The 57,671-nt window shown below is 42.3% G+C and carries 49 protein-coding genes, 1 tRNA gene, 1 rRNA gene and 1 pseudogene (1 of these 52 running past the window's edge); 4 read left to right on the forward strand and 48 right to left on the reverse strand.

Annotated features, from left to right (window positions below; all coding sequences use genetic code 11):
* From G7Y32_RS06810 to rpmB, 8 genes are all read right to left on the reverse strand, one after another.
* Window positions 1–117: ribosomal RNA gene (locus G7Y32_RS06810) — 16S ribosomal RNA — on the reverse strand; the annotation flags it as partial.
* Window positions 118–554: 437 nt separating this feature from the next.
* A complete protein-coding gene (leuS, locus tag G7Y32_RS06815) occupies window positions 555–3,056 on the reverse strand; it encodes a leucine--tRNA ligase (RefSeq protein WP_165212329.1) in 2,502 nt (833 codons plus the stop codon).
* Between the two features lie 156 nt (window positions 3,057–3,212).
* The gene (ilvC, locus tag G7Y32_RS06820; protein ID WP_165212331.1) at window positions 3,213–4,235 is read right to left on the reverse strand and encodes a ketol-acid reductoisomerase; all 1,023 of its coding nucleotides are present in this window, start codon (window positions 4,233–4,235) and stop codon (window positions 3,213–3,215) included.
* Window positions 4,236–4,304: 69 nt separating this feature from the next.
* A complete protein-coding gene (gene ilvN, locus G7Y32_RS06825; RefSeq protein ID WP_165212333.1) occupies window positions 4,305–4,787 on the reverse strand; it encodes an acetolactate synthase small subunit in 483 nt (160 codons plus the stop codon).
* On the reverse strand, window positions 4,780–6,483 hold the full coding sequence (locus G7Y32_RS06830) for an acetolactate synthase large subunit (RefSeq protein ID WP_165212335.1): 1,704 nt from the start codon (window positions 6,481–6,483) through the stop codon (window positions 4,780–4,782). Before G7Y32_RS06830 ends, ilvN begins: the two co-directional genes overlap by 8 nt.
* Window positions 6,484–6,796: 313 nt before the next feature.
* Complete coding sequence (locus G7Y32_RS06835; RefSeq protein ID WP_165212337.1) at window positions 6,797–8,467, reverse strand: DAK2 domain-containing protein; 1,671 nt, start codon at window positions 8,465–8,467, stop codon at window positions 6,797–6,799.
* A complete protein-coding gene (locus tag G7Y32_RS06840; protein WP_004229225.1) occupies window positions 8,467–8,832 on the reverse strand; it encodes an Asp23/Gls24 family envelope stress response protein in 366 nt (121 codons plus the stop codon). The genes G7Y32_RS06835 and G7Y32_RS06840 overlap by 1 nt, the downstream gene beginning before the upstream one ends.
* A 360-nt stretch (window positions 8,833–9,192) precedes the next feature.
* Window positions 9,193–9,381, reverse strand: a complete 189-nt coding sequence (gene rpmB / locus G7Y32_RS06845; RefSeq protein WP_165212339.1) for a 50S ribosomal protein L28 — start codon at window positions 9,379–9,381, stop codon at window positions 9,193–9,195.
* A gap of 163 nt (window positions 9,382–9,544) precedes the next feature.
* On the opposite strand from rpmB, the gene G7Y32_RS06850 reads away from it, so the two are divergent.
* Entirely contained in the window at window positions 9,545–10,873 is a 1,329-nt protein-coding gene (locus G7Y32_RS06850) for a hypothetical protein (RefSeq protein WP_165212478.1), read from the forward strand.
* Between the two features lie 244 nt (window positions 10,874–11,117).
* On the opposite strand, the gene G7Y32_RS06855 is transcribed toward G7Y32_RS06850, so the two are convergent.
* The 5 genes from G7Y32_RS06855 to tig form a co-directional block, all read right to left on the reverse strand.
* A complete protein-coding gene (locus G7Y32_RS06855; RefSeq protein ID WP_004229704.1) occupies window positions 11,118–11,999 on the reverse strand; it encodes a class II fructose-bisphosphate aldolase in 882 nt (293 codons plus the stop codon).
* A 153-nt stretch (window positions 12,000–12,152) separates the two neighbouring features.
* A tRNA-Leu gene (locus tag G7Y32_RS06860) sits at window positions 12,153–12,238 on the reverse strand.
* A 150-nt stretch (window positions 12,239–12,388) separates the two neighbouring features.
* Window positions 12,389–13,993, reverse strand: a complete 1,605-nt coding sequence (pyrG, locus tag G7Y32_RS06865; protein ID WP_165212341.1) for a CTP synthase — start codon at window positions 13,991–13,993, stop codon at window positions 12,389–12,391.
* A 296-nt stretch (window positions 13,994–14,289) separates the two neighbouring features.
* Window positions 14,290–14,871, reverse strand: coding sequence for a DNA-directed RNA polymerase subunit delta (rpoE, locus tag G7Y32_RS06870; RefSeq protein ID WP_004229130.1), 582 nt, complete (start codon window positions 14,869–14,871; stop codon window positions 14,290–14,292).
* A 524-nt stretch (window positions 14,872–15,395) separates the two neighbouring features.
* Window positions 15,396–16,679, reverse strand: a complete 1,284-nt coding sequence (gene tig, locus G7Y32_RS06875; RefSeq protein WP_165212343.1) for a trigger factor — start codon at window positions 16,677–16,679, stop codon at window positions 15,396–15,398.
* A gap of 141 nt (window positions 16,680–16,820) precedes the next feature.
* Here tig and G7Y32_RS06880 point away from each other — a divergent pair, with 141 nt between their 5' ends.
* On the forward strand, window positions 16,821–17,672 hold the full coding sequence (locus G7Y32_RS06880; protein ID WP_165212345.1) for a mechanosensitive ion channel family protein: 852 nt from the start codon (window positions 16,821–16,823) through the stop codon (window positions 17,670–17,672).
* Window positions 17,673–17,712: 40 nt separating this feature from the next.
* On the opposite strand, the gene G7Y32_RS06885 is transcribed toward G7Y32_RS06880, so the two are convergent.
* From G7Y32_RS06885 to G7Y32_RS07000, 24 genes are all read right to left on the reverse strand, one after another.
* Window positions 17,713–18,276, reverse strand: a complete 564-nt coding sequence (locus G7Y32_RS06885) for a TIGR01440 family protein (protein WP_165212347.1) — start codon at window positions 18,274–18,276, stop codon at window positions 17,713–17,715.
* Between the two features lie 7 nt (window positions 18,277–18,283).
* Window positions 18,284–18,754 (reverse strand): ECF transporter S component, encoded by a 471-nt coding sequence (locus G7Y32_RS06890; protein WP_165212349.1) that lies wholly within the window; start codon window positions 18,752–18,754, stop codon window positions 18,284–18,286.
* Entirely contained in the window at window positions 18,735–19,505 is a 771-nt protein-coding gene (locus G7Y32_RS06895) for a bifunctional hydroxymethylpyrimidine kinase/phosphomethylpyrimidine kinase (protein WP_165212351.1), read from the reverse strand. The genes G7Y32_RS06890 and G7Y32_RS06895 overlap by 20 nt, the downstream gene beginning before the upstream one ends.
* A complete protein-coding gene (gene truA, locus G7Y32_RS06900) occupies window positions 19,495–20,244 on the reverse strand; it encodes a tRNA pseudouridine(38-40) synthase TruA (protein WP_165212353.1) in 750 nt (249 codons plus the stop codon). The genes G7Y32_RS06895 and truA overlap by 11 nt, the downstream gene beginning before the upstream one ends.
* A gap of 299 nt (window positions 20,245–20,543) precedes the next feature.
* On the reverse strand, window positions 20,544–21,674 hold the full coding sequence (gene dnaJ, locus G7Y32_RS06905; protein ID WP_165212355.1) for a molecular chaperone DnaJ: 1,131 nt from the start codon (window positions 21,672–21,674) through the stop codon (window positions 20,544–20,546).
* A gap of 692 nt (window positions 21,675–22,366) precedes the next feature.
* On the reverse strand, window positions 22,367–24,199 hold the full coding sequence (dnaK, locus tag G7Y32_RS06910) for a molecular chaperone DnaK (RefSeq protein ID WP_004226779.1): 1,833 nt from the start codon (window positions 24,197–24,199) through the stop codon (window positions 22,367–22,369).
* Window positions 24,200–24,688: 489 nt separating this feature from the next.
* Window positions 24,689–25,228 (reverse strand): nucleotide exchange factor GrpE, encoded by a 540-nt coding sequence (gene grpE, locus G7Y32_RS06915; RefSeq protein WP_165212357.1) that lies wholly within the window; start codon window positions 25,226–25,228, stop codon window positions 24,689–24,691.
* Window positions 25,229–25,251: 23 nt separating this feature from the next.
* On the reverse strand, window positions 25,252–26,286 hold the full coding sequence (gene hrcA, locus G7Y32_RS06920) for a heat-inducible transcriptional repressor HrcA (protein ID WP_165212359.1): 1,035 nt from the start codon (window positions 26,284–26,286) through the stop codon (window positions 25,252–25,254).
* A gap of 162 nt (window positions 26,287–26,448) precedes the next feature.
* Complete coding sequence (locus tag G7Y32_RS06925; RefSeq protein WP_165212361.1) at window positions 26,449–27,033, reverse strand: glycoside hydrolase family 73 protein; 585 nt, start codon at window positions 27,031–27,033, stop codon at window positions 26,449–26,451.
* A gap of 19 nt (window positions 27,034–27,052) precedes the next feature.
* The gene (locus tag G7Y32_RS06930; RefSeq protein WP_165212363.1) at window positions 27,053–27,790 is read right to left on the reverse strand and encodes a M15 family metallopeptidase; all 738 of its coding nucleotides are present in this window, start codon (window positions 27,788–27,790) and stop codon (window positions 27,053–27,055) included.
* Window positions 27,777–28,478: a histidine phosphatase family protein gene (locus tag G7Y32_RS06935; RefSeq protein ID WP_165212365.1), complete on the reverse strand. Its 702-nt coding sequence runs from the start codon at window positions 28,476–28,478 to the stop codon at window positions 27,777–27,779. Before G7Y32_RS06935 ends, G7Y32_RS06930 begins: the two co-directional genes overlap by 14 nt.
* Window positions 28,479–29,048: 570 nt before the next feature.
* A complete protein-coding gene (locus G7Y32_RS06940) occupies window positions 29,049–30,386 on the reverse strand; it encodes a PFL family protein (protein WP_165212367.1) in 1,338 nt (445 codons plus the stop codon).
* An 11-nt stretch (window positions 30,387–30,397) separates the two neighbouring features.
* Window positions 30,398–30,664 (reverse strand): ACT domain-containing protein, encoded by a 267-nt coding sequence (locus tag G7Y32_RS06945; RefSeq protein WP_165212369.1) that lies wholly within the window; start codon window positions 30,662–30,664, stop codon window positions 30,398–30,400.
* Between the two features lie 130 nt (window positions 30,665–30,794).
* Window positions 30,795–31,697 (reverse strand): LysR family transcriptional regulator, encoded by a 903-nt coding sequence (locus G7Y32_RS06950; protein ID WP_165212371.1) that lies wholly within the window; start codon window positions 31,695–31,697, stop codon window positions 30,795–30,797.
* A 184-nt stretch (window positions 31,698–31,881) separates the two neighbouring features.
* The gene (locus G7Y32_RS06955; protein WP_165212373.1) at window positions 31,882–33,078 is read right to left on the reverse strand and encodes an acetate kinase; all 1,197 of its coding nucleotides are present in this window, start codon (window positions 33,076–33,078) and stop codon (window positions 31,882–31,884) included.
* Window positions 33,079–33,140: 62 nt separating this feature from the next.
* The gene (locus G7Y32_RS06960; RefSeq protein WP_165212375.1) at window positions 33,141–34,094 is read right to left on the reverse strand and encodes a class I SAM-dependent methyltransferase; all 954 of its coding nucleotides are present in this window, start codon (window positions 34,092–34,094) and stop codon (window positions 33,141–33,143) included.
* A 176-nt stretch (window positions 34,095–34,270) separates the two neighbouring features.
* A complete protein-coding gene (comGG, locus tag G7Y32_RS06965; RefSeq protein ID WP_165212377.1) occupies window positions 34,271–34,729 on the reverse strand; it encodes a competence type IV pilus minor pilin ComGG in 459 nt (152 codons plus the stop codon).
* Window positions 34,707–35,144: a competence type IV pilus minor pilin ComGF gene (gene comGF, locus G7Y32_RS06970; protein ID WP_165212379.1), complete on the reverse strand. Its 438-nt coding sequence runs from the start codon at window positions 35,142–35,144 to the stop codon at window positions 34,707–34,709. Before comGF ends, comGG begins: the two co-directional genes overlap by 23 nt.
* Window positions 35,128–35,421 (reverse strand): competence type IV pilus minor pilin ComGE, encoded by a 294-nt coding sequence (gene comGE / locus G7Y32_RS06975; protein ID WP_165212381.1) that lies wholly within the window; start codon window positions 35,419–35,421, stop codon window positions 35,128–35,130. Before comGE ends, comGF begins: the two co-directional genes overlap by 17 nt.
* On the reverse strand, window positions 35,393–35,827 hold the full coding sequence (gene comGD, locus G7Y32_RS06980; protein WP_165212383.1) for a competence type IV pilus minor pilin ComGD: 435 nt from the start codon (window positions 35,825–35,827) through the stop codon (window positions 35,393–35,395). The genes comGE and comGD overlap by 29 nt, the downstream gene beginning before the upstream one ends.
* The gene (gene comGC / locus G7Y32_RS06985; protein ID WP_165212393.1) at window positions 35,781–36,107 is read right to left on the reverse strand and encodes a competence type IV pilus major pilin ComGC; all 327 of its coding nucleotides are present in this window, start codon (window positions 36,105–36,107) and stop codon (window positions 35,781–35,783) included. The genes comGD and comGC overlap by 47 nt, the downstream gene beginning before the upstream one ends.
* Window positions 36,104–37,147, reverse strand: coding sequence for a competence type IV pilus assembly protein ComGB (gene comGB / locus G7Y32_RS06990; RefSeq protein WP_277423768.1), 1,044 nt, complete (start codon window positions 37,145–37,147; stop codon window positions 36,104–36,106). The genes comGC and comGB overlap by 4 nt, the downstream gene beginning before the upstream one ends.
* On the reverse strand, window positions 37,071–38,018 hold the full coding sequence (gene comGA / locus G7Y32_RS06995) for a competence type IV pilus ATPase ComGA (protein WP_165212397.1): 948 nt from the start codon (window positions 38,016–38,018) through the stop codon (window positions 37,071–37,073). The genes comGB and comGA overlap by 77 nt, the downstream gene beginning before the upstream one ends.
* 133 nt (window positions 38,019–38,151) lie before the next feature.
* Window positions 38,152–38,526, reverse strand: coding sequence for a DUF1033 family protein (locus tag G7Y32_RS07000; RefSeq protein ID WP_165212399.1), 375 nt, complete (start codon window positions 38,524–38,526; stop codon window positions 38,152–38,154).
* A gap of 218 nt (window positions 38,527–38,744) precedes the next feature.
* On the opposite strand from G7Y32_RS07000, the pseudogene G7Y32_RS07005 reads away from it, so the two are divergent.
* Window positions 38,745–41,120, forward strand: a pseudogene (locus G7Y32_RS07005) (HAD-IC family P-type ATPase).
* A 342-nt stretch (window positions 41,121–41,462) separates the two neighbouring features.
* Here the strand turns inward: G7Y32_RS07005 and G7Y32_RS07010 are convergent.
* From G7Y32_RS07010 to G7Y32_RS07025, 4 genes are all read right to left on the reverse strand, one after another.
* Window positions 41,463–42,083, reverse strand: a complete 621-nt coding sequence (locus tag G7Y32_RS07010) for a TetR/AcrR family transcriptional regulator (RefSeq protein ID WP_165212401.1) — start codon at window positions 42,081–42,083, stop codon at window positions 41,463–41,465.
* Between the two features lie 332 nt (window positions 42,084–42,415).
* Window positions 42,416–43,528, reverse strand: coding sequence for an ABC transporter permease (locus G7Y32_RS07015; RefSeq protein WP_165212403.1), 1,113 nt, complete (start codon window positions 43,526–43,528; stop codon window positions 42,416–42,418).
* Window positions 43,529–43,539: 11 nt separating this feature from the next.
* Window positions 43,540–44,256, reverse strand: a complete 717-nt coding sequence (locus G7Y32_RS07020) for an ABC transporter ATP-binding protein (protein ID WP_165212405.1) — start codon at window positions 44,254–44,256, stop codon at window positions 43,540–43,542.
* A 763-nt stretch (window positions 44,257–45,019) separates the two neighbouring features.
* The gene (locus G7Y32_RS07025) at window positions 45,020–45,541 is read right to left on the reverse strand and encodes a PadR family transcriptional regulator (protein WP_004226204.1); all 522 of its coding nucleotides are present in this window, start codon (window positions 45,539–45,541) and stop codon (window positions 45,020–45,022) included.
* Between the two features lie 126 nt (window positions 45,542–45,667).
* On the opposite strand from G7Y32_RS07025, the gene G7Y32_RS07030 reads away from it, so the two are divergent.
* Entirely contained in the window at window positions 45,668–47,353 is a 1,686-nt protein-coding gene (locus G7Y32_RS07030) for an MFS transporter (RefSeq protein ID WP_165212407.1), read from the forward strand.
* Window positions 47,354–47,501: 148 nt separating this feature from the next.
* Here G7Y32_RS07030 and G7Y32_RS07035 read toward each other — a convergent pair whose 3' ends face one another.
* The 7 genes from G7Y32_RS07035 to rpoB form a co-directional block, all read right to left on the reverse strand.
* Entirely contained in the window at window positions 47,502–48,425 is a 924-nt protein-coding gene (locus G7Y32_RS07035) for an ABC transporter ATP-binding protein (RefSeq protein ID WP_165212409.1), read from the reverse strand.
* On the reverse strand, window positions 48,422–49,471 hold the full coding sequence (locus G7Y32_RS07040; RefSeq protein ID WP_165212411.1) for an ABC transporter ATP-binding protein: 1,050 nt from the start codon (window positions 49,469–49,471) through the stop codon (window positions 48,422–48,424). Before G7Y32_RS07040 ends, G7Y32_RS07035 begins: the two co-directional genes overlap by 4 nt.
* Window positions 49,472–49,481: 10 nt before the next feature.
* Complete coding sequence (locus tag G7Y32_RS07045) at window positions 49,482–50,513, reverse strand: ABC transporter permease (RefSeq protein ID WP_165212413.1); 1,032 nt, start codon at window positions 50,511–50,513, stop codon at window positions 49,482–49,484.
* Between the two features lie 11 nt (window positions 50,514–50,524).
* Window positions 50,525–51,439 carry an ABC transporter permease gene (locus G7Y32_RS07050; RefSeq protein ID WP_165212479.1) on the reverse strand — a complete coding sequence of 305 codons (915 nt, stop codon included), beginning with the start codon at window positions 51,437–51,439 and terminating at the stop codon, window positions 50,525–50,527.
* An 86-nt stretch (window positions 51,440–51,525) separates the two neighbouring features.
* Window positions 51,526–53,187, reverse strand: a complete 1,662-nt coding sequence (locus tag G7Y32_RS07055; protein WP_165212415.1) for a peptide ABC transporter substrate-binding protein — start codon at window positions 53,185–53,187, stop codon at window positions 51,526–51,528.
* Between the two features lie 311 nt (window positions 53,188–53,498).
* Window positions 53,499–57,152 (reverse strand): DNA-directed RNA polymerase subunit beta', encoded by a 3,654-nt coding sequence (rpoC, locus tag G7Y32_RS07060; RefSeq protein WP_165212417.1) that lies wholly within the window; start codon window positions 57,150–57,152, stop codon window positions 53,499–53,501.
* 115 nt (window positions 57,153–57,267) lie between these two features.
* Window positions 57,268–57,671: the 3' portion of a DNA-directed RNA polymerase subunit beta gene (gene rpoB / locus G7Y32_RS07065; RefSeq protein ID WP_165212419.1), read on the reverse strand. The gene runs 3,175 nt beyond the window's last position; only the last 404 of its 3,579 coding nucleotides appear in the window; the start codon falls outside the window, past its right edge; the stop codon is at window positions 57,268–57,270.

Below are 57,671 nucleotides of genomic sequence, written 5' to 3' on the forward strand. Positions count from 1 at the left end.
TACTCACCCGTTCGCAACTCCTCGTACTAGAGCAAGCTCCAGTACTCAGCGTTCTACTTGCATGTATTAGGCACGCCGCCAGCGTTCGTCCTGAGCCAGGATCAAACTCTCATCTAATAGTTTGAGCGCTTAACTCACTTGTGTCATCGCTGACTTATTGTCCTTTGACAGGTTACTCTCGTAACCCGCACGTCTTGGTTCGTCTCTATTCAGTTCTCAAAGGTCTTGCCCCTCTCTCGAGGACAGCTCCCTTATTCTAGCAAACACCTCCTCCTTTGTCAATACCTTTAGATTACTTTTTTTATTTTTATTCCCATTCATAATGCTTGCGAGTCTCTCGCGAAAACTCGCAAATAGCTCGAGTAGTGATTTTGGTGTGGAATTTAGCCTAGAATGAGAGCCTGTTGACATGAACTGTTAATTGGACACAGGGCTTAAAGCTACTTGGCACAGGATTTCTTAAATTTTATATGGCTAGCTAATAGTTTCTTAAAACCGACTTTAAAGTTCATTGGAAAACACAAAAACAGATCCCAAAGGAATCTGTTTTAAATTTATTTAACTACAATATTGACAAGTTTATTGGGGACTGCGACTACTTTCAAAATATTTTCCCCTTTAATTTCAGCCTTGATTTTATCATCGGCCAAAGCTAGTGCTTGCATATCTTCTTGTGAAAGATCTTTAGGTATCATCATTTTGGCCCTAACCTTACCTTTAATTTGCACGACAATTTCTACTTCAGCTTCAACAAGTTTCGATTCATCCCAAGTTGGCCAAGTCACATAAGAAATAGAATCGCTTGATTTAGTCAACTTTTGCCACAACTCCTCAGCAATATGAGGAGCAAATGGTGCTAATAATTGGACAAACCCTTTAGCATAGTCAATAAAGAGTGTTCCTTCTTTATTAGCTGCATTAACAAAGATCATGAGCTGGGCAATAGCTGTATTAAATTTCATGGCTTCAATCTGCTCAGTCACTGACTTAACAGTTTCATTATAAACCTTATCAAGCTTGCCATTATTTTCAGCCGTAATATCCTTAGTAGTTAAGAGACGATAAACGCGTTCCAGAAACTTACGAGACCCTTCAAGACCTTCTTCTGACCAGGCAATTGAGGCATCAAGAGGGCCCATGAACATTTCATAAACACGCAGAGTATCCGCACCATACTGCTCAACAACATCATCTGGATTGACAACATTCTTGAGGGATTTAGACATTTTAGCGGGCGCTTGCTCCAATTCTTCGCCAGTCTCAATATTGAAAAAACTACCATCGCGCTTTTCAACTTTATCGGTTGCGACAAGAGCCCCACGACTATCACGATAGCTGGTCCCCAAAATCATTCCTTGATTAAAGAGTTTCTGGAAAGGTTCCTTGGTTGGTACAACACCTAGGTCATAGAGAACTTTATGCCAAAAGCGAGCGTATAACAAGTGAAGTACAGCATGCTCAGCTCCGCCAATGTAAATATCAACTGGCAACCATGTCTTAAGCAAGTCTTCATCAGCTATTTTTTCATCATTGTGCGGATCAATATATCGCAAATAATACCAGCTTGAACCAGCCCACTGTGGCATAGTGTTAGTTTCACGACGTCCCTTGACACCATCTTCGCGAACCACTTCTAACCAATTAGTCAAATTTGCCAATGGTGACTCACCCGTTCCTGAAGGCTTAATGTCCTTGGTAACAGGCAGCTCCAACGGCAACTGATCTTCTGGCACAGCACTTGAAGTACCATCCTCCCAATGGATAATTGGAATTGGCTCACCCCAATAACGTTGGCGGCTAAAGAGCCAATCTCGCAAGCGATAATTGATCTGCTTCTTACCAACTCCTTTATCTTCTAAAAACTCAATAATTCTATCAATCGCTTCTTCCTTATTTAAGCCATCAAGGAATTCTGAATTAATGTGTAGGCCATCTTCTGTCCAAGCCTCTTTTTCAACATCCCCACCCTGAAGAACAGGAATAATATCCAGACCGAATTTCTTCGCGAATTCCCAGTCACGCGTATCATGAGCTGGAACAGCCATGATAGCTCCAGTTCCGTAGCTAGCTAAGACGTAATCTGAAATCCAGATTGGAATGTGACGACCATTGACAGGGTTAATGGCATAAGCACCAGTCCAGACTCCCGTCTTATCCTTATTGAGATCAGTTCGAGCCAAATCGGACTTGAGGCTGGCTTCGTGCTTATAATCAGCAACAGCCTGAGCCTGTTCTGGGCTAGTGATGATATTAACCAGCTCATGCTCTGGAGCCATTACTGCATAGGTAGCGCCAAAAAGAGTATCAGGGCGAGTAGTAAAGACCGTAAAGTCCTTATCCGTTCCAGCCACCTGAAAATCAACATGAGCTCCGACTGATTTACCAATCCAGTTACGTTGCATTTCTTTGATGGATTCTGGCCAATCAAGGTCATCCAAATCTTGGAGGAGACGTTCTGCATAAGCAGTAATTTTCAACATCCATTGCTTCATGGGTTTGCGGACAACAGGATACCCACCACGCTCGGATGTGCCATCAGGAAGAACTTCTTCATTGGCGATAGCTGTACCCAATTCCTCGACCCAGTTAACAGGGACTTCGGCTTCATAGGCCAAACCTTTTTCATAAAGTTTAGTAAAAATCCATTGGGTCCACTTGTAATAATTAGGATCGGTCGTATTGATTTCGCGATCCCAATCGTATGAGAATCCAAGAGCATTGATTTGGCGTTTGAAATTAGCAATATTTTCTGCTGTAAAATCAGCTGGGTCATTCCCTGTATCCATAGCATATTGCTCTGCTGGAAGACCAAAGGCATCCCAACCCATTGGGTGAAGAACATTGTAACCTTGAGCACGCTTATAACGACTGAGAATATCTGTCGCCGTATAACCTTCTGGATGGCCAACGTGCAGGCCGGCTCCTGAAGGATAAGGAAACATATCTAAGGCATAAAAATTAGGTTTGGAGCTATCGGTCCCCGTCTTAAAAGTCTCATGCTCAGCCCAATATTTTTGCCATTTGTGTTCAATTTCTTTGTGATTGTAGAAAGTCATAGAGTAATTCTCCATCTTATATAGTCATATAGTCCTGTTTATTATAACATTTTCAGCATATTTTTAAAGGCTGGTTTCACTCCACCCTCTACGCTGGATGAACTTCCTCAAGAAAAAAGAAGGCTCTCGCCTTCTCTATCTACTAACAGAATGAGATCATTCATAAATCTTGAAAGCATCATCATCATTTTGGTTGACGAATGGCATAGCCTTACGCAATTCTGCCCCAATTTTTTCAATTTCAAGATTTTCAGCTTCTTCACGATAAGCTTTCAAGCGTGGGAAGCCCGCATCGTGGTCTTCAACAAATTCTTTAGCAAATTTACCAGATTGGATATCTTTAAGGGCAGCCTTCATGTTTTCCTTAACTTCTGGTCCAATGACACGTGGACCAGTCACAAAGTCACCGAATTCGGCAGTATTTGAACAAGATTGACGCATTTTCTTGAAACCACCTTCATAGATGAGGTCAACAATCAATTTCATTTCATGAAGAACTTCAAAGTAAGCTAATTGAGGCGCATAACCTGCTTCAGTTAAAACTTCAAAACCTGCTTCGATCAAATGAGTCAAGCCACCCATAAGGACAGTTTGCTCACCAAAGAGATCTTCTTCAGTTTCTTCCTTGAAACTTGTAGTCAAAAGGCCAACGCGTGCGGCACCAAGTCCTTTAGCCCATGACATGGCAATTTCTTTTGCATGACCAGTTGGATTTTGATAAACAGCATAGAGAGCTGGAACACCAAAACCTTCCGTAAACGTGCGGCGAACTAAGTGACCAGGTCCTTTAGGAGCAACCATGAAAACATCAACATCTTCTGGTGCCTTGATATAGCCAAAGTGGATATTGAACCCATGAGCAAAACCTAGAGCATTGCCAGAAGACAGATTCGGTGCAATTTCCTTAGCATAGATATCTTTTTGAATTTCATCCGGTGCCAAAACCATGATGATGTCAGCTAACTTAGTCGCTTCTCCAACTTCATAAACATCAAAACCATCTTCCTTAGCTTTATCAAACGACTTACCATGACGTACACCGATAATGACATCATAACCTGAATCACGCAGGTTTTGAGCATGGGCATGGCCTTGTGAACCGTAACCAACCACAGCAATTTTCTTTCCTGCAAGAGCGTCAACTGTTACATCTTTTTCGTATTCCATTTCTACTGTCATAATTAAAATTCTCTTTTCTAAAAATATATGTTTACTAAACTAACAAACTAGTATCAGTAAGAGAGATTTTTAGGACAAATCTCGTGAAAAACCTGTTGCTCCAGTTCGAGCAATATTTTTAATGCCATAAGGTTCAACAACTCGCAAGAGCGCATCAATTTTATTAGCATCACCTGTCACCTGAATGGTGATAGATTTCAAAGCTACATCAATAACACTAGCCCTGAAAGGCTGAATAACAGCTAAAATTTCTGCCCGCTTATGAGCTGGAGCTGCCAACTTAATTAAAATAACTTCCCGCTCCAGATGCGGGATATCTGTAATATCGCGTACCCGAATAACATCAATTAAACGATTGAGCTGCTTGATGATGAGATCAGTTTCTTCCAAACTAGGGACATCAACAATAACAGTGATACGGGTAATCCCCTCTTCTTCAGTATACCCTGCCGACACTGCCTCAATATTAATTTGCTTTCGCAGAAGAACCCCCGTAAAGCGATTGAGGACACCAGCTGTGTTACGAAGCCTCGCCGTTAACATTCTACGCATCGAAGGTCACCCCCATCATCTCAGCATTTGATTTCCCAGATGGAACCATCGGATAAACATGCTCACGATTGGAAATATTCACCTCAATTAACATGGGCCTGTTCTCGGTAATAACCTGCAAATCCTCTTCCAAGGTTTTGGGATTAGAGAACTGATAATGGGAGATACCATAAGCCTCAGCCAAAAGTTGGAAGTTTGGTTCATCATCAAAAGTCGATTCACTGCGCCGTTCCTCATAAAAGGATTCCTGCCATTGGCGAACCATGCCCAAAGAATGATTATTGATAAGAACCACCTTAATTGGTAGGCCATAGCCATTGAGGATAGCCAACTCTTGATTGGTCATCTGAAAACCACCATCTCCGACAAAGAGGATAACCTCTTTATCAGGATTAGCCAATTTGGCACCGACTGCAGCCGGAATGCCAAAGCCCATAGTCCCTAAACCACCTGAAGTGATAAGCTGACGCTCATTTTGGTAGGGATAAAACTGAGCCGCCCACATCTGATGCTGACCGACATCAGTTACGACAATGGCTTCTCCCTTAGTTAACTTTCCAACGATCTCGATAGCGTGCTGAGGTTTAATGATGGTTTCATCAAATTTGTAAGAGAAAGGAGCCCTAGCCTTATTAGCCAAAACTTCCTTAGTCCAATCATCATGTCTCGTCTTGACTTCCTCCTCAGCTAATAACAGACTCAAGGTCTCTTTAGCATCCCCAACGATAGGGATATCAGTCTTAACAACCTTACCGATCTCAGCTGCATCAATATCAACATGAGCAACTAGAGCATCCTTAGCAAAGGTCTTTGGATTACCAGTCAAACGATCAGCAAAGCGTGAACCAAAATTAATCATAAAATCGCAATGAGTCATAGCCATATTGGAAGCATAGGAACCATGCATCCCACCCATACCAAGTGCCAGAGGATGGGAAATAGGAATGGTTCCCAAACTCAAGAGGGTCGAGACAACTGGGATGTTATATCTTTCCGCAAAAGCAATCAGTTCCTTAGAAGCTCCAGCATAGTTAACACCACCTCCAGCAATAATTAGAGGCTTCTTAGCTCGCTTAAGTTGATTCAAAAGTTTCTTAACCTGCAAGCCATTAGGTTCAACCTTGGGTTGATAGCTAGGCAAATTTAGACTTGGATCATTGTAGCTAGTTACCCTAGTCTCGGCTATATTCTTAGGTAAATCAATGACAACCGGTCCTGGTCTACCAGTTGTCGCAATGTGAACCGCTTCGGTAACAATCCGAGGAATATCAGCCGCATCACGAATCTGATAATTATACTTGGTAATGGGCATGGTAATTCCGACGATATCAGCTTCCTGAAAGGCATCCTTACCGATTCCAGCCATGCCAACCTGTCCAGTAAAGATCAACATGGGAACGCTGTCGCTCATACCATCCGCAATCCCTGTGATAGCATTAGTTGCTCCAGGACCACTGGTAACAACTGCCACACCAACCTTACCTGTTGACTTGGCAAAGCCTTCAGCCTCGTGGAGAGCACCCTGCTCATGACGAGCAAGAATATGCTGAATATTATCATGTTGATAAATAGCATCATATAATGGGAGCACAGCTCCACCGGGGTAGCCAAAAATAGTTTTAATTCCTAAATTTACCAGAGTATCTAAAAGTAAATCTGAGCCAGTCTTGGCTTGTTTTAAAGTTATTTGGTTCATATTACCCCCTTTATCTGAATTTTACGGATTTTTCTAAAAATTCAAAAATCTTGTACCTATAATAACATTTTCAAAAAATAATGCAAGCCCAAAATTAGAAAATTCACCTTGTTTTCTTCAAAATAAAATATAAAAAATACCAGATAAGGTGATAGTTTTGTGAACATTTTTCACCAATTAGTCGTAAAAATAAAACAACAACTTTAATTTAGCTGCTGTCTTAAAATTATTTGCAATCTAAAAGCCTTGATAATCTTAATCTTAACAATAGTAGAAAAAGAGGCTGAGACAGCCTCTTAGATATTCTAACGAACTATTCAACACTCATCAAGTAAGGATAGACCGGCTGGTCTCCTTGGTGAACTTCAACCTCAATATCTTCATAACTAGTTTTTAAGTTCTCTGCCAATTTATTAACGAGCTCTTCTTGACCATCCTGACCGATATAGACAGCTACAATTTCACTGTCGTCATCAATCATTTTATCAAGAGTCGCAAGCAGAGCTACTTCCATATCAGGATTAGAAACAACAATCTTACCATCAACCATACCCAAGATGTCATCCTTGTGAATTATCAGACCATCAATGCTAGTATCACGAACAGCCAAAGTCACACTACCACTGATAACATCAGCTAGGCTGGCTGACATGGCAGCTTCATTCTCTTCTAAAGAACTGTCAGGATTAAAGGCCAAAAGACTGGTTAAACCTTGAGGAATCGTTCGACTTTCAATAACAGCTACAGGAATATCAACCACTTCCGCTGCGGATCGAGCCGCCATAAAAATATTTTTATTATTAGGTAAGATGATAACATTTTTGACATTGAGAGACTCAATAGTCTTCACGATATCTTCAGTCGATGGGTTCATGGTTTGACCCCCTGAGATGATAGCGTCAACACCTTGAGATTTAAAAATCTCTGCCAAACCATCACCAGCTACAACAGCAATCAAACCAAATTCTTTTGCAGGAGCTGCCGGCACAATCTCTTGTTTGGCCTCTTTTTCCAATTGAGCTTCATGTTGTCCTCGCATATTGTCAACCTTGACCTTAACCAAAGCACCATATTTCAGACCTTCTTGCATAACCAGACCAGGATCTTCAGTATGGACGTGAACCTTGACGATTTCATCATCATTGACAACCAGAAGGGAATCCCCTAGTTCGTTGAGATAAGTACGAAAAGTATCATAGTCAAACTCCTTGACATAAGTAGGCCCCTTACGGAGAGCCACCATGATTTCAGTACAGTAACCGTACTTGATATCCTCAGTAGCTACATGACCAGCAACCGATTTATGGTGTTCTGCATTAATCATTTCACTCATGTTAGCTGGGGTCGCTCGAAACTCCTCCGAAGCAATATAGTCTCCTGTCAAAGCAGATAGGAAGCCTTCATAAATAAAGACCAAACCTTGACCCCCAGAGTCTACTACACCAACTTCTTTCAAAACCGGCAACATATCTGGTGTCTTAGCTAAGGCTGCCTTAGCACCATCAAGGGCTGCTCTCATGACTTCTACAGCATCATTAGCCGTTTCCGCCTTTTTTAGAGCGGCAGTAGCTGCTCCACGCGAGACAGTTAAAATTGTTCCTTCGACAGGTTTCATCACCGCCTTATAGGCAACTTCTACCCCTGATTGAAAGGCTTCTGCCAGAGCTTTACCATCTAGCTCTTCCTTATCTTTGATAGCTTGACTAAATCCACGGAACAACTGCGAGGTAATAACACCTGAATTTCCACGCGCTCCCATCAAGAGGCCCTTAGATAAAACCTGACCGACTTGACCAACAGTTGAAGCCGGTTGGTCAGCAACTGCCTTCGCTCCATTTTCAATGGTCATCCCCATATTTGTTCCCGTATCACCATCAGGAACCGGAAAAACATTCAAAGAATTAACATATTCTGCTTGATTTCCAAGACGAGTCGCAGCCGCCTGCACCATTTCTTGAAATAAGCTCGTTGTAATATTTGGCACTAATCTTCTCCTACAACTTTAATATTTTGAATATAGACATTAACAACATTGGCATGAATGCCAAGTTGATTTTCTAGATTAAACTTCACGCGTTCTTGAATATTCTTAGAAACTTCACTGATTTTGACACCGTAACTCATCACAGTGTAAACATCCACAGTAATACCATCTTCCATAGATTTAACAACAACACCCTTAGAATAGTTTTCTTTACGTAGCAATGCTTGGAAATTATCCTTGATGGCACTCTTACTGGCCATCCCAACTACCCCAAAAATTTCTGTCGCTGAACCTCCGACAACCGTCGCAATAACATCATCAGATAATTCAATCTGACCATCTTTCGTATTAATTTTTACAGTCATCCTCTTACCTCACAAGTTTTTATCATCTTATTCTATCATAAACACCGACTAAAGTACAAAGATACAAGGGAAGGATCTTAAGCACCAAAGCACTTGGTAATTAACTCCGTTACTGGAGATGAATTGACTACTTCTTTTGCTAACTTTAATTAATGAGTATTATTGCTCCCTTAGCTTCCATATCACAAGAACTCCAATTTTAAAAAAGAAAAATTTACCTAAGTATTAAAGCATTTAATCATCATGCCAATTAATAAGGAAAAATCATCTCTTCTCAGGTGTCATCCTCCCAAAAATTAACTAAAATACCTCTATACTGAAAATAAAAAGAACAACAAAAAAGAGCCCTTGGGCTCCTCATTAAACACGTTCCACTTTCCCTGATTTAAGGGCACGAGCTGAAGCCCAAACTTTTTTAGGCTTACCATCGACAAGGATAGTAACTTTTTGCAAGTTTGGCTTGACAACACGTTTAGTTTTGTTCATTGCATGCGAACGGTTATTGGCTGATTTTGTTTTACGGCCTGTGAAATAACATACTTTTGCCATTGATCTGTTTTCCTCCTACTTAGTCTAAGGGTGAATCCACCACATACCGTAGTATTGTAGCAAAATTCAAGCCATTTGACAATAGAAACTTCAATTATTTTTATCGCTTGTACTTCATCATCAGAGTACTATAATGATTATCAATAGGAAGTGGGTGAATTTGATGAATGCAATAACCAAAAATGCCGGAGCTGCTCTAGGAGAAGCCTTAGCAGAAGGGGCTGTCATTGTCCCAAATGTTATTTTTGCAGGTTTATTATACCAGCATTATGGTCAATACCGTTTCCTGCTTCCTTTCGTATTATTATACTCATTTGAAAAAGCTGGAACCTTTGCTTTGCAAGGTTTTGGGGAATTAAAAAATCCATATAAAGTTTTAAGATACAGCCTTTTGCTAACACTCTTAGGATGTTGCTCGTGTCTATTGGGCGAGATTCATTTTATATTTTGGGAAGCAGGAGCCATTTTAATAGGATTGGGACTGTCTAACTATAACGCTCTCTTTAAAACAATCAAAAGTCTTTTAAAAAAAGAAAATAAGTGGGAAGGGAAAGGATCCTTGGTTAAGGGCTATCTTATCTTAGGAATCACGATTGTTTTACTCTTATATCTCCGTCATACTGCTATAACGCTGGTATTTGCTCTTTGGTTACTCCCTTTAGGTGTGTTATATATATTTATCTACCAGCTTGAACAAGGACAAGAAACACAGATAGGATCTTCTTTTTCCGGAAAAAGAAGATCTTTGCTATATTTCTTACCGGCCATTTGTATGCTGCTGCTTTCCTTTTTTACAAGATTATTAAAACAAACAGCAGATGCCCATTATATTTTGGACATAGGTTTTGCTTTGTGCTTATTTCTGATTGTCGGACTGTCTATTAGCCCTTTACGTTTCTCTTTACCGACTGTATCTACCATGTGGTTTGGTGCCGCAAGAAATTTCATAGTCATTTACAGCCTTATCTACTTTATAGCTATTAACAAACTCTATATGGTTGGACTTTCTTATATCATGCTTGTTTTAGGTTTGCTTTTATCAATGATGATAAGAAGGAAGCTTAAGGAGGTCGTAGATGATCAACATTTATTGGCTTTCTCACTCATCAGCAGTATTATAAGCTTCCTACTTCTCCTACCGTCCGCGACTTACCTCATTGGAGTCCTGCTAAGCTGTACTTTTATTGCTACTGGCAATCACTTAATCCTGCAAAAATATACCAAAGATGAAACTTTACCATTTTTAGAAAGAAGAATTAAACGTTCTCAATATTATGGACTCGGTGCTATTATCCAACAAGTCTTTTCATTGTCAACCCTCACAGTAGTATCTTGGATTAAAGATCACAATTCAGCCTTGAGTGTCTACGCACTTTCTAGTGATATCAGCAATATAGCAGAGAGCTTTTTTTATACAAAATTAATTTGCTTAGCCTCCATTGGACTAGTGGGTATCATTGTGGCAAAATGGGCTTTAAAACCTACAAATTGATACTAACTCAAAAATAGAAACTAAAATTTTAAAATACTTTAAGTATTTATACAAACCTAAAGTATTTTAAAGACACTCATCTTTAACCACAGCCTTCAGACCTGTAACCTACACGCTACAAACGCCTCTATCAACTCAACTAACAGCGATCTCACTCTGCTAATTTGTCAATCTTATTTTTTTGAAAATAAAGAAAGCCCGCTATACACGGACTTTCTTTATTATAAACTTAGCACAATTACAATTAAGCTTTACCTTCTGAACCAAATACGTCGATACGTTCTTCAACAGCTTCTGTGATAGCTTCGAAACCAGGTTTCAAGAATTTACGTGGGTCGAAGAGTTTCTTCTTCATGTATTCAGCTTCGTTAGCATCAAATTCATGAACAAATTCACGAGTTGCTTTACAGAAGGCCAATTGACATTCAGTGTTTACATTTACCTTAGCCACACCAAGCTTGATAGCAGCTTGAATTTGATCGTCAGGAATACCTGAACCACCGTGCAATACGATTGGGAAATTAGGGACAGCCGCAACCAATTTTTCAAGGTGATCAAGGTGAAGACCCTTCCAGTTTTCAGGATAAGGACCGTGGATATTACCAATACCTGCAGCCAGGAAGTCTACACCAGTAGCAACCATTGCTTTAGCATCTTCGATTGGTGCCAATTCACCATCACCGATAATTCCGTCTTCTTCACCACCGATAGTACCAACTTCGGCTTCGACAGAAACACCCTTAGCATGTGCTTTTTCAACAACAACTTTAGCTTTTTCAAGGTTTTCTTCAATTGGAAGGTGTGAACCATCAAACATAACTGAAGTGTAACCTACTTCGATACATTCCAATGCATCTTCATAGTGACCATGGTCAAGATGAATAGCAACTGGCACAGTAATTCCCATTGATTCTACAAGATTTTCAATAAGATTCTTACATACCTTGTAACCACCCATGTATTTAGCAGCACCCATAGAAGTTTGAATAAGAACAGGGGCTTGTTTAGCTTCTGCGGCACGCAAAATTGCTTGAGTCCATTCAAGGTTGTTTGTGTTAAATCCACCAACTGCATAACCATTGTCACGAGCTGCTTGGACAAATTTTTCTGCTGAAACGATTGCCATTATAAAGGCCTCCTATTTATTTTTCGGGTTAACCCGTTTACACCGTTAATTCTAGCACAAATTAGTCTAAAAAACTAGCCTTAATCAGACTTGGAAGCGTTTTCTAGAGCTCGTGCAAAATAAAAAAGAACCAACCTCAGTCGATTCTTGCAATGCGGAAAGAGGGACTTGAACCCTCACAGCCTAAAGCGGCCACAGGATCCTTAGTCCTGCGCGTCTGCCAATTCCGCCATTTCCGCTACTCTTACAACAGAACTTATTATATCAAGGGAGATTTTTCTTGTCAATAATATTTTTCAATTTTTTCAGAAAGCCTTCAAAATAGAACATTAAAAGCGATAAGAAAACTCCAGCCAAAGGCTAGAGTCTCCTTCAAATAACTTTACTTTTTATTTAGCATTTTCAACCGCTGCTGTAACAAAGGCCGTATAAAGTTCTTCGGCACGATTAGGACGGCTCTGCAATTCTGGATGATACTGGGCTGCTACGAAAAATTTCTTATCAGGCAGTTCCACTACTTCCATCAAGCGGTTATCTGGCGATACTCCAGAGAATACAAAACCAGCCGCCTCAAAGTCTTCCCGATACTTCGTGTTAAATTCATAACGGTGGCGATGACGGCGCTGCACAACCTCTTGATTATCATAAGCCGCAGCTGCCTTAGAACCTGGTTTTAATTTACATGGATAGAGGCCCAAACGTAAGGTCCCTCCCATATCTTCTACATCAACCTGATCTCTCATCAGGTCAATCACTGGATAAGAGGTATTAGGGTCCAGCTCTGATGAATTAGCTCCTTTCATATTGAGGACATGGCGGGCAAACTCAACACAGGTCAGCTGCATACCCAGACAGATACCCAGCATAGGAACATCATTTTCCCGAGCATAGCGGATAGTTTGAATTTTACCTTCGGTACCGCGCTGTCCAAAGCCACCTGGCACAATAATCCCGTCGACATCCCCTAGCAGGTCCGCCACATTTTCAGCCGTAACATCATTGGCATTGATCCACTTGAGATCAATAGCTGAATCGTTGACATAACCAGAGTGCTTAAGCGCTTCAACAACAGATAAGTAGGCATCTGGCAATTCAACATACTTTCCAACTAGGGCAATCCGAGTAGTTTTCTTGAGATTGAGAACCTTTTCGACCATAGCTGACCATTCGCTCATATCTGCCTTAGGAACATCCAATTTCAAGTGGTCACAGACAATTTGGTCCATGCCTTGAGCCTGCATATTAAGAGGCACTTGGTAGATGTGGTCAACATCCAAAGATTCAATAACAGCTTCTGGCTCTACATCACAGAATTGCGCTAGCTTATTTTTCACTCCCTGGGTAGCTGGTTGTTCGGTCCGAATAACCAACATATTAGGCTGAATCCCGAGACCACGCAACTCTTTAACAGAGTGTTGGGTAGGTTTAGTCTTCATTTCACCAGCAGCCTTCAAATAAGGCAAGAGGGTCGTGTGGATATACATAACATTATCTGACCCCACATCAGCCTTCATCTGACGCAAAGCTTCTAGAAAGGGTAAACTTTCGATATCCCCAACGGTACCACCAACTTCAGTGATAATAACATCAGAATCCGTGGTAGTAGCTGCCCGCTTAATTTTTTCCTTAAGAGCATCGGTAATATGAGGAATAACCTGAACTGTTGCTCCTAGATACTCACCCTTACGCTCTTTACGAAGGACTTCGCTGTAAATTTTACCAGTGGTAACATTAGAATACTTATTGAGGTTAATGTCGATGAAACGTTCATAGTGACCGAGATCCAGATCAGTCTCAGCCCCATCATCAGTGACATAAACTTCCCCGTGTTGGTAAGGACTCATAGTTCCAGGATCAATATTAATGTAAGGGTCAAACTTCTGAATGGTCACCTTAAGACCACGATTTTTCAACAGACGCCCCAGACTAGCTGCAACAATCCCTTTACCAATAGAAGAAACCACACCGCCGGTAACAAAAATGTACTTTGTCATACAAACTCCTTCAACTCTACGATTCAGGCCGAAACTTATGTTAAAAGTCCCAGCTAATAAAACAAAACAACAAGGGTACAGTACTTTGACTTATTTGGAACAAGCCAAGCTCCCGAAAAAGTTCAAAATACCCAACCATTCAAAAATCAATTAGGCGGGGCAATAGACCCTGCCACATTTAAAGAGCTTTTAAAAAATAAAAATAGCCCCCTATTCAAGTAGGGAGCTCTCCGACCTCTAAAAGAGGTGCCCGATAATTAGTATAGATTATCTGAACTTGTTTGTCAATTGGAAAATCAGTCGTTTTCGACCTCATCTTCGTCATCATCGTCATCCGACTCGTTCAAATCAACGGCATCTTCATCACTAACTTCATCGTCTGGAATAATTTCATTGATTTCAGAATCGTAAGACTCGACTTCTGATTTTTCATCATCAGGATTTTCATCATCGTATTCAGCATCCGTTGGCGTGAAGTTATCCTCATCTTCCGGATCATCATCATTGTAATCAATGGCATCTTCATCACCATCCATGAAGGCATTAACCCGTTTGCGCTTACGTTTTGGAGCATTTTCCCCATTTTCTTCCAGGGTAATAACTTCTTCATCAATTTCATCAATGGCATACCAAGACCGTAAGCCCCAACGATTTTCACCAAGCGGAATAAAACTACCGTCAGTGTTCAAATCTGAATAGAAAAATGGAAGGGCTTGACGAATGTCCGCATCTGATTTTTCTAAATAATTTTGAATTTCATTAACCAAATCGCTAAAGTACATTTCATGGTCACGTCCGCGTGATTCCAAAATTGCACGAGCAACTTCAATCATTGACAATTCACTTTTTTCTTGTCCAGCAAATACTTCTAATTCCAAGATCTACTCCTTATATGTAAGATACAAAGTCGCTAAGCACTTCGAAGAAAATGAAAGCCCCGATGGTGACTAAACACCTAATAAGGCACGCCTATTCTCAGAGAAGTGTAGGTGTGTGTTCAATTGAACAGTCTCAAATGCACTAAAATGATTGCCTAGCCCCCTGACAACTCTCGATAAAACAGTATCACTGTCCGTTTTATCTCTATATCGAAATGAAACAAAGCTAGTCAAAATTATTAAAATGACTCGCTACAAGGATTGCTAGGCAATCTTTTCATCCGTTCTATCCTCTCAGAAAGCATACAAATTCACTTCTATCATTATCTGAATAACGTCAGCACTTATTATTTTACGCTAAAATTTAACTTTTGTCTATTACTAATTTTTAAAATCACTATCCTTCTTTTAAGGATAAGTCACGAGTATACCAAGCATAGCTTAGAGAAACTACCAAACAACGTTTAAGGTGAGATAAAAAATTGACCGCCAAATGGCAGTCAATCTTACCTATTAATCTAGGCTTATTTAATGCTTGCTGAGCTTGTGACAGCTTCGATAGCTTTCTTCATCGTAATATCATGCTTGAGCATGTCAGTTGAAAGAAGGGAACGCACTTGGTCAGCTGGCATATTGTATTCAGCAGCCAAATCCGTAACTTCTTTTTCAATTTCTTCATCAGTCGCATCGAATCCTTCTGCAGCTGCGATTGCTTCAATAACAAGATTAGTACGGACGCGTTTGTCAGCATCAGCTTCGTATTGTTTGTGAAGGTCTTCTTCACTTGTACCTGTCAGCTGATAGTACATTTCAGGAGAGATCCCTTGACGCTGCATATTACTCAAGAACTCATTCATGGCACGGTGAACCTCATCGTGAACCATTTCTTCTGGCAATTCAACGATTTCAGCATTTTCTACTGCTTTTTCGATTGCAGCGCCTTCAACAGCATCATCATAGGCAATTTCTTTAGCAGCTTCCAATTCTTTGCGGTATTTAGCCTTCAATTCATCAAGTGTTTCAACTTCTTCATCGATATCTTTAGCTAATTCATCATCAAGTTCTGGAACTTCTTTAGACTTAACTTCATGAACTTTTGTTGCAAAAACTGCATCTTTACCAGCCAAATCTTCAGCTTGGTAATCAGCTGGGAAAGTCACCTTAACTTCAACATCATCACCAGCCTTAGCACCAACTAATTGTTCTTCAAAGCCCGGAATGAATTGGCCTGAACCAAGCTCAAGCGAGAAGTTATCGCCCTTTCCGCCATCAAATTCTACGCCATCAACAGTTCCGACAAAATCGATTACAACAGTATCGCCATTTTCAGCCGCACCATCCTTGATAGTCAACTCTGCCAAATTATTGCGTTCACGCTCAATCTTGTCATCAACTTCTTGGTCAGAAACTTCCTTGCTTTCATCCACAGAAACTTCAAGGTTCTTGTAGTCCCCTAATTTAACTTCTGGCTTAGTAACAACTTCTGCCTTGATAGCCCAGTCTTGGCCTTTTTCCATTGAATCAACATCAATTTTTGGTTGGGCAACCACATCGAGGCCGCTCTCTGCAACAGCAGCTTCATAAGCGGCTGGTAAAATAGTATTTAACGCATCTTCATAAAGAGCTTCTTCGCCAAATTTTTGATTGAAGACTGCACGTGGCAAATGTCCCTTGCGGAAACCAGGAACGTTCAAATCTTTTTTTACTTTATTGAAGGCTGTGTCAAGGGCTGGTTGGATTTGTTCTTGACTGATTGTAAATGTAAGCACGCCACGATTTACAGCCGTGTTTTCAAATGATACAGACATCTTATTCTCCTTAAAAATCGTAATACACTTTAGTCTATCATAAATCAAGGCTTTTTGAAAGTTTTTTATAGACAGCAATATGAATAAAGCCTGCTAACTCTCTAATTTTTTGCTACACTAGAAAAACGAAAGGATGTTTATATGTCAATTTTAATCAAATATTGGGAGTCCCTCCACTTAGAAGATATGGCTGTCAACCTATTATCCAAAGCTGTATCATTATTACTTCTAATCATCGCCTTCCTTATTGGTAAACAAGTGGCTAACTGGGCTTTTAACAAATTTTTTTCTCATTCTCCGCGGCTTTTGGGGCAATCGGAAGGGCGGCGCAAAACCTTAATTAAGCTTTTCCATAATATCATGGACTATCTGCTCTATTTTCTCTTAATCTATTGGATTTTAGCCATCATAGGCCTACCAGTTTCCAGTCTATTGGCCGGGGCGGGAATTGCAGGTTTAGCTATTGGTCTTGGAGCTCAAGGATTTTTATCAGATTTAGTCAACGGTTTTTTCATCCTGATAGAGCGGCAATTTGATGTTGGGGATTCCGTTGTTGTAGGTACCGTTTCAGGAACTGTTTCCAGCATCGGCATTCATACGACTGAAATTCGTGGCTTTGATGGTACCCTTCATTTTATTCCCAATCGCCAAATTCTTTTAGTTAGTAACAAATCCAGAGGTGACATCCGAGCACGGATTGAAATTCCAATCTATGCGACAACAAATCTGGATCGAGTGACCCAAATTATCAAAAAGGTCAATGCTGAAGAAATTCCAAATACGCCTGAAATGGTGGGGGTGCCATCCATCTTAGGCCCTCGAAATTCCGTTAACGGCCAATTTGTATTTCGCGTGGATATTTTTGTTCAAAATGGACAAGAGGAAAATGTCTATTCCAAATTTTTCCGACTCTACCAAGAGGCTCTACTCAAAGAAAATATCAGCCTGCCAACACCAAACACTCATATCCTTCCAACACAAACAAAGAGTTGACCGAAGTCCAACTCTTTTTATATTAGCCTTAATAATAAATTTAGCTCTTGCGAATAGGGTCTGATTTGTACTTAGCCCTAGCCCCTCCAATTAATTTAGGGCGACTAGCCAGAGCCGTTACATGAGCGCTTCCGAGCTCACGTTGCAAGGGTATCAAAGGAACCTGCACCCGCTTAACATGCATCCCGATAAAGGTATCACCAATATCCAAACCAGCATGAGCGGTAACTTTTTCAACCTCAACCGGACTCTCCATATAGTCAAAAGCAGCCAATTGACCGCTCCCTCCTGCATGAAGACTAGGAAGGACATTGACAATTTCTAAGTCCTTGCTTTCTGCAACTGCTTCTTCTATGACCAAAGCTCGATTGAGATGCTCGCAGCCCTGAACAGCTAGGTGGACACCTTTGGCCTTGGTTTCTTCCAGAATGGTTTTAACAATAACTTGGCCAACCTCTAAGCTAGATTTTTTCCCAATCAGCCCCCCGACTACCTCGCTGGAAGATAAGCCTAAGACAAAAATTTGTCCTTTTTTAATAGCCGAACGTTCCAAAATATCTCTGATAATGTTTCGCGTTTCCTTTTCCAAAACCTGCAAATCCATAACATCCTCACTTTCTCGGAAACACCTTGTCAAAGGCTCTATAAAAACTAGCTCCAAGAGCCAAGCCCAAGGTATTCTGACAAAAATTTCCCCAGATACTAGCCAGGGCTGCTCCCCAGCCAAAACCTAAAATTAGGGTCGCCAGAATATAGATAGTAATCATAATAAGACCGGCTAGTATGACCCCGAGAGCGCGGCGAGACCCCTTCCAGCCTGCAAAATAGCCTTGCATCCCATGAGCAATGAGGCTGAAAATCATATACTGGGGATACCCTAAAAGAAAATCTAAAAGGAAAGCCGACAAACCGCCAACGATAGCTCCCGAACGGCTGCCCAAGTAGAATGCCGTGAAAAAAATCCCCGTATCAATCAAGGTCAAAAATCCTGTCGGAGTAGGAATAGTGATAAAACCAAGCGCCAAACTGAGGGCTGTTAAAATAGCTAATAAGGTTAATTGACTAGTCTTTTTGCTTCCCATAAGCTTGTACCACCCCATAATCATCTGAATGTAAAATCGCTTGATAAACAAAGGACTTAGCTGTTTTAACCGCCTCGAGGGGTTCTTTCTCCAAAACCAACTGGCTGGCAATACCAGAAGCAAAAGTGCAACCAGCCCCAACATTGTTCTTCTCAGACAAAGGCCCGCTCAATACTTCCAGTCTTTCTCCATCATAGAAAATATCCAAAGCACAGTCCGCTCCTAAGCGGTTGCCGCCTTTGATAACAACAGCCTTAGCACCCAAGGCATACAATTTTTTAGCTGCCACTTTCATATCTTCAAGTTCTTTGATGGAGAGGCCTGTGAGAATTTCTGCTTCTGCTAAATTTGGTGTTACAATAGATACATCAGGCAAAAATTTCAAAAGCTCATCTCTCAGAGCACTGACGGCCACATCGTGCTTTTCCTTACAAACTAAAACAGGATCCAGAACAATGGGAAGACCGACCTGCGACCTGACAAAAGATAGGGCAGCCTCAGCAATTTCAGCATTAGGCAAAAGACCTAGTTTAATCCCAGCAAAATCAACCTTTTGCAGACTATTCAGCTGGGCTTGAAAGACCTTTGGATCTGTCGCAAAGACCTGAAAACCATTGTTTGTCATAGCTGTTAGACAGGTCACCGCCAAGAATCCCCGAAGACCATTGAGGGTATAGGTCGTCAAGTCAGCATAAAGCCCACCACCACTATAAATATCATTTCCCGAAATAGCTAAAATGTTAGTCATCATAGATAATCTCCTTCAAATAAAGGCCATTGCCTGCTGCTGTCGGACCTGCTAGATTTCTATCCTTGGTCGCCAAGATTGTCTTAATCTGGCTGACCGACATGCGTCCATTGCCAATTTTCAAAAGGGTCCCTACCATATTGCGCACCTGTTTATAAAGGAAACCATTGCCTGAAAAGGTAAAAATCAAAAAGCCGGTTTTGCTGTCCCGCTCGACCTTAGCCTCAGTAATAGTACGAACCTTATTTTGTACCGAACTCCCAGAAGCTGTAAAGCCGGTAAAGTCATGGGTACCAATCAAATCAGCCATCGCTTCCTGCATAGCCCCTAGATCCACTGCATAGGGAAAAGGAGTGGCATAGGCCCGCATCATGGGATTCTTAGGCCGACCAGTATCCACTAGAAATTCATAGGTCTTGCTGTGAGGAGTGTAGCGGGCGTGAAAATCATCCGAAACCTGCTGAACACTAACGACATCAATATCCTCAGGCGATTGAGTATCCAGACCAAAGCGTAATTTCTCCTCATCACGGACTTGAGATAAATCAAAATGAATAACTTGACCATAGGCATGAACACCGCTGTCAGTCCGACCAGCTCCATGTACTTTGACTGGTCTTCCACTATTTAACCGCTCTAAGGTTTTTTCTAATTCTTCTTGGACCGAACGCTCCTTAGTCTGGCGTTGAAAGCCAGCAAAAAGAGTCCCATCGTAGGAAATAACTGCCTTATATCTTACCATGGCCCTATTTTAACACGATAAGTTAGGCTTGCCTAGGGAAAAGGAGAGAAACTGTCCCCAGACAGATTTAAGCTGAGACAGTCAACTAGCACAGCTATTTATAGTAATTGTATTAAACCCACGGCAGATTTAAACTGTTTGATGTAAATCAGAGCAACTCCTTTAACAGAATCCTAAAACGCGAAATTGGGGCGTTTTATCTGGATTACCTTGCTTTGTTCTATTTTTTCAATCCACTATAAAAGTTCTCTTTCCATAAAAAAGAGCAGACCTATAAAATCTACTCTTTCATCATAAGTTTATTCACCATCAAAGGCATCTTTGACCTTATCAAAGAATCCCTTTTTCTTAGGCTGAATACTGCCTTCACCACTGGCTGCTGCCAAGGCAAGCAAGGCCTCTTTTTGCCCATCATTAAGCTTAGTCGGGGTGACAACATTAATCGTCACATGCTGATCTCCCTGACCACCGCCACGCAAGCGAGGAGCTCCCTTGCCTCTGAGACGGAAAGTTTTACCTGTTTGAGTTCCTTCGGGAATCGTCATCTCAACATCGCCGTGGACAGTTGGCACTTCTACAGTATCACCCAGAGCGGCCTGAGCAAAGCTAATATTGAGCGTGTAGTAGATGGTTGAACCATCCCGCTCAAATTGCTTACTTGGTAAAACATTGATAATAACGAAGAGATCACCATAAGGACCGCCATTAAAACCAGCTTCACCCTGACCTTGCAAACGGATTTGTTGGCCCGTTTCGACACCAGCAGGAACTTTAACAGAAACCTTATGAGATTTCTTTTCATGACCAGTACCTTGACAAGTGCTACATGGCTCCTTGATTTCCTTACCGGTACCGTGACAGACATCACAGGTAACCTGACGGCGCATCATACCAAGAGGTGTCTGAGTGTCAACATTAATAACCCCTTGACCATGACAGCGACTGCAGGTCACTGGGCTGGTTCCAGGCTTAGCTCCTGAACCATGACAGGTGTGACATTCCGCTTCGCGGTTATAGGTAACATCCTTCTCAGCCCCAAAAATTGCTTCTTCAAATTTCAGGTTCAAACGATATTGCAGATCATCACCTTGACGCGGTGCATTGGGATTACGACTGCTTCCGCCACCGCCAAAGAAGCTAGAAAAAATATCTTCGAAGCCACCAAAGCCTGCACTGTCAAAGCCGCTGAAACCACCGCCAAAACCTGCATTGGCACCATCAGGTCCATACTGATCATAAGCAGCCCGTTTTTGCTCATCGCCTAAAGTTTCATAAGCCTCTTGAATATCCTTATATTTTTGCTCAGCACCTGGATCCTTGTTGATGTCAGGATGGTATTTCTTGGACATTTTCCGATAGGCTTTTTTGATTTCGTCCTGACTGGCGTTCTTTGACACCCCCAGACGATCGTAATATTCTTGATTGTTCATATTTAAGATACCAACCCCGTAAAAAGTAAAGTGAAAATAGTAAATCGGCTGAAAATGCTTATTTTCTAGACGATCTATCCCTTTTACACAACTTTTAGGGCGGGTTCAATTCCTTTCTATAAAGGTTTTTCTGTGGACAAACTCCTAAGAGATCCCCAAAAATAGAAAGCCGTCCGACAATACTTGTATCCTAGGAAAATCTATATTTTTGGCACAATCCCTAGCCCGTGCTCAGTTACGAACACTCTTACTTTCTATATGTTTAAAAGGTTATTTTTGATCATTTTCTGATGTAGTGCGACTGGATCGCTTATTTTTGAACCCAAAGGTTTCAAAAATCCCCTCATAACAAGCTAAAGCTACTGTTACTCTCACCACGGCAAAAATTATCAGCTGTGCAGTCTTCGACCGCTTTTGTTGCTGACGCTATTACCCAAAAACAGAGGCTGGTTTGCAACCTCTGCAGTTGGTTTTATAGTACAATTGCTATCTCGCTTTCACATCTCCAAGCTCAGAATAAAACAGTCCAGTGAACCACTGCTTATTTCTAGCTTCTGGCTCGCAGGCTAAAACAATCCCCCGAATCTGCCTTGCTCTCGAATTTCTAAGCTCGAGATAAAACAGTCCTTCGAACCTGAACCCTTCGCTTCTAGTTTCTAAGCTCAGGGGCTAAAAACCTTCCCCGAAGGTTTTTACTTCTCAGTAAACTCACCATCTACGACGTCATCGTCACCTTTATCTGATGATCCAGCATCAGCTGCGCCTTCAGTTCCACCAGCGGCTTGTTGAGCTGCGGCAGCTTGTTCGTACATTTTAACAGCTAAGGCTTGGGCTTTTTCGTTAAGGGTTTCCAGCTTAGCTTTCATATCGTCCAAGTTGTTGTCTTCTTGAGCTTTCTTAAGATCATCAAGAGCTGATTGAGCAGCATCACGTTCAGTGTCAAAGCCTTTACCTTCGGTTTCTTTGATAGTCTTTTCTGTTGCAAAGATAGCTTGGTCAACTTCATTTTTGAGGTCAACTTCTTCTTTACGCTTAGCATCAGCATCAGCATTAGCTTCCGCATCTTTCATCATACGTTCAATTTCTTCTTCAGAAAGACCGTCATTTGACTTGATAACGATGTGTTGTTCTTTTTGCGTACCGAGGTCTTTAGCCTTAACAGATACGATACCGTTCTTGTCAATATCAAATGTTACTTCGATTTGTGGCACACCACGAGGAGCAGCTGGAATATCTGTCAATTGGAAGCGTCCCAAAGTCTTGTTGTCCGCTGCCATTGGGCGTTCACCTTGAAGAACGTGGATATCAACGGCCGGTTGGTTATCTGCCGCAGTTGAGAAGACTTGTGATTTAGAGGTTGGGATAGTTGTGTTGCGGTCAATCAACTTCGTGAAGACACCGCCCATGGTTTCGATACCAAGTGACAATGGGGTCACATCAAGAAGTACGACGTCTTTGACATCACCAGTGATAACACCACCTTGAATAGCAGCACCCATAGCTACGACTTCATCAGGGTTCACAGATTTGTTTGGTTCTTTACCTGTTTCAGCTTTAACCGCTTCAACAACTGCTGGGATACGCGTTGAGCCACCAACCAAGATAACTTCATCAATTTCTGACAGGCTCAAATCAGCATCAGACAAAGCTTGACGAACAGGGGTCTTGGTACGTTCAACCAGATCGCGAGTCAAATCATCAAATTTAGCACGTGTTAATGAGACTTCCAAGTGGAGCGGTCCAGCATCACCGGCAGTGATGAAAGGCAGGCTGATTTGTGTTTGGGTGACACCTGACAAGTCCTTCTTAGCTTTTTCAGCAGCATCTTTCAAACGTTGCAGAGCCATCTTGTCAGTTGACAGGTCAATGCCGTTTTCTTTCTTGAATTCATCAACCAAGTAGTCAATAATCTTTTGGTCGAAATCGTCACCACCTAGTTTATTATCACCAGCAGTAGCCAATACATCGAAGACACCATCGCCCAATTCAAGGATAGAGACATCAAAAGTACCACCACCAAGGTCAAACACTAAGATTTTTTCATCTTTATCTTGTTTATCAAGACCATAAGCAAGAGCTGCTGCGGTTGGTTCGTTGACGATACGTTCGACTTCAAGACCCGCGATTTTACCAGCATCTTTCGTTGCCTGACGTTGGGCATCGTTGAAGTAAGCAGGGACTGTAATAACAGCTTTTTCAACTTTTTCACCAAGATAATCTTCAGCATAACCCTTAATGTATTGCAGAATCATTGCTGAAATTTCTTGAGGAGTATATTCTTTACCATTAGCAGAAACTTTTTCAGAAGTCCCCATCTTAGATTTAATAGAGATAACCGTATCTGGGTTAGTCACCGCTTGACGTTTAGCCGCATCACCGACAATGATTTCTCCGTTTTTAAATGAGACAACAGAAGGAGTTGTACGATTACCTTCTGGGTTAGCGATAATTTTACTTTCAGTTCCTTCAAGAACGGCAACTGCTGAGTTTGTTGTTCCTAAGTCAATACCAATAATTTTAGACATAGTATAAGATACCAAGAACGTTGAAATAGTCCGGTGGACTTTTCAATCGGGAGAGGGAGGAAGCATCGCTTTCTTCCTCTAGCGACTGACAACAACGTTCAATTCCTTTCATTTTCCTCTTTTTTAATTATAAGTTTTTTTGATATTTTTCTTAAGTGGTGGGGACGCTAGCAAACCTTCGGTTTCATGGCTAATTTTTGAGCCTAAAGTCTCAAAAATCCCCTGTCAGATAACCCGACTTGTTATCTGACTATCACCACGGCGAAAAATATCGCTTTGGGCAAGCCTTTGGCTTGCTTCTTTCTTTGTTGCGAGTAGTTTACTGTCATTTCGGACAAGTTTATTTTTATTAGCTATCATCATTGCATAGTTACAACGTGAGATAGCAAAATCGATACCATTTTGCTATCGAGCTAGTAAGGAGTCTAGGCAATCCGCCATAGTGGTTGCCGTATAATGGTGAGGCGTTTTAATGCCCATCATTATTGACTAGTTATATACCACCACCATGGCTGGCCGAAGCAGGCGATCATGCAGTTTGTAGCCCTTTTGGAAAACTTCTGCAATGCTGTCTGCTGGGTGCTCATCATCAGCCGGTAAGGTTTGAACAGCCATGTGAAGGTTGTGATCAAAGCTTTCGACTGTTACTTCTTCCACGCCTTCTTCTTTGAGAGCTTGGATCAGGCTTTCTTGTACCATTTCCAAGCCTTTCTTCACATCATCACTCAAGCCTTCAACCGCCAAAGCACGCTCTAAGTTATCCAGGCTAGGTAAAATTGCCTTAGCGAGATCCTGTGAACGATACTTTTGCAGCTGCTGACGCTCTTCATTGGCACGTCGCTGAATATTTTGCATCTCCGCGTGAGCCCGTAAGAATTTATTTTCAAAATCCTCAGCTTTCTCTAAAGCTGCTTCCAATTCTGTTTTTTCAGTAGTTTCCTCAGGGGCCGCTTCTGTTTGCAACTTGTCTTCCGTTTCAGAAGCCTGAGTCTCTTCGGTCACTTCCTCTTTTTTAATATCTTCTGACATAATGCCTCCTTCATTAAATGTTATTAATTGACTTCATAATGATTGCTACTAAGGTAACGATAGAAATCAGCTGATTTCATAGTCAAAACTCGACTGACAATTCCTAATAGACTGAATGCTCGTTGGTAATCAATCGTCACGGGTCCAAATAGACTTAAACTGCCGAAACCTCGGTAAGGAATGAGAAATTTATAGGACAGCTGTGTTAAAGAAATCAAACCGGCTTGGTTCTCATCTGCCAGACGAATGGCATAAGGTTTATCTTCTTGAAGCAACTGACGAATTTCCAAAGCTAATTCTTGGGTCTTGTCAAAGAAACGGTAGATCTGATCATCAGAAAACTTGAGGAGATTCTCCTTGCCAGCTAAAAACGGCTTTTCAACAAACATTTCCTTAAAAATATGCTCAAATAATTCTAAGACATTGTCTGTTGTCTTAAAATAGCGCTGAACAATCTGCGGAATCTCGGTTCGAATCCGATAATGGATCTCCATGACTGTTTGTCCCAAAAACCGCTCACGCACTAAACCGCTTAAAGTAACTAAGTCTTCATCAAGAAAATTCTTAGGAATAGCAAACTGACTGGTGACCGTATTGGAATCATCAAAGGTCATGACAGCTAGAGCATCGTGATGACTGAGCTTGACAATATCAAAAGCACTCAAGCGTTGATTGCTTGGTTCAACATCTAAAGCAACTGCTGTGCACCCTGTCAACTCTGCTAAAAGATCGCTGGCCTTTTGCAACAAATCTTCCAGTTTAAAAAATTCAAAATCAAAACCTTTGATAACTTGATAAGCATCAGCTTCATCAATCCTCTCAAAATTTAAGAGATGACTAACATAATACTGAAAACCTTGACGACTTGGCAAGCGACCACTAGATGTGTGCGCCTTTTCCAAGAGGCCAATTTTTTCTAAGGCAGCCATATCATTACGGATGGTGGCACTACTAGAAGCAATATAATTTTGTAAAACCTTGGATCCGACAGGTTCGTGTGTCTGCGTGAACAGCTCAACCACAATGGATAAAATGTCATTTTGCCGCTGGGTAATCATCACGGACCTCCAATCCAAAAGTTTATTAGCACTCTTAAACTAAGTCTGCTAATTTATGTTTCTATTATACCGCTCTAAAACCAACTGTCAAGAGAAAAGCACAAAAAATTAGCACTCTTTTTTAAAGAGTGCTAATTCGGCTGTCCTTATAAAAAATAAATGCTAACTATCATACTGAGTAAGATTTTTTTCCCGAATAATCGTAATAAGCTTATTAGCATAGTCAGGATCTGCATTGACTCCTGCTTTTTGCAGAGCCTGAGCTGCCGTAACATACTCTTCAGTTGTGGCTAGGATAGTGTAAAGCTGCTTTCCCCACATACCCGAAGAGATAGCTTCAAGATAAGCCGTCAAACTATCCTGCCAGTTGGTATAAATAGCATAAGGTTGTTTAACCGTCTGCCACTGACCGTTTTCATAAGACTGAGTGGTTAAAACAATCTTAGCCTGCCCAGGCTGAGCTAAGGTACCTGTGAAATTATGATAGCGCACAGCCAGTAAGTTAGAGCCATAATTGGATGACTGAGCCGCCTGAGCAATAATTATAGAAGCTTTAACGCCATAGGCTTTTGATAACTTCTGGGCTACCGGAGCAACCTCTTTAATGAAGGAAGCTTCTGTATAAGAAGTGCTAACCTTAGTATTGGCAGCCTTTGTTTTCATGTTAAACAGGAGAGGCAGAAGAATAAGGGCTAAAACAAGCCCAAAAACGATCATGAAAGGCCGAAACTTGAGCCTTGATTGCATATTATTCCATCCTCCTATCCTAATTCTTCAATAAGGCCACATACTCTTCCAAGCTCAGATTATGCTCGGTCATATATTTGGCTGACTCCTTACCAACATAGCGGAAATGCCAGTCCTCATAATCAACCCCAGTCGAATTGCTCTTCCCCTTTTCAAAACGAAGAACAAAGCCATAATCCGGCGCAATCTTTTTCAGTTGCTCTACAACGCTAGGGTCGCTTTCGTTGAGGCTGTCAACCGTACTCATATCAATTGCTAATCCTGTTTGGTGCTCACTAGCTCCGGCTGGCTGGGAATAGGTTTTAACCTTTTCCTCAGCTTGGTCTTGACTCAAACTAGGGTCGCTAGCCATCTCCTGCTTAACATAGGAGTCAAAGAGTTCCTGTTGATATTCGACACTGCGGTAACCTGAAATCAGATGCTCACTGCTATCAATCTTTTGTGCAGCTGCCAAAAATTCTTTGACCTTGTCCGCAATCCGCGAATCCACTTTGATATTATCAATAACCGTCAAATCAGGATTAAGTTCCTTAGTAATCTTGTCACGATTAACCACAATTAACTGCCAATCATCTGCTGAAACATCAGGCAGATCCGAGCTCAATTCAACTTTCTTAGTTTTTTTGACCTTAGCCAACTGACTGGCTCCTGTTTGATTTGACCGAGAGGCCAATTTATCATGCAGGAAGGCAAAACTAAAAATGACGACTAATCCTAAAATAACAACGATAAAAAAGTTGCGACTAGACTTTTTCATGGTTCTCCTTTGCTAAAATTTCTCGACCTTTTTGTCGATAAGTCATGTCTCCGATCGCTTCAATATGGAATGTACCAGACTCATAAGTTACCTGACAGACGCTACCGTTATCGAGAGCTAAACTCCTTGGAAGACTGGAATCAATCAAGCCCATTAAAGTACCAATAGTCATCCCGTGACTGACCACGATCGCATCACCACCACCTCGGCTCTCAACTTCTTTAGCAATGTCAGTAAAACCAGATAGAATTCGATCTCGCAGAATTTCCCAAGGTTCAGCCCAACCAGCTGTATCAACTGCTAGAATAGCATCAGCCATATCTTGGTAGGTCATTTCTTCAACTGGCTTATCGAAAACCCTTGGCACGACCCCGTTAAAGAGTTCCGCATCATAACCACCGTCAAGGCTGCCGAAGCACCATTCACGAATTCGCTTATCTCGCTTATAAGGAATGTCACTCTGCCCCATTTCTCGTAAAATAATTTCCATAGTCTGCAAGGTCCGACCGCTATCACTAGAATAGGCAGCAACAAAATTTAGACCTGCTGCCTTTAAGCCTAGGCCAAGTTCCTGAATCCCCCGCTCACCTTCTTTAGTCAGTGGCGTATCAGACCAACCTTGAGCCCGCCCAATAGTGTTAAACATAGTTTTACCATGGCGGGCAATAAATAAGCGTGTTTTTGTCATAAGGCCCTTCTCCTTGATTTTCTTTCTATTATAACAAATTTAAGGAAATAAAAATAGCTGATAAATAAGACGCTAATGACAATAATGAAAAACGTAGGACGCTTATTATTCATAAATATTAGTGAACAGTTTCTGGCGTTAGCCCTATTGCTAAACAGGCGACGATGGCAGAGATATCATGGTTCCAGTAATAATTAACTCCATGATAATACGGAAAGACAATCCGTTTTTTATTAGTTTGCCAGACTGATGCTCTTATTGAAGATAGAGATAACCTAAGCGAGACAGAGATTTGTCCACTCAATCTGACCGACTCAGGCAGGATTTTTCGATATAACGTCTGCATAAACTCTGCCTTCAGTAATAAAGAAGCGCGCTTTCCTCTTTATCAAAATAAGGTTGGCAATAAAAAATTTGATAACTCAAATCATCAACAGTAAACAGTACAAATCGTACTTGGTCAAGTTTGGTTTTTCAAAGAATATAAGTACCATTAGTTTTACCACCAATCAGTATCTTAAAATGAGAGTAGAAAAAAAATCCCCACCAAGATTGGTGAGGAAGCAAATGCTAATTTTTAAAACTGTGAATTGGAGCGGGGATTTGTCCGCCGCGGGCAATGAAATCTGCCGATGACTTTTTATTGACTGACATGACTGGAGCAGAGCCAAGGAGACCGCCAAACTCGATGGTGTCTCCCTCTTTGCCTTTAGGAATCAGGCGAACAGCAGTTGTTTTCATATTGATAACACCGATAGCAGCTTCGTCAGCAATCATAGCAGCAATGGTTTCGGCTGAAGTATCTTCTGGAATAGCAATCATATCCAGACCAACCGAACAGATGGCTGTCATAGCTTCTAACTTTTCCAGATTAAGCGAACCAGCCTCCACTGCAGCAATCATACCTTCATCCTCAGATACTGGAATAAAGGCGCCAGACAGACCCCCAACCTGATTGCAGGCCATCACTCCGCCCTTTTTGACCTGATCATTGAGAAGGGCTAGGGCTGCTGTTGTCCCATGGGTACCGACAGTCTCAAGTCCCATTTCCTCCAGAACCCGAGCCACCGAATCTCCTACCGCTGGCGTTGGAGCCAAGGAGAGATCAACAATACCGAATTTAACTCCCAGTCTCTCACTAGCCAAGCTGCCGACCAGCTGACCAATGCGGGTAATCTTAAAGGCCGTCTTCTTAACAGTTTCAGCCACAACATCAAAAGACTGACCCCGGACCTTTTCTAAGGCTCGCTTAACGACCCCCGGACCAGAAACACCGACATTGATGACGACATCAGCCTCACCAACCCCATGGAAAGCTCCAGACATAAAGGGATTATCCTCAACCGCATTGGCAAAAACTACCAGCTTAGCCGGCCCCATCTCGGACAGCTGAGCGGTTTCCTTGATAATCCGCCCCATATCCCCAACAGCCGTCATATTGATACCCGATTTGGTCGAGCCAATATTGACAGAGGAGCAGACAAAGTCAGTCTCAGCCAAAGCTCTGGGAATGGATTTGATGAGAATGTCATCGCCTTTTTGATAACCTTTTTGTACCAAGGCTGAGAAACCGCCGATAAAATTGATACCAATTTCCTTAGCGGCTTTGTCCATAGCTTTAGCTAGAGGGACATAGTCGGTCGCATCCGTTGCTGCCCCAATGATAGCAATCGGTGTAACTGAGACCCGCTTATTGACAATAGGAATCCCCAATTCTGCCGAGATCTCATCACCAACCGCAACTAATCTAGCGGCCTTGTCGACAATTTTACGATAAACTTTATCAGCTGCCCGATTGATGTCGGAATCAATACAGTCAAGAAGCGATATGCCCATAGTGATGGTGCGAACATCAAAGTTCTGCTCCTCAATCATGGCAATGGTTTCTGTAACCTGTTGAATATCCATGGAAATCTCCTTTACAACTTGTGCATAGCATCAAAAATAGCCGAGCTTTGAATATTAATCTTAACACCCAGACTATCCCCCAATTTTTCCAGTTCCGAGCGAAGGAAGGTGAAATCCTTTTTCTCAGGAGAGGACACTACCGTCATCATAGTGAAATACTCATCCAAAATGGTTTGGGTAATATCATCAATATTGAGTCCCAATTCAGCGATTTTGGCAGAAACTCCTGCCACAATCCCTTGGCTATCTTTACCAACAACTGTAATAATTGCTTTCATGTTTCTTCCTCTTTTTCTTGGTATTGTTAGTATTTTAGCACATATCTGGAAATTCTTTCAAAAATTATTAGAAGTATCACTGTAAATCCGAACTTTCCTAAAACATAAAGAGCCAGCAAAGTCCGACTCTCTAATTTCTTTCACTTTCTGCTAAACTAGCCTTTACTCGCTCAATAAAGGCTTCTATAATGGGAGTTTTTTTGCGTTTATTATTGGTCACGAGACCTAAGGTATGGACTGGACTATCTGCCAGCGGAATAAGGACTATTTGCTCTTTGATAAATCCATTGACAATTCCTAAACCCGAAGCGTAAGCGTCTGAGGCCGTCAGCAAGTTCATAACTGTCCCTCGGTCATTACTGTACATAATAGTTTGATTATCCAAAACCTCTAAAGTATCCTCATCAAAATTCAAGCCGGACTTTTCCTGACGGAAACGCACCTGAGGATACCCCTCCAAATCAGCTTTGGTCAGAACTTTTCTATCTGCCAAGGGATGGCCCTTCCGCAGAAAAATTCGCGTTGGAAATTCCCCCAAGGAGGTAAAACTTAAATCCTGATTAACCAAAGATTTTTCCAGAATAGGACGATTATCAGCATCCAGATAAATAATCCCTAGGTCGCTTTCAAATTTATCAACACTTCTGAGAATCTTCTTGGTAGTCGTCTCAATCAGCTGAAATTCCTGATAGTCAGCCTCAAATGTTTGAACAATCTCAGTTAAGGGCAGGAAGAGAAAATCATAATGGTGGGAAGCTACCGTGAAACCCTTGCGAAATTTCTGCTGATAACGCTTCTCCAATAAGTCCAGCTCCCCAATAATCCGTTTGGCATACTTGATGAAATCATTCCCATCATCAGTCAATCTGGCACCCGTATTGGAGCGGACAAAGAGCTGCACACCCAGTTCCGCTTCTAAATCCTTGATAGAAGCGGATAGGTTGGGCTGGGTAACATACAGCTTTTTCGCAGCTTGGCTAAAAGAACCTGTTTCTGCAATTGCCTCAACATAACGACACTGTTGAAAATTCAATACAGGTCACTCCCTTCTTTTGAAAAACTTGCTCCTATTATAGCAGAGCTAGATTCAATTAGAAGGGAAATAGCCATAGGAAAATTTAATCAACTCTTTAGTTTTTTTTATACAAATTTCGCCAGAGAAAAAGCACCCGAACGGATTCGAATGCTTTCTTTTCATGAACTCTTTAACCAAAACCTTATCGCATCTTCTTAAAATGTTCAACATCACGCGCAATCATCAATTCCTCATCGGTTGGAATGACCAGAACCCTAACCTTAGAATTTGGAGTTGAAATGTCACCGACATAGCCAAAGACATTCTTTTCTGGGTCGATCTCCATACCAAACCAAGAGAGCCCAGCAATGATATCTTGACGCATACCGATAGCATTTTCACCCATACCTGCGGTGAAGACCAGAGCATCAGCTCCATTGAGGACGGCGAAGTATTGACCGATAAACTTCTTGAGACGGTCAATAAAGATATTATAAGCTAGAACTGTGTTTTTATCATGAGCTTCAATACCAGCTTCAATATCTCGCATATCGCTAGATTTTTCAGATACCCCCATGAGACCTGATTTCTTATTAAGCATTTCAACCACATCGGCAGCTGTTTCCAAGTCTGGATCCTGCTGAATTAAAAAAGGAATAATAGCTGGATCAATATCGCCTGAACGGGTTCCCATCATAGGGCCGGCCAGCGGCGTCAGTCCCATAGAGGTATCCACTGATTCCCCGTGGTAGTTAGCCGTGATAGAAACACCATTTCCAATGTGAGCCGTGATCAATTTTAATTCATTGAGAGGGCGGCCTAACATCTTAGCCGCTTCCTGAGCGACATACCGATGGCTGGTACCATGAGCTCCGTATTTACGCACCTTGTAATCACGATAATATTTTTGCGGAATAGGATAGAGATAGGCATGTTTAGGCATGGTTGTATGAAAAGATGTATCGAAAACAACTACGCTGGTAATGTCTGGCAAGATGTCTCGGAAAGCTCGAATCCCAGCAGCAGCCCCTGGATTGTGAAGCGGGGCTAAAAGTGACAGTTCCTCAACCTGTTCAATCACTTTTTCATCAACCAAGGCAGATTCCTTAAAGTATTCGCCACCAGCGACAACCCGATGACCAACTCCTGTAATCTCCTGATAATCCTTAATCAAACCATGCTTAAGCAGATCTTCTAAAAGAATCCGAACTGCCATGGTATGGTCAGGAATATCTAGCGTTTGCGAATCAGACTTGCCATCGTATTTAACTGTTGAGATTGAATCATTTAAGCCAATGCGCTCAATGAGCCCCTTGGCCAAGACTTCTTCTTCCGGCATTTGATAGAGCTGCCATTTGAGACTGGAGCTCCCAGCATTGATTGCGATTGTTTTTGACATAGGCTACCTCTTCTAATGTAAACGTTTTCTAAATCCGTATTCCATTATAGCAAATTTTCTCATCAAAGAATATAATCAGCTGACCATTTCTTGAAATTTTCCATAAAATCTAGGAGATTGTCACGGTCCTGCAAATCACTCAGAGGATAAACAAAAGTCTCGGGTGCCTGACTGCTCTGCTTTTGCAAGACAAAGATAGACTTAGCATTAACAGGATTGCCAAAGAGTTCCTCTGGTAGAGCAATGACCGCCACAATGTCTGCGTAACCCTTGAGCCAGCCTTTAAGCAAATCGCTCTGAGGACTAGTCAACAGATTAACCGGAGCTAGAAAGATAGCAAAGCCCTGAGCCTTCAAGTATTTAAGTGACTGCTCCATCAGCAAATGATGGGCATAGGTATGTTCATTTTGAGCAGCCACCTGATAGCGACTAGCTATAGTATCATTAGGATAGTAGCCAACAGGAAGATCACTAACAATAATATCGCTTTCTTTAATCAGCTGGGGCCGCACAGCGTCTTCCTGTACAAAACTCCCTTCTGAGCCCACCACATCAGCGATACTAGCTGATAAATCAATCAGTAAGTCGTCAACTTCCAACCCCATGTAATCCAGCTGTCTACTGCTGTTGTTAATGAGCGTCTGAGCTAAATTGCCAGTCCCAGAACCAATTTCCAGAACATCCAGCCTTTCGTTTTTAGTTAGATTTTCCAGCAAGAAAAGCAGAACAAAGCCAATGCTGTCTGGCGTAAACTGGTGGTTAGCTTGCAGAGGCTCAGACTGAGCCATCTTGATAAATAGAAACTGGTAGGCTCGTCTCCATTCTTCCTTGGTCAATTCAAGCTGTCGCAAGGCTTGATTATTAGCAAGAATTTCTTCATTCTCAGTCTTACCATCCAAATAGAGAGCATTCTGCTCAATCAGAGCATCATAACTATTAGTTTTTAGGTTATTTTGTAGGAGCTGGACGTTTTCCAAAAGCAGCTCATAAGCTTTTTCAATCTTCTCAAAATTCATAATCCTATCATAACAAAAATGCCAAAAAATGGGAACGAAAGGCCCCCATAAGACAGTAAAATCCCAACTCAGATATGTAATAAAGCCCAAAGACAGAAAATCCAATGAATGGTATATTTTTTACTGAGTAAGTTATTCTGGAAATTAATGTCTGTAACGTTTTTTCCAAGACAGCATCAGACACCATCGCTGGGATCTTTCTCATCTTCATCATTGCGCGAAGACGAACTTTTTTCACTTGATTGTGATGTTGAAGAGCTACTGGCTGAAGAAGAGGCAGGCTTCCCTTTCTTTTTGTCCTTACTGGAACTAGATGAACTAGTTTCTTGATTTTCAATAAAATCATAGCAGTAACTATTGCCATCAGAAAGGATTACTTTCACGCTCAGCGCAGTCCCATCTTTTTGATAAATCGCTTGACCCTGCTCAAAGGACATTTCTCCTGAAGACTGATTAGCCTGCTCTTTGACCAGCTGGGCTATCAGATAGGCTTGTGAGTTATTAGCTAAAGCCTGGTTCTGTCGCTGGCTAGCCACTACTCTATCTAAATAAAACTGCAAGAGCAGAACAAAGATTGCTGCCATGAGCAAGGCGTAGATTAGGACTCCTGCCCTAAGACGTTTTTGCAAAATCATAGACAAAAGTCCTTTCTAAGCCTGATTCAAAGGTGACAAAAACTGTGATGGTCTGACCATCCTGACTGATAGTGCTAGCTTTGACATGAAAGAGCATGGGCTGATAGCCGCGCCCATCCGCATTGGTCTTGCGAAAATCATCCGAGCGGGACTGCCCAAAGGCTAAAGGTTGACCTCCTTTTTTTACGTAAAGTTTATTATCCGCCACCTGTTCCAACTCTGTTCCAGCTAACTCCGAGCGCAATTGCTGGCAAAAAAGAAGCCAGTCCTCCTCGTCATTCTTACTGATATAAGCGACATTGGTTACCAAAACTTGAGTCAGACCTTGATAAACCATGACACTGCCCGCAATAACCAAGAGAGCCACCAAACACTCCAAGAGGGTGAAAGCCCGAATTCTAGTTTTTGGACACATGAAGGACCTCCTTTCCGTCTTCATAAACGGTAATACTGGTTGAGGTTCGCTGAACTTGGACAGTCACCCCATTAAGACTCAACTGGTCCTGCTTGGTTTGAACCGCCATTTGGGCGACATTGAGCGCTTCTTGTCGATGAAGACTGACTGCTAACTCTTGGCGGTTCCGATTAATCTCACCTAGAATCAGGCTAACGATAGTAACCAAAACCGCCAGAGCAATCAAACTTTCTAAAAGAATATAAGCTTTAATTTTCCGTTTTTTTATAGCGACCACTTCCTATATAAAGTTGATAAGAGACAGAACCTTTCTCAGTTGCAAAGGTCAGTTTTTCCAGTGAGGAATTGCCACCCTCTGGTGAAAACTCTATGGTATAAGATTGACTGGGTCTGACAGTGTCAGGGATGGTCAGACTTTCCTGTCCATTAGTCACTTGACCATCTGAAATATTTAAGGTCAAGGTCTTTTGCTGGGCATTGCTGAGCTTCTGGCTATCCCGATAGAGGTGCTCAAAGGAGAGGAAAAAAAGCTTCTCTTGTACCCCTGCAAAAACTTCTTGAACGCCACCTGTAAAGGCTAACAATAAAAAGCTGGTAATAGCCAAAACCAACAGACTTTCAACTAGGGTAAAGGCTCTAGTTCGGAACCTGCCGATTTTCCTTATGTTTCTTGTAATAATCATTGTAAGAATCCGCTTGTTTTTGTGTGATATCTCCACTGGACACTAGTTTAGACACCGTGGCATCGTCTGTATGGTTTAATTCATAAAGTTCGGCCTGGCTTTCTACCACCTTGACAACGGCCGCACCACCAGTATCCTTAACTTTATCCTTCTGCTTGGCTAAGTTAGGCACAAAAAGCAAGAGCAGAACACTGATAATTAACAGAACTATTAACATTTCAAGAAGAGTGAAAGCTTTGACTTTCTTTCCTTTTAAACGTTTGAGTAATTTTTTCATCATAAGGGTACCTCCATATTGTGATACATGGGCAGTAGCATGGCTGCATAAATCATGACGATAACAAGGGCCACCAAGATAAAGACCAGAGGCTGAATCAATTGGGTTGCTCGGTTAACCCGGCTAAAGAAGGCGTCCCAAGTCTCCTGAGCATAGACTTCTAGCTCACTACCCAGTTTAGCTTTGACCTGACCGTATTCAATAATCAGACTCAATTCTCGTAGGAAGAAGGGATAATCTAAGACCTTATTGTGAAACTCTTGACCGGCCAGCAAGGCATCCTCCATCTCACGGCCAAGTTCTTGAAAGAGCTGAGACTTCTGCTTCTGCATAAGCTGGACAATCTGACTCATTTCCACCCCTTGACCGATCAAATTCCCCCATTCCCGCGCATAATAAGCCGTCAAGTAAAGTTTGGCAAATCTGCCAAGCAAGGGAAGCTTAGCCAAATGACTGTACCAAGAAATTTTTCGTGATCGCCTCTGCAACCAAGTTAATAAAAGGATAACCAATGCTAGGACCAAAACTCCTGTTAGAAAAACCATGGGAAAATGATTGATAATACGGGTTGCTAGGTTTGTTCCCTCCAACTGTGGCAAGAGGTAATTGCGAAGTCCCAACATGATAAGAATTAAAAAAGTTAAAAGGATGATGGGATAACTAGCTACTTCCAAGAGCTTTCTTTTTACAGTCATCAAATTAGCTAGATAACTCTCAATTTTTAAAAGACTGCCTTGGGTATTCCCGTGGATATCGGCTAAAGCCAACTGAGTCACCACATCATCAGAAAAGCCCAGTCTCCCCATCATAGAAGCTAGATTTTCACCTGCTAAGAGACTAGAACGCATTTCCTGTGTATAATACTGAGCCAGAAGATGACTGCGTTCCAGAAAATCCACAATCTCAGTCAGAGTGAAACCAGATTCCAAAAGATTATTAAAGAGCTGAATAACCTTGCGCTGGCGGCTAGTTCTTAATCTTTTCGGCTTCTGCCTGCTCGTAAGTGAGATGTCCTGTTGTAAAAAGCTGGTCAATTTTCTTATTCCAGCTGTCAGCCTTGTGACTTTGAAAATGGTCTTGAGCAAAATCAATCAATCCTCCTCCCCCGATTAAACGCTGGTAAGCAATGCCAGCCAGACAATTATCCAACTCTTCCTGAGAAACTCCCAATTCTAAAATCCGAGCATAAACACCTGGAATACTCTTAGCATGGACGGTTGAGAAAACTCGTATTCCTGTCAAGCTAGCTCTGATAACCGCTTGGGCTGTCTCTTTATCGCGAATTTCTCCTATAATTAGAACATCTGGCCGGTGTCGCAGTGAAAGTTTAATCAAATTATCATAGGTCATCTCGATAGAGGGATTAAGCTGGAGCTGTAGCATCTGATCCTGTTTAATCTCAACAGGATCTTCAATAGTAATAATCTGGCGGTCAGCATACTTGCGACTGACCAACTCATACATCAAAGTCGTCTTACCCGAACCAACAGGGCCAGAGAAAAGATAGAGGCCTCGGTCAATAATCTTGGGTAACAGTGCATTGAGGCCATCAAACCAAAACATCAGCTCTCGTCGCCTGTCAAAGAGCAAGCGAACAACCAGACTTTCCCGTCCTTGATAGTCTCCGACCGTTGATAAACGCAGAGCGGCCGTCTCACCATCTGCAAAATCATAGTGACAGGCTCCCAACTGGGCTCGCCGCTTCTCCCCAACATTCATTCCAGCAACAAATTTAAAATGACTGATTAGTCCCATAGCCTGTTCCTGAGGGCAAGTTTGGAATAGACGTCTCTCATCACCTATGCGCAGATAAATTTCATAATCATCAATCTTTGGCAGCAAATAAATATCCTGAGCCTGCCTGCTGACAGCTTCCCCAATCAGACTCTTCCCTAGCTCCTGCACCTGTACCATAGTAGCCTCCTTCTTCCTGCTTACCTATTAATTCGTAAAAAATTTCTAAAAACGGAAATTTTTTCAAACTATATTGAGCATAAGAAAAGACCGAGCATAGGCTCGATCTCTATCAATCTATTCTACAAGCGGTTCATTGGCTTCCAAATGATTTTATTTGACATTGGAAAGGAAGGGGATTATTATTGCTCCGCTCATAACCTGGACGATGGCAATCCTTGGGAATAGCCTCCCATTCCTTGAGCAGGGCCAGTGAATAGTACTGCTGCAAATCTTCACCGCACTCTTCACACCAACGTTGGTCTTTACTATCCCAAAAAGCCGTCATGACACTGCTCTTACTATTAAAGCTGGGGTAATGGTTCACCAAATCAAACCATTCTTTTTTATAATAACTGAGCGCTTCGTAATAGTCCTCAAACTCTTGAACTTCAACAATATCATCTTGCCAATCATCGAGAAACCACCAAGGCTCTAAGTCTCCGTACATTTTTACTACTTGATACATAATTTAATCCTAACTGACTCTGATTATATAGGAAAAGTTGATGAAGTTAAAAAATTTTGCTTGGAAATATCAAAAAATTAGAAATTTTAACTAATTCTTATTTTAAAAAGACATGGATTGACTCGACTAAAAGTTTTTAAAGCTCCAACGGTTCCTAGCTTTCTTTTGGGGAGCGTGATAAAATAAAAAGTAATCACGCTCTAGGAAAAGAGGATTTTATGAAAGATACTAAGGGATTAACGAGCCAAGAAGTAGCTAGCCGCGTAGCTAAGGGATTCGTCAATAAGGCCAGCACTTCTGATGTGAAGACAACTAAGCAAATTCTTAAGGAAAACACTCTGACTTATTTCAACTTAATTTTTGCAGTCTTAACTATTTTATTACTGATTAGTGGTAATCTTGGCATCAGCAACTTCACCTTCCTGCCTGTAGTCTTTATCAATACTATTCTGGGGATTATCTAGGAACTGCGGTCTCGCAAGATTGTCTCCAAACTAGCTATCGTCACCACGCCCAATGTGACCGTCCTGCGAGATAACAAACTTTCAACCATCCCGGTTGAACAGCTGGTCCTAGACGATGTCATCCAGCTATCAGCCGGTAACCAAATTTCAGTTGATGCTCACGTTTTATCCAGTAATATTCAGGTGGACGAGTCCATTTTAACTGGGGAAGCTGATGAAATCACCAAAAATGAGGGCGATGAGCTTATGTCTGGCAGTTTCGTTGTCGCAGGAACTTGTCTGGCTCAAGTTATTCATGTCGGAGAGGATACCTATGCCGCTAAACTGGTCAAGGAAGCCAAGACCCTTGATAGCGATGAACAATCCGAAATGATTCGCTCCATCAACGCTATCGTTAAATGGGTGGGAATTTTGATTATCCCTCTAGCTCTAATTATGCTCTATCAAAGCCTAATAGTCAACCAAACTGGTTTTGGCGGAGCTGTTAAGGCCATGGTAGCAGCTGTCATCGGCCTTATACCAGAAGGGCTCTACCTCCTGACCACCATCTCTTTAGTGGCTAGCACCATGCGACTGGCCCGTAAAAAGGTTGTCCTCCACGATATGAAAAGTGTTGAAAAGTTAGCCCGAGTTGACGTTCTCTGCATTGATAAAACAGGGACCATCACAGAAAATAGCATGTCGGTTCAAGACTATATAGCCACCGACGCCTTTGGTAAAAGTCCCGATGCAGGTCTCCGCCTAGACAGTCTGATTGCAAGTGTCGCTAATGAGTTAGCTGGAGACAATGATACTATGGAGGCCTTGCAAACCTACTTTACTAAGGAGCAGGCAGCCAGCCTAGCTCTCCAAAAAAAGCATCTTCTGCCCTTCAAGTCCTCTAATAAATACAGCGGGGTAATCTATGATGGCTTTTCCTATCTAATCGGAGCTCCTCAAATCTTGTTGGGGACAGATTGGCCAAACTACGAGGAAGAAGTCAATCACTACGCTGCCCAAGGTTATCGGGTTCTGGCCTTTGGCAAATTGACTTCCGAACAGGTCGAACCTCTGGATCGCCCACTTGTTCCTTATGCTTTTATCCTGATTTCCAACCCTATTCGTCAGGAAGCTCCTGAAACCTTTGCTTATTTTAGTCGGCAAGAGGTAGCTATCAAGGTCATCTCTGGAGATGATCCCGTGACCGTGTCCCATGTAGCCGGCAAAGCTAAAATTAAGGGAGCAGAAAATTATGTAGATGCCAGAACCTTAGTGACAGACGACCTAGTCAAAGAAGCTGCCCGCACCTACACTGTCTTTGGTCGAGTAACACCTGAACTCAAACGCCGGTTAGTACTAGCCCTACAGGATGATAACCACACTGTTGCCATGACAGGAGACGGGGTCAATGATGTTTTGGCTCTCAAAGCCGCCGACTGTAGCATCGCTATGGCTTCCGGTAGCGATGCCGCTCTCAATGCTTCGCAAATCGTCCTCGTCGATTCTAACTTTGCCAGTATGCCATCAGTGGTCGCCGAAGGCCGCCGCACTGTCAATAATATCGAGCGCTCAGCCAGTCTCTTCTTGATTAAGAATATCTTTTCCTTCCTGCTGGCTATTCTGTCCATTATTTTCGCTATCGTCTATCCGCTCAAGGCTTCGCAGATTTCTCTAATTTCAGCCTTTATGATCGGACTGCCAAGTTATCTATTGACCCTCGAAGCTAACAACAAGCGGATTTCCGGCCATTTCATGCTCAAGGTGCTTAAAAACGCCCTACCAGCAGCTGTGGCGGCCGTGGCAGCGATCGGCCTCTTGGTCGGAGCGGCTGCCTTCTTTCAAATTGACTATGATCAAACCTCAACCGTTTCAACCTTCCTGCTCTCTATCATCGGTTTTATGGCCTTAGTTCGTCTGTCCAGACCTTTAACCAAGAGCAAGATTGCGATTATTGCAGTATCCATCCTAGCTTTTATCATCTCAGCCCTCTTACTCAAGAATATCTTTGAGCTCAGCCATGTTACTCTAGAGGTCTTCCTGCTGGGGCTTGTCTTCTTTCTAGTCGGTGAATCCATCTACCGCAACCTCTCTACCTTCTTTGACTTCATCGCTAACAAGGGATGGCGGCGCCTTAAATGGTTTAAAAGATAGAACAAAGCAAGTGTAAAATTTGATCAGCATTCAATTTAAAGTAAAAAATCGCATGAAATCAATGTTCTAAGATCAGAGAACTTATGCGATTGTATTGATTTTTATACTTCTTATGGCAGACGTTTTTATATCTTCATAACTTTCTGAACGCTATCACATAACAAAAATCTCTATCGTCTAACTGATAGAGATTTTTATATTACAGTAATAAAGCCCTTTGTCATCCCTATAATAAGAGGCTCCAGAATCATCAGTTTCCTGCTTCTTTTACTAAAAATCTTATATCTCTCTAAGTTTCCTTGAATTATTTTCCTTTAGAAAACTCTAGTTATAAAATCAGACCTATTTAGTCACATTTTGTAAAATTTCTTCCTCAATATCAGCCAAATCCTGAATCTCATCTTTACTAGCCAGTCCTAAAATCTGAGTTTGATAAAAATAGGTTAAAAGCGGCCCTACCATACGCCGAATCAAACTGGATAAGGGCAAGTCCTTACGAAAATTTGGATTGGCTGCCTTGATTTCCTGCACGACAGTCAGGTCTTCCAGTCCTTGAAAATTCTTCAGCAGTTCCGTCTTAAATCCTTCATTGGTCAAAAACTGTTGGATCAAAATTTTGAGCAAGGGACTGTTGGACTTGATAAAAGTCCAACGATCCTGAACTAAAAAATGAACGGCATCTTCTAATCTTTTATGGGCTAGGAGATTGCTAAAGAATTCATCTTTGACCCTAGGAATAACTGGATTCAAAATCGCTAGCAAAAGCTCGTCTTTGGTCTTAAAATACTTGAAAATCGTGGCTTGACTGATTCCAGCCTGAGTGGCAATTTGGGCCGTCGAAGTCCCGTCAAATCCTTGCTTAGCAAAGAGCTCAATGGCTGTAGCCATAGCTTTTTTCTTGCCCGGCGGCATCTTCTCCTCTGCCAAAATCTGAACATAATCTTTAACAATATTTTGTGACATATTTTCCTCAATTTAAATTATTACTAGTTAATGATATATAGACTCTGAATCATTACTGATTATCTTTAGTTTACCAATGACACTTCTGAGATCAACTAGAATACTATTCAGTGTCTTAGCAAGAGAGATAATCCAATCAGATTAATCTTTCTAAAAGCAGAAGTTTGTTATCTAAGTTTTCACACTTGATAACAAACTCCATGCCGACAAGCTCTCAAAGAATTTTAAAACATTGAACGACAAAGCACACAAACTTCTAGACCATTTTATCTCAATTCACAGAGTCACGGACGGTTCAATTCAAGACTATCTGCTTTAGACGTTTATTAGCGTTACACCTTCCGATATCGTTTCAACCCTTGTATATTAAAGATTGTCAAAACGATAACAAAGATAAGCAAAACCCAAATATCCCTGTTGATGGCGGACAAGCCCTGCCCTCTCATCACAACCTTGGTTAGAGCATCTCCCGAATAGGACAGAGGCAAAACTGTTCCAATAATCCGCACCCAGCTGGCCATAGAATCCAAAGGAATTAGACCTGAGAAGAAAAGCTGCGGAATGACAACCAGAGGAATAAACTGCACCATCTGGAACTCTGATTTTGCCAATGTTGACAGGAGAATACCAAAGGAAAGTGCAACCAAGGCCATCAAGACATTAATGATTATAACATAGCCGATAGAACCTACCACTTTAACATCCAATAGCCAGATGGTCGCAAAAATAATCACTAAGGTTTGAACAATAGCTAAGAGCCCATAAGATAAGAGATAGCCAAAGACAATATCGCTGCGTTTGACCGGTGTCGCCAGCAAGCGATCCAGAGTGCCGCTGGTTCGTTCCTTGAGCAGAGACATGCCTGAAATTAAGAAGACAAAGAAGAAGACAATAAAACCCATTAAAATCGGAATCATCTTATTAAAGAAATTTGAATCCTTATCTCCGTAGTTGTAAGACTCCTTAAGAGTAACCTTACTAACCTGCCGACTAGCTGCTTGCTTTTGAGCCATCGGTGGTAGATTTTTTTGAACCTGCTTTACATTATCCGTTAACTGCTGGGTAGAATCCTTGATAATAGCTGCCTTGATAGATTGACGAACGACACTGGTCTTAGTCGCATCCGTATTAGCATGGAAAACCTTTAACGCTTTATCCCCATCTTGAGTCAAAATAGCATCGACCTCTCCCGTCTTCATATCTGCCTTGGCCTGCTTAACACTGGCATACTTTTCCAAGGTTACGTGTTTGACATCATCCAGATTTTTCACAACAGAACTGTTCGCATGAACTGTAGCAATGGTGACATCGGTATCCGTATTAGCTGAGAACATAACGTTCATCAGCCACATAATAGCAATTGGTGCAATAAATATCAAGGCCAAAGTACGTTTATCCCGCAGAAGTTCTTTGATAATTCTTTTGGTAATTCCTAAACTTTTCATCTCTATATTCCTCACTTGCTTTCTACTGTTAGGAAAACCTCTTCAATAGAGTCCACTCTATAAGTTTCCTTGAGTTTATCTGGCTCATCGCAGGCAATAATCTTACCTGCCAGAAGAAGAGCTACCCGATTGGTCAGTTCGGCCTCATCCATGACATGAGTGGTAATCAAAATTGACCGCCCTTGGTCTCGAATAGCACGCAGTTCCTTCCAAATCTCCCGCCGAAGAGCAGGATCAATACCAACCGTTGGCTCATCTAAAATTAAGAGTTCTGGATTCCCAAGTAGAGCTATAGCGAGTGAGAGCCTTCGTTTCATCCCGCCAGAATAGGCAGAAACATAGGTTTCTAGACTATTTTGCAAATCAACTACCTTAGCCGCATGGGAGACAGCACGCGTTAATTCCTCTCGCACAAGCCCCTTCATTTGACCAAAAAATTCCAAGTTCTCCAGCCCTGTCAAACTCTCATAAAGGGCATCAGACTGGGCCATATAACCAATCCGCCCTAAGATATGCCGATCAGGCATTTGGGTATCTAATACCAGAGCCTGACCGCTGTCTGACTTTTCCATACCTAGCATCGTCTTAATCAATGTGGACTTCCCAGCTCCAGATGGCCCAATCAACCCTAAAATCTCACCTTTAGCTAGAGTCAGATTAACCCCATCCAATACCGTTTGAGGCCCAAAAATCTTGTGTAAATTCTGTAAAACAATTCGATTTTCCATCAATGTCACTTCCTTTTGACAAAAGGAGATGAAGAAAATTAGAGCCTTCTAATCTCTTCCTCCTGAATAATCTCAGGTGAGTGTTTGCTCACCCAGCAACACCTCTATTATAGTGAGTGATCACTCACCTGTCAAGAGAAAAATCTTATTTTGAACGTTTTTCTAGCTTACCATTCAATCATGTCCATAAGGAAAAGAGAGTGGGATCAACCCTAAGATTTAAAAATTTGGTTTTCACCACGCCCTAGTTTCAAGGTGATGACCTAAAACGGTCTCTCCCCAGAGCATTTTTAACACTTGCTTTGCAAGCTTCATTTCTCGATTAAAAAGGTCTGAGAAACCTTTTGAGGTTGAAAATAAGATGAACGATGGTCATCACATTCGTTTAGATTTTCCGCTTTGGCCTTGGGACAAAAGGAAAAGCCCGCCTCAAGCGAGCCTTTTACTTTTTATATTTATGTCATCCGTCTAGTATGCCACCAGTAGCTCAGACTGTACTAAAGAAAAACGGCCACTAACATAAGAAACAATCCTATCCTCAATTGGCACCCTAGTCTCCTGTCTCATAGTAACCCCAGCTCAGTTTAACCAGTCGATAATTCGGAAAAGCTCATAGTTGTCTGGACTAAGTGAGACTGATAGGCCATCTGAATCTCAAGTGAATCTTGACGAACCGAGCTGTCCTACACCATTACTAGCCAAGTCCAACCAAGGGGGGAATCATCTTCAAGACAGATGAATGGTTGGTGCCATAGAATCCTCTTTATTGCTCAAGATCTTTCAGGGCATCTTCTAAAACCTTCTTAGTAGCTTCATAATAGGCCAAACCATACTTAATAGTCATTTCCTGAGTACTAGTCAAGCCTCCATCCTCTTTCCAAGTCTGGAGATTATCATGCAGCTGCTGAATTTTCTCTTCCTTACGAGCAATCCCTTCTGCTAGAAGTGGCTGCAACTTTTCCTTGGATAGGTCTGTAGCAAAGAAGAGCCGCATAAGTAAATCTGATTTAACTGTCTCATCATCTACTGCCGACTCAAAATAAGCTACAAACTCTTCTCGCCCAGCTTCAGTAATCGCATAAACATTCTTATTGGGCCGGCCCTCTTGAATGACGACCTCCTTTTTTATCTTCCCTTCTGCTTCTAACTTCCGCAGGGTCGGATAGATCATTCCATAGGTTCCATCATAAAAATAGGAGAGCTGATTTTCTAAAATATTTTTAATGTCATAGCCTGTCCGCTCTTTGCGGCTCAGAATTCCCAAAATGACATCTCTACCTTTCATAGCTTATCCTCGCTTTCAATTTTATTATAAAAGTATTTCAAATAAGTGTCAACAAAAATATAGTTGACATTATTATTTATTTAGTTTATATTATCATTGTTAATATAAAAGAAAGAGAGACTTCTTATGAAACGGACCTTTACTATTTTTGCTATGTGTATCGGCATCTTCCTCTGTATGTTAGATACGACCGTCATGAATATTGCTCTACCAGCTATTCAAGATAGCCTGAGAGTCACACTCAACGACCTACAATGGGCCCTTAATGTTTATACCATTGTCTTTGCTTCCTTAACTATTCCCTTGAGTAAATTAGCTGAAAAATTTGGCAAACAAAAATTTTATCTTTTGGGACTAATGACTTTTATGCTGGGTTCCCTTCTATCCGCCTTAAGTAAGGACTTAAATTTCTTAATTATCGGTAGGAGTATCCAAAGTATCGGGGCAGCCCTTGTCTTTCCTCTCTCGATGACTCTAGGAATCAATACTGTTAGTATTTCCGCCCGAAAGAGAGTCATTGCCGCTTTGGGCGTCACGCAAGGGCTTGCTGCAGCCTTGGGGCCAACTATCGGCGGAATGCTCACCCAGTACCTAGGCTGGCGTTGGATTTTTCTCGTTAATCTCCCCTTGATGATTATTTCCCTTGTCATTTGCCTGATTTGCTTTATCCGGCATGAAGCAAAAGAAACAGCCAGAATTGACTTTCTGGGTGCTATCTTTAGCATGGCAACTCTCTTTTCCCTCACTTTAGGCTTGGTTCAAGGACGGACTTGGCATTGGACTAGCCCGACTATTATCGGACTCTTAATCAGCTCAGCCCTTCTTTTAACCCTCTTTATTTGGTGGGAAGGAAAAGCTCAAGCTCCTATGATGCCACTGGCCCTCTTTAAGAACAAAGAATTTACTGGATCAGCTTTAGCTATTGTTCTAAGCAATGTCTTTCTGGTCGCTGTCACAGTTGTTCTGCCAACCTACTTTACTCGGGTGCAAGGCAAAACTGAACTTGAGGCTGCACTATTAGTAACACCTATAACGGTCATGATTTTTATCTTCTCCCCTCTGGCTGCATTGATTATTGACAAACTTGGATCACGTCTCGTTATTGCGAGCGGATTCATACTCATGACTATCGCCTATGTCCTCTTCACAAAAATTGATATGACTAATAGTTTTCAGACAACCCTGACCTGTCTGATCTTGGGGATGGGCTACGGTATTATCGCTGGTCCCATAACGGTTCTAGCCGCTTCCGATTTTACTGGCAATCTCCTGACAGCTTCTCAAAGTGTGGCAGGAGTCCTGCGGCAGGTTGGGATTAGTTTAGCAGTCGCTATCTATGTGACTGGGCTCTATAGCAACCTCACTACAGCAAAAAATGAATCTATTACTTATATTAAAAAGGAAGTTAAGACCATCCAAGTTCCTAAGGATAAACAAAAGATGATTGCTGATACTTCCATCGAGGCTCTAGGCAAAGCTAAACAAGCTAAAACGACCAAAAATCATTTCAGCCAAACAGAAAAACAAGCCATGATCAATGAAAACTATCAGAAGGTCTTGAGCAACTATCCAAACCACCTTCCTGATCAGGCCAAACAGGCCATTCACGGCAAAGTTGAGACCCAAGTTCAGGCCAAACTACAAACCATCAACCAACAGATCAATAAGGCAATTTCAGCCATTAAAACCTATGCTAAAGGTCGCTATACCAAAGCCTTCACTGAGCTCTATCGGTATTCCATCTGCTTTGTTGGACTGGCTGTTTTCACCTTCCTACTCTTCCCTAAGAAGAAAAGTAGGAAGCTAGGTTAGCCCCCCACATTTGGAGACACGAGCCTATCTTGGTCGCTACTCGAGTTCAGGGGTTCAAGTTTTCAACTTCTTTTGCCACATTATTCCCCATAATTTTCAAGCGAAAAAACAATAAGAAAAACCTCAGCTGGTTAGAGCTGAGGTCCTTTTATTTCTTATAGTTTTCAGCCTCTTGGTCAGTTGCATAGACAAAGTGACCAGGAGTGATTTCGTGCATTTGGCGGGCTTGGCCGTCTTCTTCCAGACTTGGGTCATAAACCTGAGGCACCCGAGTCCGTTCTCGCTCTGGATCCGGTTCTGGAATGGCTGATAGAAGCGACTTGGTGTAGGGATGGATGGGGTTATTGTAAACCTCATCAGCTGGACCGACCTCCAAGAGCTTGCCCCAGTGCATCACGCCGATACGATCAGAAATATACTTAACCATGGACAGATCATGGGCGATAAAGAGGTAGGTCAGACCTTGATCATGCTGAAGTTTTTGCATAAGGTTGACCACCTGAGCCTGTATGGAAACATCCAAGGCAGAGATAGGTTCATCGGCTACGATAAACTTAGGTTTAACCGCCAGAGCTCTGGCAATCCCAATCCGCTGGCGTTGACCACCAGAGAATTCATGCGGGTAGCGAGAGAGGTGGTCCTTATTGAGACCGACTAATTCAATCAACTCTTCTACTCTCTTTTGACGCTCTTCCTTGCTTGCAGTCAAATGATGGATATCCAAGCCTTCGGCAATAATATCTCGGATAGTCATCCGACCATTGAGACTGGCTTGTGGATCTTGGAAAATCATTTGGGCATCCTTACGGAAGTCATGCAGGTCTTTACCCTTAAGGGCTTCAACGGATTTCTCATTAAAACTGATGCCACCACCGTCAATATCATAGAGCTTAAGAATCGAGCGACCAATAGTCGTCTTACCTGAACCTGATTCTCCAACCAGACCGAACACTTCACCTTCATAGATATCAAAACTAACATCATCAATAGCCTTGACTTGGTTGGATTTTCCCTTGTTGAAGGTCAGGGAAACGTTTTTGACTTGGACTAATTTTTTAGGGTCTTGGGTCATTTTTGTCTCCCTTCTAATTCCTGCCACTGTTTCCACCGTTTTTGGATAAAGTCTGGCGGTGTCACCCGAGGTGCCCGCTCATCTAAAAGCCAAGTAGCTGCATAGTGGCTATCAGATACCTTAAACATGGGCGGCTCTTCCTCATGATCGATATCCAGAGCAAAGGCATTTCTAGCAGCAAAGGCATCCCCTTTAGGCGGATTGAGCAAATCCGGTGGTGTCCCAGGAATAGCTTGTAGACTGCCAGACTCGGTTCCTATGGTTGGCATGGAACCAAGAAGTCCCCAAGTATAAGGGTGTTGCGGATTGTAGAAAACTTCATCAACACTGCCGTATTCAACAATCTTACCAGCATACATCACGGCAACCCGATCAGCCATACCAGCAACGACACCCAAATCATGGGTGATAAAGATAATGGAACTCTCGGTTTGCTGCTGAATATCCTTCATCAGGTGCAGAATTTGAGCCTGAATCGTTACATCCAGAGCAGTCGTCGGTTCATCGGCAATAAGGATTTCTGGATTAGCAGCCAGGGCAATGGCAATGACAGCCCGCTGCCGCATCCCTCCAGACCACTGATGAGGATAATCATTAGCATGTTCACGCGCATTAGGGATTCCAACTTTTTCCATCAAATCAACAGCGATTTCAAAAGCCTGGTCGAACTCCATTTCGTCATCGTGAATCAAAATGGGCTCAGCAATCTGCTTCCAAATTTTCATGGTTGGATCCAGACTGGTCATAGGATCCTGGAAAATCATGGCAATTTCATTACCACGAACGCTGACCCAATCTTTTTCATCCAGTTCATTGAGATTGCGACCCTTAAACTGAATATCGCCACTGACCTCAGCATTTTTAGCCGACAAGCCCATGAGCGTCCGCGTTGTGACAGACTTCCCAGAACCAGACTCGCCAACGATAGCTAGCGTTTCACCCTTGTAGAGTTCAAAATTGACATTTCGAATAGCCTTGACATCGCCAGCATAGGTATGGAAATTCACATGAAGGTCTTTGACGCTTAAAATTTCTTCTTTTGACATAAGGACCTCCTCACTCATCAGCATTTGACTTAGGGTCAAAGGCATCCCGCAGACCATCACCCAAGAGAATGAAGGCTAGGGAAATAAAGACCAAGGCAAGAGCTGGAATAATCAGCTGATAGGGATAATATTGTAAGTATTCTTGGGCATCGGTAATCAGAGAACCTAGGGAAGCCGTCGGTGGCTTCACCCCCAGATTGATAGCTGATAAGACAGCTTCATACATAATGGCACTAGGTACAGTCATCATGATTTGTACAATGATAATCCCTGAAATATTTGGCAGAATGTGTTTAAAGGCAATCTTGATCCTGCTTTCGCCCAGAGTCCTTGAAGCTAGGACAAAATCCCGCTCCTTATAGGACAGGGTCATATTGCGGACCTGACGAGCCATCGCTGTCCAACCGACAATAGCGATGGAGATGATGATAGCCGTCACCCCATTTCCCAGAAGGAGCCCCAGCATGGTTACGATAACCAAGTTAGGGATTGAAGAGATAACTTCGATAATCCGCTGCATAATGGTATCGATCCGACCGCCGATAAAACCTGAAATCAGACCATAGCTAACGCCAATCAGGAGGTCAATCAAGGTCGCAACCACAGCAATCAAAAGGGAAATCCGAATCCCGACCATAACCCGCTTGGCCACGCTTCGGCCTAAGTTGTCGGTTCCTAAAATAAATTTTTGACCCTTGGGAACCTCTTGTTCCTTATAGACATCTGTCTTCTTATCAGCACCAGAATATTTGATTGTCCCATTCCAGAAAGGTAAATGATCGCTGATTTTAGGAGGCAAATTGCGGTAAGTGGTCACCTTATCACTGTTAAAAGTATTGGCATCTTCCTTACTGACAAAGGCCGTTGAAATAGCGGCAAAAATCAGCATGAAACCTAAGAACCAGAGAGCCACTAAGGCTAATTTATTCTTTTTCAACCGTCGCCAAGCATCCTGCATAAAGGTCAGGGTAGGCTTTTGAATTTTTTCTTGTGAAAGCGTGCTGCCCGCACCCACAAGTTTAAATGTTTGTCTTTCGTCCATAGTATCCTTCCTTACTGCAAGCGAACCCGAGGATCGACAATACTAATCACAATATCTGTCACCAGAATAGCCACCATCAGCATGAGAGCATAGACAATCGTTGTTCCCATAATAACTGGATAATCCTTGGTGGGAATGGAGCTGACAAATTGCTGCCCGATACCGGGAATTGAGAAGATTTGCTCAATCAAGGCAGAACCCGTCAAAATATTAGCAGCCAGCGGACCAACTAAGGTCAAGACTGGAATCATGGAATTGCGGTAGGCATGCTGCTCTGTTACCTCTGATGAAGTCAGCCCCTTAGCTCGAGCCAACTGAATGTAATCTGTATTGAGGGTTTCAATCATTTCACTGCGGAAGAAGCGTGTAACCTGAGCAAAGACCGGAATAGCCAAAGCTAGAGTTGGTAGGACGGACTGACTAAAGCTACCCCAACCAACTAAAGGCAGAAGATTCCACTTGAAACCGAGGTAATCCAAGAGAAAAAGTCCAATAATGAAGGACGGTACGGAGATACCTAGAGTTGAGATAACACTCAAGACACTATCAATCCAGTTATTCTTATTGCGGGCTGAAACAGCACCGACAAAAAGACCAGCGATAACACCGACAACCAGAGCCTGAATACCCAGTTGAGCAGAAACAGCCAAACGTTGACCAATCAGGGTTGACACTTTTTGATTAATAGAAGCGTAAGAAGTTCCCAAATCACCGTGCAGGATATTCCAGAGATAGGTCAGATACTGCTGCCAGAGCGGCTTATCCAAGCCATATTGCTTGTTCATCATGGCAATCATTTCATCCGTTAACTTGGGGTTGTTGTAAGGCGTTCCTGGTAAAACCTGCATAAGAAAGAAAGACAGGGTTACAACCACCCAAAGAGTAACTAACAAGATTGCTATACGTTTTAATAAATATTTCACCATATTATTGATTCCTTTAAAATCAGCAAACAAGAGAGTGAGATAGACAGCCATGATGGCTTAGCCCTCACCCTCTTGCCTGACGTTGATTACTTCTTGTAGGCATAGGTAAAGTCCGTGTAAAGTCCAGTTGCATTCCGTATCAGGCCTTTCAAATGTGGATTTTGTAAAGCTCGAGTTGAACGGAAGTAGATTGGATTGTAAAGAGCCTCGTCGTAAAGGGCTTTTTCTGCTGCCTTATAATCTTCTGCACCTGCCGCTTGATTCAAAGCATCAGTAGTCAGAGCCTTTTGGTAAGCAGCATCGTAATCCGTATTTGAAAACTTACCATAATTATAAGCAGAGTCAGAGGTGAAGAGACCGTAGAAAGTTGAACCTTCCGGGTAATCACCACCCCAAAGAACAAGAGCCACATCAAAATTTTGATTTTTTGTATCATCCAAGCGCTGCTTGAAGGTAACAAATTTTTCCTCAACAGTTAAACCAGGCAGGGCTTTCTCCCATGTCTCCTTGATATAGTCGACCGCTGCCTTGGCAACAGGCTGATCAGAATCAGCTGTAACGACGAGTTTCAAAGAACTTAGCCCTTCTTCTGCTAACCCAGCCTTAAAGAGCTGACTAGCTTTTTTAACATCATAAGTGTAGCCCGGAGCCACATAATCCGTTAGATCCCTTCCACCCGGCAATTTCTCTAATCCTTCAGGAGCCAAAGCAGTAGCCGGCTTAGAGCCTGTATCAATAGCAGCCTTAACCACTCCCTTACGATTAGTTGCAAAGTTGAGAGCCTGACGAATCTTTTTATTGGTCAAACCAGGAACCTCCCCCGTTTGATTGTAAACGATATAGGTGGTTGTTGCTTCTGGAACCTTAACAACCTCTTTGCTGTATTTGTTAGCATTATACATAGCTGAGGTCGCAGAAATATTAGCATAATCAAGATCCCCTTGTTTATACATCTGAACAGCCGTATCAGGCTTTTTGACCGTCTGAACATTGACAACCTTGGTTTTAACATGCTTTGCATCCCAGTAGTATTTATTCTTAACCAATTTATAGCTACCACTAGTACCGTTCCAATGTTCAACCTTATAAGGGCCTGAATAGACAGAATACTTAGAAGCCGTTCCGTACTTATCTCCAGCTTTATCCACAAAGGATTTTTTCTGTGGCACAAAATTAGAAAAAGATAAGAGAGATTTGAACTGAGGAGCCGGCTTGCTAAGAGTAAAAATAACCTTGTTGCCTTCTGCCTTAACACCTAAGTCCTTGACTGGCTTCTTGCCAGCGATAATCTCATCGGCATTGAGAACATGGGCATCCTGAGTCAAGTAAGCATATTCAGAAGCCGTTTTCGGGTCGACCATGCGCTGCCAAGAATAGACAATGTCCTGTGCTGTCAAGGCACTGCCATCCGACCATTTGAGATGATCGCGCAGGGTCGCCGTATAGGTTAAACCATCAGCCGACACATCCACCTTTTTAGCTAAATCTAGCTTCAAATCACCATGTTTATCTACCCGCATTAAGTTACTGCCAGAATTACCGATAGCCATTGCCGAATATTGATCAGTATTCTTAGAAACATCCAAAGTAATGATTTCAGTCGGTGTATACCAATTAATCTCATGCTTAGAATCATTTGTTTGGGTAAAGTTATGAGCTGTAACACCAACCAGTATCACCCCAGCAGCCACAATCCACTTAGCATTCTTACGAAGCTTTTTTCTGAATTTTCTTTTTATTAATACCATAAAATTCCTTCTATCCTAAGCGTCAGGGAAAACTAAACGCTTCTTCTCCCTAGCCAAATAAAAATAGACTTGAACCGGTCTCAGGACAAGACCCGCCCAATCCATTGAATGACTATAACGTTTTCAATTATAGCAGTTTATTAAGAAAATGTAAATATTCTGTTTCGTTTTCTTATCAGTTTTGCCTTTTCAAATAGTTTATCAAGTCAAACTTTCCTTGATTTTAAGAAGGAAAAAGCCCCTCCTAAAACTAGGAGAGGCCGGAAAGCTCTTCTTATATCTATACAGATTTCAGAAAGAAGTTTGAGTTATTATTCAGCAACTGGCGCTTGAGCTTCTTGAGCTTCCTCTTCACTTGGTCCTACCTCTTCTTCAATGATTTCAACTTCATTAACAGCCTGAGGTTCGATATTACGGTAGCGAGCCATACCAGTACCAGCTGGAATGATCTTACCAATAATAACATTTTCCTTAAGACCGAGCAGATGGTCTTTCTTACCACGGATTGCTGCATCGGTCAAGACACGAGTAGTTTCTTGGAAAGAGGCTGCTGATAGGAATGAATTGGTTTCCAGAGAAGCTTTAGTGATCCCCATAAGGACTGGACGGCTGGTTGCAGGAATACCGCCAGCGATGACGATATCCTTATTAGCATCTGTAAAGTCAGCAATATCCATGAGCGTACCTGGCAGAAGATCCGTATCACCGGGATCCATGACACGCACCTTACGCAGCATTTGGCGAACCATAACTTCGACGTGCTTGTCACCGATTTCTACCCCTTGGCTGCGGTAAACTTTTTGAACTTCTGCCAAGAGATAGGTTTCAACTGACAGGGTATCACGCACTTCCAGCAAATGTTTTGGCTGGATAGATCCTTCAGTTAAAGCAGCACCGCGGGAAATTTTATCCCCGACTTGAACCTTCATTCGAGCCGTAAATGGCACCACGTATTCACCTTTACCAGTTCTACCTTCAACGTAAACCTTCTTGGTACGAGTTGCCGCATCTTCCTCAATGTCAGTCACACGCCCTTTAACTTCTGTGATGACCGCTTCCCCTTTAGGATTGCGGGCTTCAAATATTTCTTGGATACGAGGCAAACCTTGAGTGATGTCAGTATTTGAAGCAACACCACCGGTGTGGAAGGTCCGCATAGTCAACTGAGTACCAGGTTCACCAATGGATTGAGCAGCAACAGTACCAACAGCTTCCCCAACTTCAACCGCATCACCTGTTGCCAAGTTGATACCGTAGCAGTGGCGGCAGACCCCATGACGAGTCTTACAGGTGAAGACAGAGCGAATGGTGACTTCTTCAACGCCAGCCTTGACAATTTCAGCTGCCATATTTTCGGTCAGCAAGGTATCAGGCTCAACCAAAACTTCCCCAGTTTCAGGGTGTTTAACACTCTTCTTGGTATAACGACCAACCAAGCGTTCCTGCAAGGTTTCAGTTACTTCCTTACCATCGGTAATAGCTGTGATGGTCAAACCACGATCGGTACCACAGTCGTCTTCGCGAATGATGACATCTTGAGCCACATCGACCAGACGACGAGTCAGATAACCTGAATCGGCGGTCTTGAGAGCTGTATCGGTCATACCCTTACGAGCACCGTGAGTAGAGAAGAACATTTCCAGTACGGACAGACCTTCACGGAAGTTAGACAAGATAGGCAATTCCATGATTTGTCCATTAGGAGCCGCCATCAAACCACGCATACCAGCCAATTGAGAGAAGTTAGAGATGTTCCCCCGAGCTCCTGAGTCCATCATCATAACGATAGGGTTCTTAGGATCTTGGTTAGCAATCAGCGCTTCTTCCAATTCTTCCTTAGCTTCACGCCAAGTATTTGTAACAGCTGTGTAGCGATCATCGTCCGTCATCAAACCGCGACGGAAGGCCTTATTAATTTGTTCAACCTTACTGTGGGCAGCTTCGATAATTTCTTGTTTATTGTCAATAACTGGGATATCGGCGATACCAACTGTCAAACCAGACAGGGTTGAATGATAGTAACCCAAGTCTTTCAAACGGTCAAGGAAGGCAGACGTTTCTGTCGTCCGCAAGCGTTTGAAGGTTTCAGCAATGATATTACCCAAGTGTTTCTTCTTGAATGGTTCATTGATTTCAAGTGCTTCAATAGCTGGCTTGATATCGCTACCTGGTTCCAAGAAATACTTATCAGGAGTCTTTTCAGTCAGATTGCTGTTAGTTGGTTCTTGCAGATATGGCAGTTCTGCTGGCATGATATCATTAAAGAGAATCTTACCAACAGTCGTAATCATAACCTTGCCCTTTTGACTTTCAGTCCAAGGTTTTTCTGGCATGCTGTCCGTTGCGATACCAACACGGGTATGCAAGTGAGCAAAACCATTGCGGTAAGCCATGATAGCTTCATCCCTGTCCTTGAAGACCATACCTTCGCCTTCACGGCCAGCATCTTCCATGGTCAGGTAGTAATTCCCCAAAACCATATCTTGAGATGGGGTAACGACTGGTTTACCATCTTTAGGGTTAAGGATGTGTTCGGCCGCCAACATCAAGAGACGAGCTTCTGCTTGAGCTTCTTCAGACAGAGGCACGTGGATAGCCATTTGGTCTCCATCAAAGTCGGCATTGTAGGCTTCACAAGCCAGCGGATGGAGGCGCAGAGCCTTACCATCAATCAGAACAGGCTCAAAGGCTTGGATACCAAGTCGGTGCAGGGTAGGTGCCCGGTTGAGGAGAACGGGGTGTTCCTTGATCACATCTTCCAAGATATCCCAAATCCGTTCATCACCGCGTTCAACCATACGCTTGGCAGCCTTAACATTACCAGCATATTCACGAGCAACAATTTCCTTCATGACAAAAGGTTTGAAAAGCTCGATAGCCATTTCACGCGGCACACCGCATTGATACATCTTGAGTGTTGGACCAACAGCGATAACGGAACGACCTGAAAAGTCAACCCGTTTACCCAGCAAGTTTTGACGGAAACGCCCTTGTTTACCTTTCAGCATGTGGCTGAGAGATTTAAGCGGACGACTGCCAGGTCCTGTAATTGGACGACCTCGCCGACCATTATCAATCAGAGCATCAACTGCTTCTTGCAGCATCCGTTTTTCATTTTGCACGATAATACCTGGAGCGTTGAGTTCCAAGAGGCGAGCCAAACGGTTATTCCGGTTAATAACACGGCGGTAAAGGTCATTCAAGTCAGATGCCGCAAAACGACCACCATCCAATTGAACCATTGGGCGCAAATCAGGTGGAATAACTGGCAGGATGTTAAGCACCATCCATTCTGGCTTGTTGCCTGACTTTTGAAAGGCGTCAAGAACATCCAAGCGACGGATAGCCTTGATCCGTTTTTGACCTGAAGCAGTCTTCAATTCTTCCTTGAGTTCTGCAATTTCCGCTTCCAAGTCTACTTGTTTCAGAAGATCTTGAACGGCTTCCGCCCCCATCTTAGCAACGAACGAACCATAACCATATTCCTGCAGTTTTTCTCGATATTCACGCTCAGTCAAGATAGACTTGCGTTCCAGCGGTGTATCCTTAGGATCGATAACCACATAGGCTGCGAAATAAATAACTTCTTCCAAAGCTCGCGGACTCATATCCAAAGTCAAGCCCATGCGTGATGGGATCCCCTTGAAATACCAGATGTGAGAAACCGGAGCCTTCAATTCGATGTGACCCATGCGTTCGCGACGAACCTTGGCACGAGTAACTTCAACCCCGCAGCGATCACAGACAATCCCTTTATAGCGGATCCGTTTATATTTACCACAGGCACACTCCCAATCCTTAGTAGGACCAAAGATAACTTCATCGAAGAGCCCTTCGCGTTCAGGCTTGAGCGTGCGGTAGTTGATTGTTTCAGGTTTCTTAACTTCCCCGTAGGACCAAGAACGGACCTTATTAGGAGAAGCTAAAGTGACTTGCATACTTTTAAAACGATTTACGTCAACCACTAGTATTACCTTTCTATTTATCTGGCCAAACTAGAGTCAATTCCTAGTCCAGCTTATGATGAGACTTAGCTAGGCGGTTGAAAAGGAGTCCTTTTCAATCAACCTATTAGCTATCTCATTCTTCGGTCTGTTGATTCTCAGCAGCTTGTGCTAAGCGAGCAGCCTCAGCTTCTTGCTTTTGACGAGCCCTTTCCAGATCATCAACATGCATGACATCGTCATCTTCACCTTCGTCAAGATCACGCAGTTCAACTTCCTTATCATCTTCATCCAGCACACGCATGTCAAGACCAAGTGATTGCAGCTCCTTAACCAGGACACGGAAGGATTCCGGCACCCCTGGTTTTGGAATTGGTTTACCCTTAGTAATAGCTTCATAAGCTTTGAGACGGCCAGTCACATCATCTGACTTGTAAGTCAAGATTTCTTGCAGCACATTTGAAGCACCATAAGCTTCCAGCGCCCAAACTTCCATTTCCCCGAAACGTTGACCACCAAACTGAGCTTTACCACCCAGAG

Source organism: Streptococcus tangpeifui (genome assembly GCF_011038795.1).
GTDB lineage: Bacteria > Bacillota > Bacilli > Lactobacillales > Streptococcaceae > Streptococcus > Streptococcus tangpeifui.

Coding starts and splice junctions, on each gene's coding strand:
- leuS (WP_165212329.1), bottom strand. CDS start 3,056: ATGACTTTCTACAATCACAAAGAAATTGAACACAAATGGCAAAAATAT.
- ilvC (WP_165212331.1), bottom strand. CDS start 4,235: ATGACAGTAGAAATGGAATACGAAAAAGATGTAACAGTTGACGCTCTT.
- ilvN (WP_165212333.1), bottom strand. CDS start 4,787: ATGCGTAGAATGTTAACGGCGAGGCTTCGTAACACAGCTGGTGTCCTC.
- G7Y32_RS06830 (WP_165212335.1), bottom strand. CDS start 6,483: ATGAACCAAATAACTTTAAAACAAGCCAAGACTGGCTCAGATTTACTT.
- G7Y32_RS06840 (WP_004229225.1), bottom strand. CDS start 8,832: ATGACTGTAAAAATTAATACGAAAGATGGTCAGATTGAATTATCTGAT.
- rpmB (WP_165212339.1), bottom strand. CDS start 9,381: ATGGCAAAAGTATGTTATTTCACAGGCCGTAAAACAAAATCAGCCAAT.
- G7Y32_RS06850 (WP_165212478.1), top strand. CDS start 9,545: ATGAATGCAATAACCAAAAATGCCGGAGCTGCTCTAGGAGAAGCCTTA.
- G7Y32_RS06855 (WP_004229704.1), bottom strand. CDS start 11,999: ATGGCAATCGTTTCAGCAGAAAAATTTGTCCAAGCAGCTCGTGACAAT.
- pyrG (WP_165212341.1), bottom strand. CDS start 13,993: ATGACAAAGTACATTTTTGTTACCGGCGGTGTGGTTTCTTCTATTGGT.
- tig (WP_165212343.1), bottom strand. CDS start 16,679: ATGTCTGTATCATTTGAAAACACGGCTGTAAATCGTGGCGTGCTTACA.
- G7Y32_RS06880 (WP_165212345.1), top strand. CDS start 16,821: ATGTCAATTTTAATCAAATATTGGGAGTCCCTCCACTTAGAAGATATG.
- G7Y32_RS06885 (WP_165212347.1), bottom strand. CDS start 18,276: ATGGATTTGCAGGTTTTGGAAAAGGAAACGCGAAACATTATCAGAGAT.
- G7Y32_RS06890 (WP_165212349.1), bottom strand. CDS start 18,754: ATGGGAAGCAAAAAGACTAGTCAATTAACCTTATTAGCTATTTTAACA.
- G7Y32_RS06895 (WP_165212351.1), bottom strand. CDS start 19,505: ATGATGACTAACATTTTAGCTATTTCGGGAAATGATATTTATAGTGGT.
- truA (WP_165212353.1), bottom strand. CDS start 20,244: ATGGTAAGATATAAGGCAGTTATTTCCTACGATGGGACTCTTTTTGCT.
- dnaJ (WP_165212355.1), bottom strand. CDS start 21,674: ATGAACAATCAAGAATATTACGATCGTCTGGGGGTGTCAAAGAACGCC.
- dnaK (WP_004226779.1), bottom strand. CDS start 24,199: ATGTCTAAAATTATTGGTATTGACTTAGGAACAACAAACTCAGCAGTT.
- grpE (WP_165212357.1), bottom strand. CDS start 25,228: ATGTCAGAAGATATTAAAAAAGAGGAAGTGACCGAAGAGACTCAGGCT.
- hrcA (WP_165212359.1), bottom strand. CDS start 26,286: ATGATTACCCAGCGGCAAAATGACATTTTATCCATTGTGGTTGAGCTG.
- G7Y32_RS06925 (WP_165212361.1), bottom strand. CDS start 27,033: ATGCAATCAAGGCTCAAGTTTCGGCCTTTCATGATCGTTTTTGGGCTT.
- G7Y32_RS06930 (WP_165212363.1), bottom strand. CDS start 27,790: ATGAAAAAGTCTAGTCGCAACTTTTTTATCGTTGTTATTTTAGGATTA.
- G7Y32_RS06935 (WP_165212365.1), bottom strand. CDS start 28,478: ATGACAAAAACACGCTTATTTATTGCCCGCCATGGTAAAACTATGTTT.
- G7Y32_RS06940 (WP_165212367.1), bottom strand. CDS start 30,386: ATGGATATTCAACAGGTTACAGAAACCATTGCCATGATTGAGGAGCAG.
- G7Y32_RS06945 (WP_165212369.1), bottom strand. CDS start 30,664: ATGAAAGCAATTATTACAGTTGTTGGTAAAGATAGCCAAGGGATTGTG.
- G7Y32_RS06955 (WP_165212373.1), bottom strand. CDS start 33,078: ATGTCAAAAACAATCGCAATCAATGCTGGGAGCTCCAGTCTCAAATGG.
- G7Y32_RS06960 (WP_165212375.1), bottom strand. CDS start 34,094: ATGAATTTTGAGAAGATTGAAAAAGCTTATGAGCTGCTTTTGGAAAAC.
- comGG (WP_165212377.1), bottom strand. CDS start 34,729: ATGATTTTGCAAAAACGTCTTAGGGCAGGAGTCCTAATCTACGCCTTG.
- comGF (WP_165212379.1), bottom strand. CDS start 35,144: ATGTGTCCAAAAACTAGAATTCGGGCTTTCACCCTCTTGGAGTGTTTG.
- comGD (WP_165212383.1), bottom strand. CDS start 35,827: ATGATTATTACAAGAAACATAAGGAAAATCGGCAGGTTCCGAACTAGA.
- comGC (WP_165212393.1), bottom strand. CDS start 36,107: ATGATGAAAAAATTACTCAAACGTTTAAAAGGAAAGAAAGTCAAAGCT.
- comGA (WP_165212397.1), bottom strand. CDS start 38,018: ATGGTACAGGTGCAGGAGCTAGGGAAGAGTCTGATTGGGGAAGCTGTC.
- G7Y32_RS07000 (WP_165212399.1), bottom strand. CDS start 38,526: ATGTATCAAGTAGTAAAAATGTACGGAGACTTAGAGCCTTGGTGGTTT.
- G7Y32_RS07010 (WP_165212401.1), bottom strand. CDS start 42,083: ATGTCACAAAATATTGTTAAAGATTATGTTCAGATTTTGGCAGAGGAG.
- G7Y32_RS07015 (WP_165212403.1), bottom strand. CDS start 43,528: ATGAAAAGTTTAGGAATTACCAAAAGAATTATCAAAGAACTTCTGCGG.
- G7Y32_RS07020 (WP_165212405.1), bottom strand. CDS start 44,256: ATGGAAAATCGAATTGTTTTACAGAATTTACACAAGATTTTTGGGCCT.
- G7Y32_RS07025 (WP_004226204.1), bottom strand. CDS start 45,541: ATGAAAGGTAGAGATGTCATTTTGGGAATTCTGAGCCGCAAAGAGCGG.
- G7Y32_RS07030 (WP_165212407.1), top strand. CDS start 45,668: ATGAAACGGACCTTTACTATTTTTGCTATGTGTATCGGCATCTTCCTC.
- G7Y32_RS07035 (WP_165212409.1), bottom strand. CDS start 48,425: ATGACCCAAGACCCTAAAAAATTAGTCCAAGTCAAAAACGTTTCCCTG.
- G7Y32_RS07040 (WP_165212411.1), bottom strand. CDS start 49,471: ATGTCAAAAGAAGAAATTTTAAGCGTCAAAGACCTTCATGTGAATTTC.
- G7Y32_RS07045 (WP_165212413.1), bottom strand. CDS start 50,513: ATGGACGAAAGACAAACATTTAAACTTGTGGGTGCGGGCAGCACGCTT.
- G7Y32_RS07050 (WP_165212479.1), bottom strand. CDS start 51,439: ATGGTGAAATATTTATTAAAACGTATAGCAATCTTGTTAGTTACTCTT.
- G7Y32_RS07055 (WP_165212415.1), bottom strand. CDS start 53,187: ATGGTATTAATAAAAAGAAAATTCAGAAAAAAGCTTCGTAAGAATGCT.